40 protein-coding genes (1 of these 40 running past the window's edge) are annotated in these 57,671 nt (G+C 66.3%); 23 read left to right on the top strand and 17 right to left on the bottom strand.

Annotated features, from left to right (window positions below):
- Positions 1–834: the 5' portion of a porin gene (locus FFS49_RS34035; protein ID WP_046547083.1), read on the bottom strand. 333 nt of this gene lie to the left of the window's left edge; only the first 834 of its 1,167 coding nucleotides appear in the window; its start codon is at positions 832–834; its stop codon lies off the left edge, out of view.
- A gap of 1,384 nt (positions 835–2,218) precedes the next feature.
- Between FFS49_RS34035 and FFS49_RS34030 the strand changes: the two genes are divergently transcribed.
- Positions 2,219–3,454, top strand: coding sequence for a hypothetical protein (locus FFS49_RS34030; protein WP_224755626.1), 1,236 nt, complete (start codon positions 2,219–2,221; stop codon positions 3,452–3,454).
- 104 nt (positions 3,455–3,558) lie between these two features.
- Here FFS49_RS34030 and FFS49_RS34025 read toward each other — a convergent pair whose 3' ends face one another.
- Both FFS49_RS34025 and FFS49_RS34020 read right to left on the bottom strand, forming a co-directional pair.
- Positions 3,559–4,263 carry a hypothetical protein gene (locus FFS49_RS34025; protein WP_105818505.1) on the bottom strand — a complete coding sequence of 235 codons (705 nt, stop codon included), beginning with the start codon at positions 4,261–4,263 and terminating at the stop codon, positions 3,559–3,561.
- A 289-nt stretch (positions 4,264–4,552) separates the two neighbouring features.
- Positions 4,553–4,987, bottom strand: a complete 435-nt coding sequence (locus FFS49_RS34020) for a helix-turn-helix domain-containing protein (RefSeq protein ID WP_071335827.1) — start codon at positions 4,985–4,987, stop codon at positions 4,553–4,555.
- 109 nt (positions 4,988–5,096) lie between these two features.
- Here FFS49_RS34020 and FFS49_RS34015 point away from each other — a divergent pair, with 109 nt between their 5' ends.
- Genes FFS49_RS34015 through FFS49_RS34000 form a run of 4 tightly spaced genes read left to right on the top strand, consistent with a single transcriptional unit; the run spans position 5,097 to position 7,977 of the window.
- The gene (locus FFS49_RS34015) at positions 5,097–5,714 is read left to right on the top strand and encodes an NAD(P)H-dependent oxidoreductase (protein WP_105818504.1); all 618 of its coding nucleotides are present in this window, start codon (positions 5,097–5,099) and stop codon (positions 5,712–5,714) included.
- A 4-nt stretch (positions 5,715–5,718) separates the two neighbouring features.
- Positions 5,719–6,372 (top strand): SDR family oxidoreductase, encoded by a 654-nt coding sequence (locus tag FFS49_RS34010; protein WP_105818503.1) that lies wholly within the window; start codon positions 5,719–5,721, stop codon positions 6,370–6,372.
- 29 nt (positions 6,373–6,401) lie between these two features.
- Positions 6,402–7,313 carry an oxidoreductase gene (locus FFS49_RS34005; RefSeq protein ID WP_105818531.1) on the top strand — a complete coding sequence of 304 codons (912 nt, stop codon included), beginning with the start codon at positions 6,402–6,404 and terminating at the stop codon, positions 7,311–7,313.
- A gap of 28 nt (positions 7,314–7,341) precedes the next feature.
- On the top strand, positions 7,342–7,977 hold the full coding sequence (locus tag FFS49_RS34000; protein WP_105818502.1) for a DsbA family protein: 636 nt from the start codon (positions 7,342–7,344) through the stop codon (positions 7,975–7,977).
- A 139-nt stretch (positions 7,978–8,116) separates the two neighbouring features.
- Here FFS49_RS34000 and FFS49_RS33995 read toward each other — a convergent pair whose 3' ends face one another.
- Complete coding sequence (locus FFS49_RS33995) at positions 8,117–9,040, bottom strand: LysR family transcriptional regulator (RefSeq protein WP_105818501.1); 924 nt, start codon at positions 9,038–9,040, stop codon at positions 8,117–8,119.
- Between the two features lie 67 nt (positions 9,041–9,107).
- Here FFS49_RS33995 and FFS49_RS33990 point away from each other — a divergent pair, with 67 nt between their 5' ends.
- The gene (locus FFS49_RS33990) at positions 9,108–9,725 is read left to right on the top strand and encodes a LysE family transporter (protein WP_105818530.1); all 618 of its coding nucleotides are present in this window, start codon (positions 9,108–9,110) and stop codon (positions 9,723–9,725) included.
- Positions 9,726–9,802: 77 nt separating this feature from the next.
- Here FFS49_RS33990 and FFS49_RS33985 read toward each other — a convergent pair whose 3' ends face one another.
- The gene (locus FFS49_RS33985; RefSeq protein ID WP_105818500.1) at positions 9,803–10,435 is read right to left on the bottom strand and encodes an NAD(P)H-dependent oxidoreductase; all 633 of its coding nucleotides are present in this window, start codon (positions 10,433–10,435) and stop codon (positions 9,803–9,805) included.
- A gap of 132 nt (positions 10,436–10,567) precedes the next feature.
- Between FFS49_RS33985 and FFS49_RS33980 the strand changes: the two genes are divergently transcribed.
- The gene (locus FFS49_RS33980; RefSeq protein WP_105818499.1) at positions 10,568–11,446 is read left to right on the top strand and encodes a LysR substrate-binding domain-containing protein; all 879 of its coding nucleotides are present in this window, start codon (positions 10,568–10,570) and stop codon (positions 11,444–11,446) included.
- A 116-nt stretch (positions 11,447–11,562) separates the two neighbouring features.
- Here the strand turns inward: FFS49_RS33980 and FFS49_RS33975 are convergent, their stop codons facing one another.
- Positions 11,563–13,038, bottom strand: a complete 1,476-nt coding sequence (locus tag FFS49_RS33975; protein WP_105818498.1) for a coniferyl aldehyde dehydrogenase — start codon at positions 13,036–13,038, stop codon at positions 11,563–11,565.
- A 99-nt stretch (positions 13,039–13,137) separates the two neighbouring features.
- Between FFS49_RS33975 and FFS49_RS33970 the strand changes: the two genes are divergently transcribed.
- Both FFS49_RS33970 and FFS49_RS33965 read left to right on the top strand, forming a co-directional pair.
- The gene (locus FFS49_RS33970) at positions 13,138–13,791 is read left to right on the top strand and encodes a TetR/AcrR family transcriptional regulator (protein ID WP_039362447.1); all 654 of its coding nucleotides are present in this window, start codon (positions 13,138–13,140) and stop codon (positions 13,789–13,791) included.
- Between the two features lie 131 nt (positions 13,792–13,922).
- A complete protein-coding gene (locus FFS49_RS33965; RefSeq protein ID WP_039362504.1) occupies positions 13,923–14,606 on the top strand; it encodes a type 1 glutamine amidotransferase domain-containing protein in 684 nt (227 codons plus the stop codon).
- Between the two features lie 64 nt (positions 14,607–14,670).
- Here the strand turns inward: FFS49_RS33965 and FFS49_RS33960 are convergent, their stop codons facing one another.
- The 3 genes from FFS49_RS33960 to FFS49_RS33950 form a co-directional block, all read right to left on the bottom strand.
- Positions 14,671–15,915 (bottom strand): saccharopine dehydrogenase NADP-binding domain-containing protein, encoded by a 1,245-nt coding sequence (locus tag FFS49_RS33960; protein WP_105818497.1) that lies wholly within the window; start codon positions 15,913–15,915, stop codon positions 14,671–14,673.
- Positions 15,916–15,958: 43 nt separating this feature from the next.
- Positions 15,959–16,876, bottom strand: coding sequence for an acetoacetate decarboxylase family protein (locus FFS49_RS33955; RefSeq protein ID WP_105818496.1), 918 nt, complete (start codon positions 16,874–16,876; stop codon positions 15,959–15,961).
- Positions 16,877–17,208: 332 nt separating this feature from the next.
- The gene (locus FFS49_RS33950; protein WP_105818495.1) at positions 17,209–17,871 is read right to left on the bottom strand and encodes a glutathione S-transferase family protein; all 663 of its coding nucleotides are present in this window, start codon (positions 17,869–17,871) and stop codon (positions 17,209–17,211) included.
- A gap of 123 nt (positions 17,872–17,994) precedes the next feature.
- Here FFS49_RS33950 and FFS49_RS33945 point away from each other — a divergent pair, with 123 nt between their 5' ends.
- A complete protein-coding gene (locus tag FFS49_RS33945; RefSeq protein WP_105818529.1) occupies positions 17,995–18,975 on the top strand; it encodes a YafY family protein in 981 nt (326 codons plus the stop codon).
- A gap of 203 nt (positions 18,976–19,178) precedes the next feature.
- Here FFS49_RS33945 and FFS49_RS33940 read toward each other — a convergent pair whose 3' ends face one another.
- Positions 19,179–19,823 carry an HD domain-containing protein gene (locus FFS49_RS33940; protein ID WP_105818494.1) on the bottom strand — a complete coding sequence of 215 codons (645 nt, stop codon included), beginning with the start codon at positions 19,821–19,823 and terminating at the stop codon, positions 19,179–19,181.
- 156 nt (positions 19,824–19,979) lie between these two features.
- Between FFS49_RS33940 and FFS49_RS33935 the strand changes: the two genes are divergently transcribed.
- Positions 19,980–20,387, top strand: coding sequence for a DUF3224 domain-containing protein (locus FFS49_RS33935; protein ID WP_105818493.1), 408 nt, complete (start codon positions 19,980–19,982; stop codon positions 20,385–20,387).
- Between the two features lie 206 nt (positions 20,388–20,593).
- On the opposite strand, the gene FFS49_RS33930 is transcribed toward FFS49_RS33935, so the two are convergent.
- The gene (locus FFS49_RS33930) at positions 20,594–21,832 is read right to left on the bottom strand and encodes an SfnB family sulfur acquisition oxidoreductase (RefSeq protein WP_105818492.1); all 1,239 of its coding nucleotides are present in this window, start codon (positions 21,830–21,832) and stop codon (positions 20,594–20,596) included.
- A gap of 292 nt (positions 21,833–22,124) precedes the next feature.
- On the opposite strand from FFS49_RS33930, the gene FFS49_RS33925 reads away from it, so the two are divergent.
- Both FFS49_RS33925 and FFS49_RS33920 read left to right on the top strand, forming a co-directional pair.
- Positions 22,125–23,396, top strand: coding sequence for an acyl-CoA dehydrogenase family protein (locus tag FFS49_RS33925; RefSeq protein ID WP_105818491.1), 1,272 nt, complete (start codon positions 22,125–22,127; stop codon positions 23,394–23,396).
- Positions 23,393–24,793 (top strand): LLM class flavin-dependent oxidoreductase, encoded by a 1,401-nt coding sequence (locus FFS49_RS33920; RefSeq protein WP_105818490.1) that lies wholly within the window; start codon positions 23,393–23,395, stop codon positions 24,791–24,793. Before FFS49_RS33925 ends, FFS49_RS33920 begins: the two co-directional genes overlap by 4 nt.
- 261 nt (positions 24,794–25,054) lie before the next feature.
- Here the strand turns inward: FFS49_RS33920 and FFS49_RS33915 are convergent, their stop codons facing one another.
- Positions 25,055–26,482: an MFS transporter gene (locus FFS49_RS33915; protein ID WP_105818489.1), complete on the bottom strand. Its 1,428-nt coding sequence runs from the start codon at positions 26,480–26,482 to the stop codon at positions 25,055–25,057.
- Positions 26,483–26,824: 342 nt separating this feature from the next.
- Here FFS49_RS33915 and FFS49_RS33910 point away from each other — a divergent pair, with 342 nt between their 5' ends.
- From FFS49_RS33910 to FFS49_RS33900, 3 genes are read left to right on the top strand one after another with little or no spacing between them, the layout of a single operon-like run.
- Positions 26,825–27,817, top strand: a complete 993-nt coding sequence (locus tag FFS49_RS33910; protein WP_105818488.1) for an aliphatic sulfonate ABC transporter substrate-binding protein — start codon at positions 26,825–26,827, stop codon at positions 27,815–27,817.
- 11 nt (positions 27,818–27,828) lie between these two features.
- Positions 27,829–28,683 (top strand): ABC transporter permease, encoded by an 855-nt coding sequence (locus FFS49_RS33905; protein ID WP_039362413.1) that lies wholly within the window; start codon positions 27,829–27,831, stop codon positions 28,681–28,683.
- Positions 28,680–29,501: an ABC transporter ATP-binding protein gene (locus tag FFS49_RS33900; RefSeq protein ID WP_105818487.1), complete on the top strand. Its 822-nt coding sequence runs from the start codon at positions 28,680–28,682 to the stop codon at positions 29,499–29,501. Before FFS49_RS33905 ends, FFS49_RS33900 begins: the two co-directional genes overlap by 4 nt.
- A gap of 207 nt (positions 29,502–29,708) precedes the next feature.
- On the opposite strand, the gene FFS49_RS33895 is transcribed toward FFS49_RS33900, so the two are convergent.
- The 5 genes from FFS49_RS33895 to FFS49_RS33875 form a co-directional block, all read right to left on the bottom strand.
- A complete protein-coding gene (locus FFS49_RS33895; protein WP_039362409.1) occupies positions 29,709–30,239 on the bottom strand; it encodes an OsmC family protein in 531 nt (176 codons plus the stop codon).
- A 475-nt stretch (positions 30,240–30,714) separates the two neighbouring features.
- The gene (locus FFS49_RS33890; protein WP_105818486.1) at positions 30,715–32,280 is read right to left on the bottom strand and encodes a methyl-accepting chemotaxis protein; all 1,566 of its coding nucleotides are present in this window, start codon (positions 32,278–32,280) and stop codon (positions 30,715–30,717) included.
- Between the two features lie 293 nt (positions 32,281–32,573).
- Complete coding sequence (locus tag FFS49_RS33885) at positions 32,574–32,984, bottom strand: VOC family protein (RefSeq protein WP_105818485.1); 411 nt, start codon at positions 32,982–32,984, stop codon at positions 32,574–32,576.
- Between the two features lie 91 nt (positions 32,985–33,075).
- The gene (locus tag FFS49_RS33880; protein WP_105818484.1) at positions 33,076–33,405 is read right to left on the bottom strand and encodes a DHCW motif cupin fold protein; all 330 of its coding nucleotides are present in this window, start codon (positions 33,403–33,405) and stop codon (positions 33,076–33,078) included.
- A 47-nt stretch (positions 33,406–33,452) separates the two neighbouring features.
- On the bottom strand, positions 33,453–33,740 hold the full coding sequence (locus FFS49_RS33875) for a cupin domain-containing protein (RefSeq protein ID WP_075686966.1): 288 nt from the start codon (positions 33,738–33,740) through the stop codon (positions 33,453–33,455).
- A 369-nt stretch (positions 33,741–34,109) separates the two neighbouring features.
- Here FFS49_RS33875 and FFS49_RS33870 point away from each other — a divergent pair, with 369 nt between their 5' ends.
- The 7 genes from FFS49_RS33870 to FFS49_RS33840 all read left to right on the top strand — a co-directional run.
- Positions 34,110–34,829: an alpha/beta fold hydrolase gene (locus FFS49_RS33870; RefSeq protein ID WP_105818483.1), complete on the top strand. Its 720-nt coding sequence runs from the start codon at positions 34,110–34,112 to the stop codon at positions 34,827–34,829.
- Between the two features lie 155 nt (positions 34,830–34,984).
- The gene (locus FFS49_RS33865) at positions 34,985–35,935 is read left to right on the top strand and encodes a UDP-glucuronic acid decarboxylase family protein (protein ID WP_105818482.1); all 951 of its coding nucleotides are present in this window, start codon (positions 34,985–34,987) and stop codon (positions 35,933–35,935) included.
- Positions 35,936–36,142: 207 nt separating this feature from the next.
- On the top strand, positions 36,143–37,453 hold the full coding sequence (locus FFS49_RS33860) for a diaminobutyrate--2-oxoglutarate transaminase family protein (protein ID WP_105818481.1): 1,311 nt from the start codon (positions 36,143–36,145) through the stop codon (positions 37,451–37,453).
- A 76-nt stretch (positions 37,454–37,529) separates the two neighbouring features.
- Positions 37,530–38,516, top strand: a complete 987-nt coding sequence (locus FFS49_RS33855) for a TauD/TfdA family dioxygenase (RefSeq protein WP_105818528.1) — start codon at positions 37,530–37,532, stop codon at positions 38,514–38,516.
- A 192-nt stretch (positions 38,517–38,708) separates the two neighbouring features.
- Entirely contained in the window at positions 38,709–43,136 is a 4,428-nt protein-coding gene (locus tag FFS49_RS33850) for a beta-ketoacyl synthase N-terminal-like domain-containing protein (RefSeq protein WP_105818480.1), read from the top strand.
- Positions 43,133–46,456, top strand: coding sequence for a bifunctional LLM class flavin-dependent oxidoreductase/SDR family oxidoreductase (locus FFS49_RS33845; RefSeq protein WP_105818479.1), 3,324 nt, complete (start codon positions 43,133–43,135; stop codon positions 46,454–46,456). Before FFS49_RS33850 ends, FFS49_RS33845 begins: the two co-directional genes overlap by 4 nt.
- Positions 46,453–57,671: type I polyketide synthase (locus FFS49_RS33840; protein WP_137951043.1), on the top strand; the 11,219-nt coding region annotated here is incomplete at its 3' end. The genes FFS49_RS33845 and FFS49_RS33840, both read left to right, overlap by 4 nt.

Below are 57,671 nucleotides of genomic sequence, written 5' to 3'. Positions count from 1 at the left end.
GTACTGCGCGTTCGAGTAGCGCAAGCCAGCCGTGTACGGACCAATCTGGTATTGAGTGGCGACTTGCGCGATGCCCGCGCTCTTGAATGCATTCCCGCCGTTGTAACCCGAACTCGGATAGCCCAGCGCACCACCGAAACTGGGTTGCGCCGTGGCGTTCGTCCACCCGTTCGCACCCTGGTTGACAGCTCGGAAGTAGCCGCCGGCGACCGTCAGACCGCCCTGAGCGTAGTTCGCGGCCACCGACCACGATTGGCCCGAACCCGTCGAACCGGCCACGCCGCCGAACGAGTACGCGCCTTCAGCCTGGAAACCGTGAATCAGCGGCGAAATGTACTTCACTGCGCTGTTCTGGTTCGTCGTGTTGTCGTTGTTGTCCACGTCGCCCGGGGTCGAGAATGTCGACGCCGAAATGGCGTCGCCCGTCAGGACCTGAACCATTTCCGTCACGGCGTCGAGCTGGCGCCCCAGCCGCACGGTACCGTACTGATCGGAAGCGAGGGATACGTATGCCTGGCGGTTGAACAACGAGCGCGTGGAACCAATAGGCCCCTGGCCGCCAATGCCGCCCGTACCGATGTTGAAGCCGTTTTCGATCTTGAAGATCGCCTTGAGGCCGCCGCCGAGATCTTCCGTTCCCCTGAGGCCCCACTTGTTCGAACCGGCGGCACCACCATCGAGGCCGTACCGACTGTGACCGTTGATGTTCGACGTGTAGCCGATACCTGCATCGAGCATGCCATACAGCGTGATCGACGACTGTGCCATCGCTGCCGACGATGCTGCGAAGGCGGCAACAGCGATAACGCTGACCTTGATTTTCTTGTTTTTCATCTGTCTTTCACTGTCAGGAGTGGTTGCGGGATTGTTTGAAACGGGTTTTGTCGTATTCGAATGCAGATGACGGCGCACGGCCTGCACGTCGTCTCAGGGTGCAACAGGTGGCTTCATGTTCGTCAGATCGGCATATTTGACTCGATCATTTCGTCATCCTCAAAATTTCATGCCGAAGGGCGCCTCGCATCTCGTCCTGTCCGGCATGCCATCGATTCGAACCATCGCGGCGTCCCGACCGGACGAAAGCCGCTTCCTTGCTTTTGCTGTTGCCCGAGCCATGCGGCACCGTGGATGGGTCGTGTGCCGATTCCACAATGCCGAAAACTCAAGCGGATTACCGCGCTAAGCCGAACGTTTCTCCGATGGCATTTCGAAGAAGTACTCCATTGCGATGGTCCAGGCCCACGCACTACCCGTGAGCGCGGTCAGCGATGACGAAAGCGGACCACGCTCCACCCGCGACGACAAACGGTCTGAGCGTACCCAACTCGCTCGCAGATCGATCGAGCGGCCGGCCAGCCGCTGGCGACGGGCGCGAACCCTTTCGCCACGCACCAACGCAGCCGGGACGCGCTTTGCAGGTGCGAAAAACCATATCAGGAACATAAATCGTCGTCAAAATTTGTTTGATATAAGTTAATCGCGTCTGATAACCCTTAGCTTTATCGGGATTACCCTAATAGAAACCGGCGCCAAGGTAATGCACCAGGGAGATCTGTGCCTGCACGCAGATGCACGGAATCGAACCGGCTGAAATGGCCTATTGGGAGGAGCGCCTGGCTGCCTCCAGTACCTCACTTCGAAATCCGCAGTGAAGCGGTCGATCGCTACGACAGGCAGGCATGAACCCGCTGACAGTACCAATCGTTGAATGTTGGCGACGACTCGCATCCCCCATCGGCGTCCATCACCCTCGACGTCACCGTCCGCCGCTCTTCGTCGGACTGCATTCGGCCAGTATGCGAAGCTCAACACATCGATCGGATGGACATTCAAGTGGCGCAGGTTTCTTGCGGATTCAACCCGTCGATGCAACGAATTGATGAAAGCGCTCAGCCGGTGTATCGAAGTCTGGCGTCTTTCGAGGACGCTCATTGAGCCGGCCGATGCGGACTCCGAACCGGGCAATGGGAGCGGCCCTGACTTGTCGGATCGAAAACACGCGGCAAAGCCGGAAAATGGATTTTCATATTCACTTTTCTTGGTTCCCCTGCTTTATCACGACCTATAGATTGGGCGCGCCCATGCGTTTTCGAATATTTAGAAAAAACACACGCCCCATATGTTCAATAGACGTCTACTAGCACTTGCCGTACTTCCGTTCCTCCTGGATGCGTGCGGAGGGGGAAACAGTTCGATTACTGCAGATAGCCAGAACCCGTTGGCGACGCCAGATCAACTGGCAGCAGAGAAACTCGCGATCACCGCGGTAGCGGACCCTTCCGTCATTGCGGCAAAAGCCACGTTGAAAGCCAACTGGCTAGCAGCGGCTCAAGCAAAAGGCGGGGTATCCAGTGAGGCATTGACGAACATCGATCAGGCCGTCGACGAAGCTGTTTTTTCTGTGGCGCTGGCGATTGCCGCAGGCGATCCCAGCGCGCCGAAGGTGGTATCGATTCTCGCGGCTCCGCACAATTGGTACGGAATGAACGTGCCAGGCTCGCGGACGACATTTGACAACCCGGACACCATCTATCGCCGCATTCCGGTTGACCCGGCGTCGAGCTATGTCTTGACGGGCAAGGTCCACGCGCAAAAGCCGGTCGATTTCAATTTCAGCGTCTACAACAGCGCAAGCGCGACGGTCTTCAATTTGCCGGGCGACCAGCTCGTCACCACCGCGGACGGCAGTTACGTCATTAACGCCACCTCGACCGCAACAGGGAATGGCAATGCCATCCCGCTCGCTTCGGGAGCGGCGTCGCTCTTCGTTCGAGATACGATCACCGAATGGGGCGTGCAACAGTTCAACAGTCTGGCGATACAGCGGGTCCCGTCGGTCTCGGCGCAACCGCTATCCGCTCAGGCGGTCGCGCAGACCCTCGCGGCGACGCTGCAGAAGCCGGGTGCCGGCGCCTCCTTCGCTGCCTTCAATGCGCTGGGATATGCGCAGGCTGTCAATACGCTTCCAGCGCCATCACTTGGCGGCTCGGGCGGACGCCTTGCAAATCAGGCGGCGACCTATTCCGCTTTTCAGCTTGCCGATGATGAAGCACTGGTCGTGAACGTCAACCTCGGCGGGGCCAAATACTTCATAGCGCCAGCTTATGGACGTTGGACGATCACGACCGACTATATCAATCACACCCAGACGTTGAACAACGCCCAAGCGGTGGCCAACCCGGATGGCACCTACACGTTCGTGGTGTCCCCGACGGACCCGGGCGTTTACAACTGGGTCGATACCGTAGGTCTGCATCAGGGCTTTCTCAACCTGCGCTGGCAAGGATTGCCGGCGACACCCGCGCCACAGGGGCCTTCGGCGACAGCCCAGCTCGTGAAGATCAGCGACCTTCGGACCGTTCTCCCCGCGACAACGAAGTACGTCACCGCGTCAGAACGACAAGCTCAACTGGCCGCGCGCGCCGGGAGTTATTCATCGCGATACGCACCTTGATGGTTTCGCGTCGGCGCCAATGAGCCGCTGGCGTCAACGCGAAACGTGCGCTGCACGTGCCTCCTTTGCGGTAACGCTCATTGGGAACGTGTATACCCGAACAATCAGTCAACCCGGTACCAGCGACCAGATTCCGGACACACGGCGGCTGGTGCGCCGTTCGACCAGACTTGCTCCTCATCGAGGTGCAGCGAGGTCGAAGGGGCGATGTCGAAGACTACCTCGAGTGCTTGCCCGACATGGACATCTTCGATGGGAAGCTCCCAGGTCAGGAATATCTGGACGCAATCCCGGTCCGTCGCGAAGTCGGCCGCATCAAAGCCGCTGCTGCGGCGCTGAATGACGCCATGAGGCTGGCCGGTATCGAATATCACGGCTGTCCCCCGGGTCAGGGGAATGCGATGGCCCGTAGCGGGAAAATGCAAGTCCAGCCCCCGGTCGTCGCTCAGGAATAGATTGCAGAAGGCCGCGCCGCCATATTGCGCACCGTCATGGTGGTACTTCGCGCCACGACAGGCCATGAGGGCTACGTCACTGGAGGCAAGCACGTTGGGCAGTCCCAGTGCGCACGTCCAGTCGGACATTGCCTGCACGCAGCGCTTATAGTCCGGCCAGCGCGCTTGCGTTCGCGCCAAAGGCATGGCCTCGACGTCCCCGGGTTCCAGGACGAGTCGCGACGATGTTTCTCTGTCCCAGTCTGCAAGCACGCGTGCGGAGGGAACGGGCACGTCGACCGTGCCTGATAGAACGATGTCACTTACGCGTCGACTGCGGATGGTGTCGCCGCTCCAGAAATAGGAAGTCAGCATGTCTCGAATTCGACGCTGTCGATAGGGGGGATCTGCGCGATTGTAACGATTCAGCCTGATCACGTCGGCGAAAATCGGCCAGGGGGCAAGGCCGGCGGCGATTGACGTCGAGGCGGCGGCGCTTGGAGTGAATGACCAGGCTGGTCACGGGCCATTGCCCGGCAATGTCTTCAAATGGGCTATTCGCCCAAGTCGGTCGTGGCCATAAACCGGCTTTCAGAGGGGCCTGATGCGTTTTCGAATGGCCGCTCTCGAGAACGCTGATTGACCGCCTGCGGCCCGGGCACGTTTATCGACGCTGGTAGACAACGCCCTGAATCAAGACCTGATCTGGCTCCGGCGCCTCGTCAAAACGCTTGTGCGCCTCGGCAATGGCGACCTGATTCTCGCTCGCCCAGTTGACCAACGCCATGACAGGCTTCAACAGCGTTCTGCCCATGTCAGTCAGTTCGTAATCGACGCGGGGAGGAATCGTTGGATACATCGTTCGCGTTATCAGTCCGTCGCGTTCCAGCCCGCGCAAGGTCAGTGTCAGCATCCGCTGCGAAATGCCGTCGATGCCGCGCTTCAATTCGTTGAAGCGCCGCGGGCCATTGGCCAGCATGGCGACAATGTAGAGGCTCCACTTGTCGCCGATGCGATCCAGGATTTCACGGGTTGCCAGGCAGCCGCCAGCGTTCGGTGCAGGCATATCGGCGGGTAGCTCAGGGTGACTAAGTGACATGCGTGTGCCTTCTTGTGGGGACAGGGAAGGAACCATACCATCCTACGTATGAATTGGTAAGTCAGGCTAATAATCTGACTTAGTTCTTATTTTATACCTGTGAGCCATCATGAGCCGCACCCTGCTTGTCACGTCCAGCCCGCGCGGGGGTGACAGCCTGTCGACCCGCTTCGCAACCGAAATCGCAGAGGGCATCCGGGCCCGCACGGGCGGCCTGCTGACCGTGCGCGACCTTGCCGCGAATCCTCCACCCCATATCGCACCGGCCTACATCCAGGGTCGGATTTCGTCGCCCGGAGATCGCACGCCGGAACAGGTCGAGGCGGTGAAGGTCGCGCAAGAGCTGGTCGATGAGTTGAAGGTCGCCGATGTCATCGTGCTCGGTTCGGGCATGATCAACTTCGGTCTGCCCTCGCAGCTCAAGGCGTGGTTCGATCACGTCACGTGGCCGGGCGTCACCTTCGGCTACGGCGATACTGGGCCGAAGGGGCTGCTGACCGGCAAGAAGGTCTATCTCGTTACCGCTGCCGGCGGCGTGTTCTCGGAAGGTGCTTGGGCACCGTTCGACTTCCAGACCAACTATTTGCTGCATCTGCTCGGTTTCATCGGCCTGACCGACGTTGAAGTGGTGCGTGTCGAAGGCACGGTTTTCGGCCCCGATGCGGCGAAGGCCGCAATCGCCAACACCGAAACGGCCATCAAGGCCTTGTTGGCGAAGGCTGCGTGACCTCATGGCCGGGAAAAAAAACGTCGCGCTATTCGGTGCAACCGGGCCGACCGGAACGCACATCATCGAGGAAGCCCTGAAGCAGGGCTACAACCTGTCGGTCTATACGCGCGACGCAAAGAAACTCGCGTCGTTCGCGGGAAGGATCGAAATTGTTGTCGGCGACCTGCAAGATCAGAGTGCCATTGCGAAGTGCATCCAAGGTGCGGATGCGGTCATCAGCGCCCTTGGCCCCAACGGTCTCAAGGTGCAGGGCGATAAGCCGGTCATGCACGGCTTGAGCAACATCATCGCCGCGATGAAGCGCGCAGGCGTGCGCCGTCTTGTCCAGATTTCAACGGCTGCCTATCGCGATCCCAAGGATGGCTTTGCCTTCAAACCCCATGCGTTCGCGCTGTTGTTCAAGGTAATCGCGCGCAACGGGTATGAGGACATCAAGGCGACTGGCGAATTGGTCGCCAATTCGAACCTGGACTGGACACTGGTACGTATTCCTAACCTCAAGGATGGCCCCGCCGATGGCAGCGTGGATGTGGGTTGGTATGGAACGACCAAACTCGGCATGAAGCTCTCCAGAGGCAATCTTGCGAAGTTCCTGGTTGACCAGTTGACCGACAGGAAGTTCGTGCGTGCCGCGCCCGGCATCGCTGATCATTGACCCGGCAGCATCTCGACAAGGTTCACGCCATGAGCGGATTCACCGATGCCGATGTACCCGATCAATCGGGAAAGACCTTTATCGTCACCGGCGCCAACACCGGCATAGGCTTTGAAATAGCGCGTACGTTGGCGGCGCGGCGAGCCAGGGTGCTTCTCGCGTGCCGTGACGAGTCGAAAGCGCAAGCGGCTATCAGCCGGATTCGTCTGAAGACCCCTGGAGCAAATCTCGCATTCCTGCCGCTCGATCTCGCAGACCTGACGAGCGTGCGGAACGCAGCAAAACTGGCCGAAAAGGAACCGCGCATCGACGTGCTCATCAATAACGCGGGCGTGCAAGGGCCGAAGCTAAAACACACGGTGCAAGGCTTCGAGCTGACATTCGGCGTCAATCATCTTGGTTGCTTCGCGTTCACTGCGCTCATGTTGCCCAAACTCGCGGAAATATCCGGGTCGCGCATCGTCGTTACGAGCAGCGGTCTGCACAAGGACGCGAAGATCGAGTGGGACGATCTTGATGCGAAGAAGCGTTACAAGTGGATGCCTCGCTATGCAGCCAGCAAGCTTGCGAATCTGCTTTTCATCTTCGAGCTGGATCGGCGACTGCGAGCGGCGGGTACGCCTGTTACGGCAGTGGCCTGCCATCCTGGCCTTGCTGGAACCAACCTAGCCCGCGATAGCTGGTGGGGCAACGCCGCCATGTCATTGATCGGGCTGTTTTTCAACACGCCGGCTCAGGGCGCGTGGGGTGCATTGCAAGCGGCGACCGGACAAATAAAGCCCGGCGGCTATTACGGGCCGACGAAAACTTCCGAATTGCGCGGCCCCTCTGGTGAATGCACACCGTCCGAGGACGCACGGAATCCGGAACTCGCACGGCGACTGTGGGACGTATCGGTTCAACTGACCGGAATCGATGCCGAACTGCCGGCAAGTTCATAGCGCGAAGATCGGATCCCGAGAACGTCGTATGCAAATAGACCTCTATACTGAAATCACATGCCCGTGGTGCATCGTCGGGCATCACCGTCTCGATAAAGTGCTGGCGGAGCGTTTCCCCAACCTGGCCGTCGACATTCGGCAGCATCCGGTCCTGCTGCTGCCGGATGCGCCGGCAGGCGGCCTCTACATTCCTGATTTGCTGCGCTCGCGCTACGGCATAACCGATCCGAAAATCGCCTTCACTCGCCCTGAACGAGAAGCCCGCGCTTCGGGCTTCGACCTGGATCTTGGTCGCCAGCTCCGGGCCTATCCGACTCAAGCTGCTCATGCCGTGATTCTGGCAGCCGCCGGGCTTGACACGCAGCACAGGCTCGCAGTTGCCATCAGCCATGCTTATTTCATCGCAGCGAAGAACATCGCCGATGCGGACGTGCTGGCCGACATTGCCGCCGACTACGGTTTTGACCGCGATCAGGCGCGCGCCATCGCTCTTGATCCCGAACAGCACCGTCGCGTCGAAGCGGAAGCACTCAAGTCGGCCAATGCCGGTGTCCGTTCGGTTCCTCACTTTGTCTTTGGGGGAAGCATTGCCATCAATGGCGGGCGCAGCGAAGACGAGATTGCCGCGGCGATACAGGCAGCTTCCGGCGCAGTCTCTCTCTGACGCGGCTTCGACAAATCCAAAGACGGACAGGACCTTCTCACCGGATTCACGGCAGTAGCGACGTCGATCACCCTGGCGTGCGATACCGGGAGCCGGGACGACCAATCGCGATGCCTGCGCCGAGATTCACCACGCCCCATCAAACCGCCGCCCTCAACCACCCCAGCACATCCCCCTGCGCACTCCCCTCCACCACCGGTTCCGGCGTCAACAAGCAGTAATGCGAGCCATCCTCGACGAATCCCATCGGCGCGACCAGCACACCGCTTTCGATGTCGTCTCGCACGAGATGCCACGGGCCGATGGCGACACCGAGCCCCGCGACGGCCGCCTGCAGACTGAAATAGAAATGGTCGAACGTCTGCCCGCGCCCGCCTGCGGCCGGCTGATTCGCCGCCACCGCCCATTCCTTCCACGCGTCCGGCCGGGTCCGCGTGTGCAATCGCGGCACGTCCGTCTTCAACGAACGACTCCCACGACGCGCGGAGAACCACGCATCGACCTTATCCGGCCGGCAGACCGGCCCCACCTTCTCCGCGAACAGCCGCTCCGCGTGATAGCCCGCCGGCCACGCAAAGTCATTGCGTCGAATCGCCATGTCGATGCCGCTGTCGAATGAAAACGGGCCGCCCGCGGCAGCCAGGTGAATGTCGACGCCCGCATGCCGCGCCTGAAAATCCGGCCAGCGCGGAATCAGCCAGCGCATCAGAAGCGTCGGTTCGCACGACAGGACCCAGCGCCGCGCGCGGGCGGCCTCGGTACGCAATTCCTGCGCGGCGTGACGCATCAGCCCCAGCCCGTCATGGACGGCCTGCGCCAGCTTGCGGCCCGCATCGGTCAGGAACACACGGCGGCTGCGCCGCTGGAACAGCGCGACGCCCAGGTCGTCCTCGAGCAATCGCACCGCGCGGCTGACCGCGCCGTGAGTCAGGCACAGCTCGTCGGCGGCACGGCTGAAATTCTCGTGACGCGCCGCCGCCTCGAAGCAACGCAGCGCCATCAGCGACGGCAGGTTCGTGCGAATGGACTGTGAGTCAATCTCACCATTCTGGTCAGAAATCATCGCTTTTCCCGATGGAACATGACTCATAAGATTGCGCCATCAAGCCATCAATCGCAAGGACAAGACGATGACCGAACTGATAGTTGTAGTCACCATCACACTGCTGGCCGTCATCAGCCCGGGGCCGGACTTCGCGATGGTCACGCGCAACAGCCTGATGCTGTCGCGCCGCTCGGGCGTGCTCACCGCGCTGGGTATCGGGCTCGGCGTGACGGTTCACGTGAGCTACACGCTGCTGGGCGTCGGCCTGCTGATCCGCCAGTCGCTGTGGCTCTTCAATGCCGTCAAGCTGGTCGGCGCGATCTACCTGATCTACCTCGGCGTGAAGATGCTCATGACGAAGGCCGGCAACGGGCACACGGATGCACCGGCCGCACCACTATCCGACCTGGCCGCGCTGCGCACCGGCTTCCTGACCAATGCGCTGAACCCCAAGACCACGGTGTTCATCGTCAGCCTGTTCATGCAGGCCGTGCGGCCCGACACGCCGTTGATCGTGCAGATCGGCTACGGCGCGTTCATCGCCGTCGCGCATGCCGGCTGGTTCAGCCTGGTGGCCCTCTGCTTCTCCGCGACGGCCGTCCGCGATCGCCTGCTGGCGCTGCGGCACTGGATCGACCGCACCTTCGGCTGCCTGCTCGTGGGCTTCGGCGTCGCGCTTGCCATCGCCCGCGGCGGGCGCTGACTCGAAACGGCGCGCCACGCGCCGAGGCAACCGACGGGCGCGCTTCGCCGGCGCGCCGGATACATCGTTCGGCAGCGTCAGAACGTGCGCGCGATGGTGCGGGCCTCGTCGATCGCGCGACTCCGATCGACCGCTCCGTCGGGACCGAACAAGGTGCGCTCGACGACGATCCCGGTGACGTCCGTCACGCCCACGAACTTGAGCCAGGTCTCCATGTACGGACGCTGAAGATCGAATTCGGCAGCTGGCGTAAACGAGCCCGGCGACTGATAGCCGAGCCCGCGCGCATAGACCACCGCCGCCTTTTTCCCGGCCAGCTTGCCGGCGAAACCGGCGCCGTCGAACGTGAACAGCACGTCCTTCTGCGAGATCGCGTCGATCAGGTGCTTGAGTTTGTACGGAATACTGAAATTCCACAGCGGCACGCCGAACAGGAGCTTGTCCGCTTCGTGAAACGGCGCCGCGAGCTGCTCGATCCGTTGCCATGCCGCCGCCTGAGCCGGCGTCAACGCCTTGCCGCTCAGTCCCGCATATTTCGCGGCGAGCGCGGCTTCGTCGAATTCGGGTATCGCCAGGTTCCAGATGTCGAGCTTCTGTATCTCGTGATCGGGATGGGCGAGCCGGTACGCATCGAGAAAGGCATTGCACACGTCGATGGATGCCGAGTAGTCCTTGTTGGGTGAGCCTTCGATATACAGCACACGTGTCATGAAACCGGTCCTTGCCGAAAGTGACGGCGATGCGCGGGATGCGCGGTCGCCCACTGCACTTCGCAGCCTATCGGATCGACCTATAATCCGGAAACGATATGAATTGATCGAATTAACCTGATTTGGTGATGAATGAACATGCCCCTCGACACGTCGCTGCTTCATACGTTCGTCTCCATCGCCGACGTGCGGAGCTTTACCGGCGCAGGTCGCCGGCTGAATCTCAGCCAATCCGCGGTCAGTGCGCAGATCGCTCGCCTCGAGGAGCAGGTCGGCCGGGCGCTGCTCGCCCGCAATACGCGCAGCGTCACGCTCACCGAGCACGGCCGGATGCTGCTCGGCTACGCGCGCGCGATGCTCAACCTGAGCGAGGAAGCGAAGACGAGGCTGGGCAGCGGCAAGGCAGTCGATGTGACGCTGCGTATCGGCGCATCGGAGGATTTTGCGGGGGGCTGGCTTCCCGACGTGATGCGCCGCCATGGCGCCGCGCGGCGCGGCTTGCGGCTGAATCTGACGGTCGACATCGGCGACAGCCTGTTTCAACGGCACGCAAACGGCGAATTCGATCTCGTGATCGGCAGCCGGTGCGCGCACACGGGCCACGGCGCGACGTTGTGGCGGGAGCCGCTCGTCTGGGCGTTTGCGCGCCACGAGCCGCTGCCGGAAGGCGATGTGCCGCTCGCGTGCTTCCCCGATCCATGCCCGTACCGGGGCGCTGCCATCAAGGCGCTCGCACTGGCCGGCATGCCCTATCGCATTGCATGCGAAAGCCCGAGCGTCACCGGCATCCTCACGTTTGCACGCGCCGGCATCGCGATCGCGCCGGTGCCGCGCAGCGCGATCGACGACACGCTCCGCGAGCTGGGCGTGGCCGAAGGCTTGCCGGCGCTGCCGGACATGGCATTCGTGATGATGCATGACGCGAAAATGCCGGCCGCCGTCGAATTCGCCGCGACGCTTGTCGACGAAACCGCCATTCGCAATGGGGCCGTCTCGCGCAACCGGCCTTAACCGGCATCCTTCACGGTCGAGATTCGATCCAGCCACTCACCGACACACGCGCCCTCGACCACAACGGCGCGCTGCGTGCGAAACAGCCGCGCGCCGGCGCCGGTGCATCATCGGTCTCAGCGCTTCGCGCTCAATCCCGCCCGTGCACCCGCCGGTTCCCGGCTGCGCCCGAGCAGCGCCGCCAGCGACAGATCCGCGAGCTTGCCGAACGGCGCGCGCAGCAGGCTCGGCAGGTTCCAGCGCCCCAGCACGAACACGCCCTTGGCATGGCTCATCGCGCGGAATCCCTCGATGCCGTGATACGCGCCCATCCCGCTCGGGCCGACGCCGCCGAACGGCAAGTCTTCCTGCGCGACATGCAGGAGCGTGTTGTTGATGCCGACATTGCCCGACGTGGTGCGCTTGAGCAACGACTCGCAGTCGCTGTCCTGCGCGCCGAAGTAATACAGCGCAAGCGGCCGCGGGCGCGCATTCACGTAGTCGACGACTTCGTCGATCGTGCGATACGTGCGCACCGGCAAGATCGGCCCGAAGATCTCTTCCTGCATCACGGTCGTATCGTCGCCGGCCCCGACGATCAGCGTGGGCGCGAGCGTCCGCTTGCGGGTGGCCGCCTGCTGCGGGTTCACGCCTGCCTCGATCACGCGCGCGCCCTTGCTGCGCGCTTCGTCGACGAGATATTTCAGGCGATCGAAATGCCGGTCGCTGACGATCGACGTGTAGTCGGGGCTGGTCGGCCCGTCCGGATAGAAACGCGCGACAGCCGCATCGTACTGCGCGACGAACGCGTCCAGGTCGTCTTCATGCACCAGCGCATAGTCGGGCGCGACGCAGGTCTGCCCGCCGTTCGACAACTTGCCGAACACGATGCTGGACATCGTCCGGCCGTCGACGTGCCCTCTCGCGACGATCGCCGGACTCTTGCCGCCGAGCTCGAGCGTCACCGGCACCAGATTGTCGCTGGCCGCCTTCATCACCTTGCGGCCCACCTGCGTGCTGCCGGTAAACAGCAGATGGTCGAACGGCAAGCCGCTGAAGGCGGCACCGACTTCCGGGCCGCCGAGCACGACCGCGACTTCTTCGCTCGAGAAGGTATCCGCGAGCATCCGGCGCATCACCTCGCTGGTGCGCGGCGTCAGTTCCGACGGCTTGAGCATCGCGCGGTTGCCCGCGGCCAGCGCGGTGGCGAGCGGAATGAACGTAAGCGCGAACGGGTAATTCCACGGCGCCATCACGCCGATCACACCCAGCGGCTGGTACTCCACGTGCGCCTGCCCGGCTCGGTAAAAGATCCCGACGTGCCGGCGCTGCGGCTTCGTGAAGCGGCGCAGGTTGCGCGTCAGGTAGTCGATCGCCTGGATCACGCCGACCAGTTCCATGATCGCGGTCTCGTGTCGCGAGCGATGCCCGAAATCGGCGCTGACCGCCTCCTCCACTTCGCTGCGATACGCGAGCACCACGGCGCGCAGCCGCGCGAGCCGTGCCTTGCGCTGCTGCACGCTCGGCGGCCCGTCGCTCACGAACGCGTTGCGCTGGCGGGCCAGCAACACCGCCGGGTCGAAGCTCGAGCTTGATTCTGCGGAAACGGCCATGGTGCACCTCACGGGGTTGCGTCGATGTAGACACTGTCAACTTGCATGCGGCGGATCATAGGACCACAATGTGTTCCCTGTCAACATAGGAGCTACACGATGTCGTCGGATGCGGATTCGGACGCCGGGCAAAAGGCTTATCACCACGGGGATCTGCGTCGCGCGATCATCGAAACGGCGCTCGACACGCTGCAGGAGCAACAAGGCTGGCAGTTCACGCTGCGCGAAATCGCGCGGCGCGCGAACGTCAGCCACTCGGCGCCGTACCGGCATTTCCCGGACAAGGCCGCGTTGCTGCACGAGCTCGCGCTGATCGGCTTCGATCGCCTGCACGAAGACCTCAAGGCGTCCGTCGATCCCGCGGCGGACGCACCGGACGTGCTGCTCGCGCTCGCTTACGCCCATCTCGCGTTCGGGCAGCGCAATCCGGATCTCTATCGACTGATGTTTGCCGCGGATGCTGGCGAGCCCACGGACATCCATCTCGATCCGCGCGTGCAGGCGCCGTTCCTGCTGGTCGTCGACATCCTGGAACACGGCCAGCGCGCCGGCACGATCCGTCCGCGCCCCGCGCTCGGGCAGGCGACGGCCTGCTGGGCGCATCTGCATGGTCTGACGATGCTGGCGATCGACGGGCGGCTGGTGCGCGAGAAAGTCGGCGATCACGCGATCGAAGATGCGCTGACCACCTTGCTGGACGGTCTCGTGCTGCCCGCCAGCCCCGCGCGGGCCGCGAAGGCGAAAAGGGCTTGACCTTCAACCTCGCTCAAAGGTTATGGTTTGCCTCGGCAGCGTATCGAAGTCATGGATAGGTGCAATGCCATCCGACAATCCGGCGGCGCGTCGACAACGTCCGCCTGTGGCCGATGAAAGGGAACCGCATCATGAGCAAGCGCATCCTGCACGTCGTGAGCAACGTCGCGCACTACGCCGATCCGTCGCAACCGACCGGCCTGTGGCTGTCCGAGCTGACCCATGCGCATCACATCTTCGCGGCGAAGGGCTATGAGCAGCGGCTCGTGAGCCCCAAGGGCGGCGTGTCGCCGCTCGAACCGCGCTCGCTCAAATGGCCGCACGCCGACGCCGCCGCGAAAGCGTGGCGCGCCGACAAGGCCAATGAAGCGCTGCTGGCCACCACCGCACGCCCCGACGAGATCGATCCGGCCGATTTCGATGCGATCTACTTCACCGGCGGCCATGCGGTGATGTGGGACTACCCGGACGATGCGGGGCTGCAGCGGCTCACGCGCGAGATCTACGAGCGTGGCGGCGTCGTGTCGTCGGTCTGTCACGGCTATTGCGGGCTGCTGAACACCACGCTGTCGGACGGCTCGCTGCTGGTTGCCGGACGCCGGATCACCGGCTATTCGTGGGTGGAGGAAATCCTGGCCGGCGTTGCGAAGAAGGTGCCCTACAACGTCGAGGCGCAGATGCGGCAGCGTGGCGCACGCTACGAGAAGGCGCTGCTGCCGTTCACGTCGAATGTCGTCGTCGACGGGCGGCTCGTGACCGGCCAGAATCCGCAATCGGCGAAAGCGACTGCGGAACAGGTCGTCGCATTGCTGTGATTGTTGTTTCGCAATCCGATCTTTATCGGCTTTCCGACGAATGGCGACCAGGCGGCACGCGCGCTCAAACCACCTCGAACCGCAACCCCGCATGGCGCACCAGGCGCTCGACGTAGCGCGCGTCGAACATCGTCGCGGGCGTCCAGAAGCCGCCGCCGCGACCGGTCTTGACGCCGTCTCCCGTGCAATCGAGTGCGAGGCTGATCGCAGCCTGCCCGAGCATCTTGCCGGTGGAGCCATAGCCCGGATCGCGGTCGCCGGTGACTTTCACGCGCAAGGTCTTCCCGTCGTCGGTGCGGCCGAAGAATCGCAAATCGTAGCGGCCGGCCAGCTGCGCCGCGGCGCTCGGCCCCTCGCCGGGTTTCGGCAGCAGGAAGCGCTCCATCACGCTGCGCACCGGCTGGATGACGACACCCACCATGAACGCACCGAGGCCCGCCACCATCGCCACCGCGCTCAGGCGGCCCTTGAGGCCCGTGCCCGTCATCACCGCTTCGTCATACGTGAAGCGGCTGCCGTACGCGTTGCCGGCAAGCGCATTGGAGCGATGCACGACACGCTCGTTGATCGCCGCCATCACGAAGGGCGCGATCCATGCGTCGAAGTCGCGATCGAATGCGGCCGATCGCACCGCATGCTGGCGCATCGTGAAGCCATGCCCGTTCGGACACAGTGAATAAGGATCGAGCAGTTCGCGACGCAACGCGGGATCGGCCGCGGCTTCCCGGACGACGTTGATCACGCTCGCCACCGTGCCGCCCGACGCGCCGCCCTTCAATGTCTTCACCCGCATCTTCACCTGCGTGGCCGGTACGCCCCACTGCTGCCGCGCCTGTTGCTGCAGGAAGAACACGCCCATGTCCGACGGCACCGAATCGAAGCCGCAGCAATGGACGATGCGCGCGCCGGATTGCCGGGCCGCGGGCTCGTACCTGTCGATCATCCGTTTGATCCAGTGCGTCTCGCCGGTGAGATCGCAGTAGTCGGTGCCGGTTTCCGCGCAGACCCTGACCAGCGGCTCCCCGTAAAGCGCATAGGGGCCGACGGTGGACACGACCACCCGCGTCTGCGCGCAGAGCGCGCGAAGCTGCGCTTCGTCGGCTGCGTCGGCGACGATGATCGGCACCGACTGCCCGGCCGCGCCCAGCGTCTCCCGGACCTGCCTGAGCTTCGCTTCGGAGCGGCCGGCGATGGCCCAGCGCAGCGTCTCGCCGGCGCCCGACAGGTACGCGGACAGGTAGCGGGCGAGGATCTGCCCGACGAAACTGGTGGCGCCAAATACGACGAGATCGTGGGTCGGACGGGTCATGGGCGATTCCTTCGGCGCGGGCGTGCCGCGAAGTGGCGTGGCGTCAGCGTGGCTTTCCGGGTTCATCGAAGGCCTTCATGGGAGTCGGCAGGTTCAGCACGAGTTGCGCGTCCTTCACCACGTCGAGACGCAGGATGGTGGACGCGCCCAGCCCGTCGAGCAGCTGGCTCAGCGGGCCGCCGTGCCGCACGAGCTCGACGTTGCGCGGCAACAGGCGCTGGGCGAACGATAGCGCATTCGTCTGCACGAGTGTCTGGTGCCATTCGCCGTCGATGCGGTTGATCATCGTCGACGTGCCCATGTGCGACTGCGACGCGACGTTCGTCAGCTCGGGCATCGGCACGCTCAGGCTCAGGTCCGGCCGGCCGCCCGGGCCGGCAATGCGCGCGCGGGCAGTGGCGCCGAGGTTCACGTCGATGTCGGCGAGCCACTTGGGCAGCTGGTAGCCGTGCACGCCACGCACCCGCGCGATTTCCGTGGTGACGGGCAGCGCGAGCACGTGCGCGAAGAAGCTGCGGCGCCGCATCGAGTCGATCAGTTCGAGCGCGTGCGACCCGGTCGCGCCCGGCCGCCGGATCACCACCGCGACCGACACTTCGTCGTACGGATCGTTGTCGCATACCGAATACGAGAAGAAGGTCAGCGCGACCAGCCCGTACCCGGGGAGCGCGCGCAGCGGCTCGAGCGGCACCGGCAGCGTGGTCCGCAAGCGTTCGAGCGGCGCCAGGAACAGCAGCTGAATGCTGCTGGAACGGTAGTAGAAATTCGGTGCCCAGGTCGGGCCGACCCGCGACTCGACCTGACGCTTCGGAATCCGACGGAAAAAGTCGATGTTCCCCGCCGCGGGATCGCGCGCCACCTCGTCGAGGTCGGGGTTCATCCGGAACCGGTCGTAATACCCGCCTTCGGGCACGTCGACCTGGTGTGGACCGAATTCGACCTGTGTCAACCGCCTGTCCATGTTCGTCGCCTCTCGTCGATGATCGGCCGTGGCAGGCAACACCCGATGCCCGCTGACTCACTGCCGTCAGCAAGCACTCTAAGATTCAAGTCAACTTCAAGGTCAAGGCGCCGAGTAGAGGGGCACGTCGGATTGCGTTCGAGCGACTGGCCGACGCTGCCCCGCGGGAGCCAAATCACTCGGCGGGCGCGCGACGGTCCTTGCCGCGTATCGATACCTCGCGGTGGTTACGCAACCGCACCCGTCACCCGGCGTGTGCACGCCCGGCAATCCGTCCTTTCGCATCTCAGGCTGAAGGCCGCCTATTCCGCAAGGCTGGAGGCCCGAAGGCGCTAGTCGAGCCCGCGAAGAAAATCGGGAACCGCTTCTCCGATCGAGGCAAGATAGCCGGCCATCGCACCGGCGACCTTGCGCACGGCGGGACGCGCCGTCATCCGCTCGCGCCAAGCGAGCAGGCGGGGCGTTTCGTCCGTCATCGGTGCGCCCTTGCGCGCACCGAACAACTGCGCCATGTAGAACGCGATGTCGGCGTAGGAATACGATTCGGCCAGAAACTCGCGATCCGCCAGCACGTGCTCCATGCGCCGATAGTATTGAGCCGCTGCGGCGCGTGCAGCCTCTGCCGCCGGATCGTCCGGTGTCTCCTCCAGCCCCATCAGCCTGACGACATGCGGAAAATAGATTTCGTCGCTGCGGTGTTCGAGCTGACGCGCGATCGCGCGCGCCGCCGGATGCGCCGGCCATAGCGCGGGGTCGGGCTGCAGATCCTCGAGATACTCGAAGATCTGCGTGGAATCGAAAAGCTCCAGATCGCCGTCGATCAGCACCGGCACCTGCCGCTTCGGGTTGATGCGCAGCACATCCGGATGTTTGGGGTCGTAGCCGCGACGCTGGCTGAACGGCACCATCACCAGCTCGAAACCGATGCCCTTCTCGTGCGCCGCTATCTCGACCTTCGCCCCGAACATGCTCAGCGGCCCGGAAATGATCTTCATCGTTTGATCCTCTGTGATGTCGTGATGCGTAACCCGCGTCGCTGGAACGGATCGGGAATACGGCCAAGCATAAGCCCGAAAACATGACACCTCATGTCAGGTATTTGAGGTAACGTGTCGCTCATGAAAGCGAGCCGACTGTTGTCGATCATGATGATGCTGCAGGCGCGCGGCCGAATGACCGCGCCGGCGCTCGCCGAAGCGCTGGAGGTATCCGAGCGCACGATCCTGCGCGACATCGACCAGCTCTCCACGGCCGGCGTGCCGATCTGGGGCGATCGCGGCCGCAACGGCGGCTTTCAGTTGAGCGACGGCTGGCGTACCGATCTCACCGGGCTCACCGAGCACGAAGCGCACGCGCTGATTCTGGCGGGCTTGCCCGGGCCGGCGAGAGAACTGGGCCTCGACGGCATGGCGACTTCCGCGCGGCTGAAGATGATCGCGAGCCTGCCGCCCGGCTCGCGCGAACACGCCGATCGCGTCGCCAGCCGGCTGCACGTCGACACCGTCGACTGGTACCGCGCGCAGGAAACGCCGGCATTCCTGCGCGAAGTGGCCGATGCGGTGTGGGGTTCGTACCGTATCGACGTGACATACCAGAGCTGGCGCGGCGTGTCCCGCCGCGAACTGGAGCCGCTCGGCCTGGTGCTCAAGGGCGGCGCGTGGTACCTGGTTGCCAGGGTGGTCGGCAAGCCCGGCGCACTCACGTTCCGGCTCGCGAATATCCTCGAACTCGATGCATCGCGCCGCCGCTTCAAGCGTCCCGCACGGTTCGACCTCGCGACGCACTGGCGCGACGCGATGAGCCGGTACGAAGCCGAGCTCGATCGGCTGACCGCCCATGTCGCCGTGTCGCCGCGCGGCGAAACCTGGCTGGCCAACGCTCGGATCAAGGCCGAACCTGCGGAGCACGAGGCAGGCAGCGCGGAAGTGCCGCCCGGATGGAAAGCGTTCCTGATGCCGATCGAATCGATCGAGCACGGCGCGCGGAAACTGCTGGGGTTCGGCGCACACGTGAAAATCCTCGGGCCGCAGGCGCTCAAGGATGAATTCCTCGAAGCGTTGGTACAGGTGAACGCGCTTTATCAGGCAGGTGACGCTTGAAGCATCGACTTCCGCACCGACGCGGTCGAGACGAGTCGAAACAATGGAACCGTTGAGTCTCCGCCAAGTTCGAAGTCGCGCGTTTCAATGCAACGGAGGTTTCGCGGGCAGAGCCGGAGATCCTCTCGCGCCGACGCGTCCATCACCCGCATCGAGCCTTGCGCGTCAGACAACGTCGGTATCTGAAGGCCGCATCGGCACGATCAGATCTCGTCGGAAAACTCGTCGAGAAAGCGCTGCAATCGGTCACGGCGAACGATCGCCATACGCGTACCCGTGACGGTCTGGAAACCGGTTGAAAGCCGCAGCAGTTTCGTGCGGAAGTGATCGATCGCGAATCGCTTGTCGTCGAGTTCCCGCGCCGATGCATGCGGATCGACCGGGTCATACAACGCGCTGCCCATCCGGCCCGCGACGTAAAAGCACCGCGCGACGCCCACCATGCCGATCGCATCGAGCCGGTCGGCATCCTGCAGCACCTTGGCTTCCAGCGTCTTCGGCGCGATACGGGCCGAGAAACTGTGCGCCTCGACCGCATGCGCAACCGCGTCGCGCTTCGCGTCCGGCCAATCCAGCGACTTCAGCACCTGCCGGGCCTTTTGCGCCGACAGCCGCGATGCCTGCGTGCGAAGCGGGGAATCTTTCTCCACCGCCACGCAGTCGTGCAGCAGTGTCGCGGCAAACAGCACTTCGGCGTCTCCGCCCTCCTTCGCCTGGATCGCGGCCGCGTTCTTCCACACGCGTTGCAGATGCGACATGTCGTGCGAGCCATCGCCATTGGCGTCGCGCCAGTGTGCCAGCAACGCGTTGGCCAGATCCTGAAAGGGTGCGAATGGGGGGAGCGTCATCGGGAAAGGCGGTCGAGGTCGGGATGCCGATTATCGCCGCAAGCGCCGCGCGGCAGACGATCCGCCCTCGATTCCTGCATATCAGGCAAACTGCCACCGCCAGCAGAACCCGGTTGGCTTATAGTGCGGGTTACCAATTCGACGAGGAGCGCTGCAATGACACGGGTGGCCAATGGTCCGTTTGAAGTGAAGCTGAATCCGGAATCCCTGAGTCCCGTCGCGGAACAGACCGGGCTCGGCCGCATGTCGCTCGACAAGCAGTATCACGGCGACCTCGAAGCCGTCAGTCAGGGCGAAATGCTCGCGTTTCGAAGCAGCATCCAGGGCTCCGCCGGCTACGTGGCGATGGAAACCGTGCAAGGCGCGCTGGGCGGCCGGCAAGGCAGCTTTGTCCTGCAGCACAGCTCCACCATGACGCGCGGACAGCCGCAGCAGTCGATCACCGTCGTGCCCGATTCCGGCACGGGAGAATTGCTGGGGCTCGCGGGCTCGATGATCATCACCATCGACAACGGCAGGCATTCGTACCGCTTCGACTACACGTTGCCGGAATCGCCTCAGTAAGCCGGCTCATGCAGCGGATGCGGCTGCTTCGTGGTGTCGCCGCGCCGGCGCAATGACACGTTCCATCCCGCATTCATTTGCCCGATACCCGGCAATTGCACTTCGACGAAGTGCATTGCCGGGTTCTCCCGTGATCGCGCGGATGCGTTCGACCGTGGCGACACGCTCACCCATCACCAAGCCATGACACCACGATCGCCACGCGTTCAATTCCACGCATGGCGCGCCGGCCGCACGCCGTTCAGGTAGTAGTTGCCGACGAGGTGATATTTCCACCGCACCGGATCGTGCAGCGTATGCGTGCGTGCATTGCGCCAGTGCCGGTCGAGGTTGTGCTCGGCCAGCGTCGATTGCGTACCGGCCAGCTCGAACAGCTTCTCGCCCGCGAGCAGTGCGACTTCCGTCGTCAGCACCTTCGCCTCGCCCACCGCCACGGACGCGCGTGCGACATCGTCCTCGGTCACGTCGCCGCGCGCCGCGATCTCGTCGAGCGTACGTGCCGCGCGCTCAAGCAGCGCCTCCGCCGCGTGCAGCTGGATATGCAGATGACCGATCTCGCGGATCGTCAGCGGATCGTCGGCCGCCCGCTCGACACCGCTGTCGACCCACGGCCGCGTGCGCGTGCGCACGAACGCCAGCGTATCGTCGAGCGCGGCCTTCGCGATGCCCGCGTCGATCGCGGCCTGGATGATCTGCGACAGCGGCCCGTTCAGCGTCGGCAGATCCGACACGCGCTGGGCCGGCAGCACGTGCGACGCCGGCACACGCACGTTGTCGAGCACGACGGTGCCGCTCGCGGTGGTTCGCTGCCCGAACCCCGACCAGTCGTCGATCACGGTCAGCCCAGGCGTGGGCTGGCGAATGTACGCGAGCCACGCGCGGCGCTCGTCGTCGAGGCCGAGCACCGGCACGTAATGCGCGAACAGCGCGCCGGTCGAATAGAACTTGGTGCCGTCGACGACATAGTCGTCGCCGTCCCGGCGCACGCGCGTCTTCAGGTCGAGCACGTGCTTCGTGCCCTTCTCCGAAAAGCCGTTGCCGAACCGCTTGCCGCTCAGCACTTCCGAGAACAGGTGGCGCTTCTGCGCGTCGGTGCCGGTCAGCGCGATCACGTCGACCAGCCCGAAATGATTCTGCGGCAACTGCCCGAGCGACGGATCGGCCGCCGCGACGATCTTCACCACCTCCGTCAGCGTCACGTGCGACACGCCCGCGCCGCCGTAAGCCTTCGGGACGGTGATGGCCCACAGCCCCGACTGCGAGAACCATTCGATCTCGTCACGCGGCAGCCGGCGCTCCCGGTCGCGCTCGGCCGCCCCTTCCGCGAGCCGCTGCGCAAGTGCATGCGCGGCCGCGATGGCCTGCGCGTCGTCGGCGATCACACGGACCGCCTGCGGTTGCGTGTCGGCCGGCCGTTCCTGGATCGTGGCGCTCGTCTCTGACATCGGGCTCTCCTGCTGATTGACGGAAACGTTCAATCTAGCAGCGCGCCGAACGCCGGCAAACCGAGCGATTCGCACAACGATATTCCTTCGCATGACAAACGATGCAGTGTGCGGCCCGCGACGAACCGCGCATCAGCGACGATATCGACGCCTCTGCATCGACGCCACGCCGCCTCGCCCGCGTAATGCCCGATGACGATAACGATTTACGAATCCGTTATTGGATCGTCCGCAGTGTGCTTCCTATACTGGCCTGCCGGCATCGACGGCCCCGCCTTTCAAGGATCTCTGCATGACTTCCTCTCCCGCAGCAACCGAACTTTCCATCGGCACCGACTATGACGCGCTTGCCAGCCGCTTCAGGCCGATCTTCGAACGCATCGCAGCCGGCACCGCGGAACGCGAACGCCGCCGCGAGCTGCCGCACGAGGCGATCGGCTGGCTGAAAGCCGCGGGCTTCGGCGCTGTGCGGCTGCCGGTGCGCGATGGCGGCGCCGGCGCGTCGCTGCCGCAGCTGTTCCGGCTGCTGACCGAACTCGCCGCCGCCGATTCCAATCTGCCACAGGCGTTGCGCGGGCACTTCGCGTTCGTCGAGGACTGGCTGAACGCGCCGCCCGGCGCCGATCGCCAGACCTGGTTCGACCGTTTCGCGAGCGGCCAGCTCGTCGGCAATGCGTGGACGGAAACCGGCGACGTGGCGCTCGGCCAGACCATCACGAAGGTATCCGAAAAGAACGGCCGGCTCGTGCTGAACGGCCGGAAGTTCTACAGCACCGGCAGCCTGTTCGCCGACTGGATCGACGTGTTCGCGCAACGCGCGGACGACGGCAGCGACGTGATCGTTGCCGTCTCGACCGCGCAGCCCGGTGTGATCCGCGAAGACGACTGGGACGGCTTCGGCCAGACGACGACCGGCAGCGGCACCACGCGCTTCGAAGATGCGGCGGTCGACGCACGGGACGTGATCGACTTCGCGCGACGCTTCAAGTACCAGACGGCGTTCTACCAGCTCTTCCACGTCGCGACGCTGGCCGGCATCGGCCACGCGATCGTGCGCGACGCGGGCGACCTGGTGCGCCGCCGCACCCGCGTGTACAGCCACGGCAACGCCCCGCGCGCGGCCGACGACGCGCAGCTGCAGCAGGTGATCGGCGAAATCGCGTCGTGGGCCTATGCGGCCGACGCGCTCGCGCTGCGCGCCGCGCAGCCGCTGCAACAGGCCTACGAAGCGCACTTCGGCGGCGATGAGGCGGCCGAGCACGATGCGAACGTCGCGGCCGAGATCGAATCCGCGCAAAGCCAGCTCGTCGTGTCGGACCTCGTGCTGCGCGCGGCGACGCGCCTGTTCGACGCGCTCGGTGCGTCGGCGACCCGCAGCACGACGGCGCTCGATCGTCACTGGCGCAACGCGCGCACCGTGTCGTCGCACAATCCGCTCGTCTACAAGGCGCGGATCGTCGGCGACTGGATCATCAACGGGCGCACGCCGCCGTTCGTCTGGCAGATCGGCAACGGCCCGGGTGCGAGCACGAACACGCACGCAGAGACGGGAGCCGCCCAATGAGCAAGACCATCCGCTTCAACGCATTCGAGATGAACTGCGTCGGCCACCAGTCTCCCGGGCTGTGGGCCCATCCGCGCGACCGCTCGTGGCAGTACAAGGATCTCGACTACTGGACCGACCTCGCCCGTGTGCTCGAACGCGGCATTTTCGACGCGATCTTCATCGCGGACGTGATCGGCTACTACGACGTCTACAAGGGCAGCAACTACCACGCGCTGCACCAGGCCGCGCAGATCCCGGTCAACGATCCGCTGCAGCTCGCCGCGCCGATCGCGATGGCGACCGAACATCTCGGCATCGGCATCACCGCGTCGACGACCTTCGAGCACCCGTACACGTTCGCGCGCCGGCTGTCGACCGCCGACCATCACACGAAGGGCCGGCTCGCGTGGAATATCGTCACGTCCTACCTTGAAAGCGGCGCGAAGAACGTCGGCGACAACGGCCTGCGTACCCACGACGACCGCTATGCGGTCGCAGCGGAATACATCGAAGTGCTGTACAAGCTCTTCGAAGGCAGCTGGGAAGACGGTGCGGTCGTGCGCGATCGCGACGGCCGCGTGTTCACGCACCCGGAGAAAGTGCACGAGATCGGCCACAAGGGCCGCTTCTTCGACGTGCCCGGCTACCACCTGTGCGAACCGTCTCCGCAGCGCACGCCGGTGCTGTTCCAGGCCGGTGCGTCCGGCCCCGGCAAGGCGTTCGCCGCGCAGCACGCGGAATGCGTGTTCGTCGCCGCGCCGACCCGCCCGCAGCTCGCGCGCTACGTGGCCGACGTGCGTGCGCAGGCCACGGCCGCCGGGCGCGACGCAAGCAAGGTCCTGATCTACAACCTCGTCACCGTGATCGTCGACGAAACCGACGAGAAGGCGCAGGCCAAGTTCGACGAATACCGCAAGTACGTGTCGTACGACGGCTCGCTGGTGTTCATGTCCGGCTGGACCGGCATCGACTTCGGCCAGTACGCACCGAACGATCCCGTCCGGCGCGTCGAAACGAATGCGATCGTGTCGGCGGTCGAGCATCTCGCGGGCGGCGACACCGCATGGACGATCGAGGAGCTGGCGGCCTGGGGCGGCATCGGCGGCCTGGGCCCGGTGTTCGTCGGGTCGGCCGCGACCGTCGCGGACATCCTGCAGGAATGGGTCGCCGCCACCGACGTGGATGGCTTCAACCTCGCGTATGCGGTGGCGCACGAAACCTTCGAGGACGTCGTGCGGTATCTCGTCCCCGAACTGCAGCGGCGTGGCGTGTATCCGACCGGCTATGCGCCGGGCACGCTGCGCGAGAAGCTGTTCGGCGGGTCGGCGCGGCTGCCGGACGAGCATCCGGCCGCGCAGTATCGCGACATCGAGCAGGTCAAGCGCGATGCCGAGCAGGTGGCTGCCTACGCGTGACGACCCTGCGTCGGCTGGTTGGCCCGCATGCGAGCCGGCCGGCTTCACGATGAGCGGTAATCGGTGCGTCGGGCCATCATTCGTCCGGCGCGCCGCAGCCTGATCGCCCCTCTCCCCTCAATCGACACCCGATGCAGCCCAATGCAGGCTCCCGCTTCCGCGCTCGCACGTCGAGCGGGGGGAACACGGCGGCGCTGATAACGACGACGCGCGCACTAACCGTGCGCGCGTTTTACTGGCGATGAACGAACTCGACCGCGCTCAAACGACGCCGTCGTCGTCGATGTCACGCGCCGTCGGCTCGTAACGCACGATCAACAGGAACACGATCGGCGTGGCGGCGCTGATCGCGACGACCCAGAACATGTCCGTGCCGAGCCGCGCCTGCAGGATCGGCAGCACGAACAGCGCGAGCGCCTGACCGATGCCGCACAGCGAACGCCCGAAGCCGACGCCGGTGCCGCGAATCGCCGCCGGATACGACAGCGTCGGATAGATCATCATCTGCGCACCGGGCCCGAACCCTTCGGCGAACAGCCAGGTGCCGAGCATCAGCAGCACGAAGCCGATCGCGAGTGCGCCATGCGGATGCCCCGCCAGCGCGAGCGCCACGAGCGCGACGAACTGCAGCGCGAACCCGGCGATCGCGACATGGCGCGACGCATGCCGATGGGCAAGGCGCATGCCCAGCAAGCCGCCGGTGAACGCAAACAGCACGTTCAGCGCCAGCGACGCCGCGATCGTTTCGAACACGCCCGCGCCGAGAAACTGCGACAGGATCGACGGCAGGAAGAACGCGATCGCCGTGTATTCGAACGGAATGCACAGGTTCATCACGCTGGCGACGATCGTGCGCCCCAGGTACGGGCGCTGGAACAGCACGCGAATGCGCACGGGCGGCTGGCTCGGCGCGCGTCGGGCGTCCTCCGCTTCGTGTGCATGAATCCCGTACGACTCGCGCAGAATCCGCGCGGCGTTGGCCAGGTCACCCTGGTTCGCGGCCCACAGCGGCGATTCGTTCATGAACCGGTTCCGGAACAGGATGATGACGAGCGCCGGCACCGCGCCGAAGATCAGCGACGCGCGCCACAGCCACCCCGCATGCTCGGCGGGCAACAGGAAATACAGCCCGAAGATCAGCAGGAAGCAGACCGACGACGCCACGTACCACATCGGGCACCACGCCGCGAGACGCGACGCCTTGTTGCCGCGGCCGTTGAACTTCGAGAATTCCGCGAGAAACGCCATCGCGACGGGCAGGTCGATGCCGACACCGAGCCCCATCACGAAGCGCGCGCCGATCAGCACCCAGACGTTCGGCGCGAGCCCAGCCGCGATCGCCGCGACCACGAAAAACAGCATGTCGGCCATGAACACCTGATAGCGGCCGATCTTGTCGGTCAGCCATCCGCCGATCAGGCTGCCGAAGATCGTGCCGATCATGATCGCCGACCCGACCAGCCCGGTCAGCGCCGGTGTCAGGCCGAACTCGCGCGCCACGTCGTCGATCCCGTAGGACAGCGTCGTCAGGTCGTACGCATCGAGAAACACGCCGCCGAGCGCCAGCAGCACGATCATCCGGGCATGGCTGACCGAGCTGTCCACCGTGTTGATGAGTCGCGCGACGTCGCTGGCCGAACGAATGGGTGAGGAAACCGGGGTGACGGCGTTCAGATCGATCGAACTCATCGCATTCCTTAGTTTTTCGCCGAATGACCGGCGAGGTCCGCATGGAGCCGGAAGTCGCACGTATTGCTTCGCGATCGACAGAGGCCGTGTGCAGCCAGGCACCACTCGACACGCCATCACGTTCCGGCAGCACGCATTCTGTTCTCCCGTTCCGGTTATCCCAAGCGATATAAACCGATAAATTAATCGGCCCGCGTCATTAAGTTGCCCGGCGTTCGCGCTTAGCAGCAGCTTGCATGTTCAATCGCGGATTTCTTCGTTCGCGGATCGCCGATGCTTCGTTACATTAACCGGTCACCCTGCCTGTTCGCGGCGCGTTGCCGCCCTTCCGGAGAATCCCCGATGAAGCTGTCCTGGTCCCGCGCGTGGCAATCCGCGGCCCTCGTCGTTGCCGCGTTCGCCAGCCTCGTTTCGGTGCACGCACGCGCCGCGACGCCCGCGGAGATCCGCGTCGACTACGCGTACTACTCGCCGGAGAGCCTGGTGATTCGCCACTTCGGCTGGCTCGAAGACGAATTCAAGGCCGACCGCACGTCGATTCGCTGGGTGCTGAGCCTGGGCAGCAATCGCGCGCTCGAATACCTGAACAGCGGTGCGGTCGATTTCGGTTCCGCCGCGGGCCTCGCGTCGGTGCTCGCGCGTGCGAACGGCAACCCGATCCATACGGTCTACGTATTCTCCCGTCCCGAGTGGACCGCGCTGGTGGTCCGCAAGGATTCGCCGATCCGCTCGCTCGCCGACCTGAAGGGCAAGAAAATCGCGGCGACGCGCGGCACCGATCCGTTCCTGTTCACGCTTCGCGCGCTGCACACGGTCGGCCTGACCCGCGACGATGTCGAGATCGTCAACCTGCAGCATCCGGACGGGCGCACCGCGCTCGCGAACGGCCAGGTCGATGCGTGGGCCGGCCTCGATCCGCACATGGCCGCGGCGCAGCTCGACGACGGCGCGCGCCTGCTCTATCGCAACGTCGCGTTCAACACCTATGGCTTCCTGAACGTTCGCGACGCGTTCGCCAGCCAGTACCCGCAGGCAGTCACGCGCGTACTGAAGGTCTACGATCGCGCACGCCAGTGGATCGTCGCGCATCCGGCCGACACCGCGCAGATCGTCGCCGACGAATCGAAGGTGTCGCTGCCGGTGGCGAAACTGCAACTGCAGCGCAACGATTTCAGCGATCCCGTTCCGGGTGATACCCAGCGCGCGGCGCTGAAGGCGGCCGCCCCCGTGCTGACGTCGGAGCAGTTGACCAAGCCCGGCGTCGATCCCGCGAAGATCGTCGATACGCTGATCGATCCGTCGTTCGCGCGCCCGCTCGTCGACGCATCGCGCTGAAACTGCCGACCATGCCCGACACCGCCGCCCGCGACGACGCCCTCGCGCCTCGCCGCCCCGCTTCGCCGCCCGCCGGCCGGCGCGACCCGCTTCGCCGGTGGCGGATCGCGGGCCTCGCGCTGCCGTTCGCGGCGCTCGCGTTGCTGGAGGTGGTCGTGCGGCAGGGCTGGCTGCCGAACCATCTCGTCCCGGCGCCGAGCGAAATTCTCGACACGCTCGCCCGCCTGGGCATCACGCGCGTGGCGCGTCATGTCGGCGCGAGTACGCTGCGGGTCGCGGCGGGGTTTGCGGCGGGCGCCGGCTTGGCGCTCGTCGTCGGCGCGGCGATGGGCCTGAGCCGCCGGATCGACGCGCTGTTCGAACCGACGTTCCAGGCGCTGCGCGCGATTCCATCGCTCGCGTGGGTGCCGGTGTTGCTGCTGTGGCTCGGCATCGACGAAGCACCGAAGATCACGCTGATCGCCATCGGCGCCTTCTTCCCGGTGCACCTCGCGGTGGTCGCCGGCATTCGCGACGTCGACCGCAAGCTCGTCGAACTCGGCGCGGTGTACCGGCTCGGCCCGTTCGCGCTGTTCCGTCGCATCCTGCTGCCGGCCGCGCTGCCCCAGATCGTCACCGGCTTGCGCACCGGCCTCAGTCTCGCGTGGATGTTCATGGTCGCCGCGGAGCTTATCGCGGCGACACGCGGGCTCGGCTTCCTGTTGAGCGACGGCCGCGAAACCGGCCGCCCGGATCTCGTGTTCGGGGCGATCCTGCTGCTGGCGTTGCTCGGCAAGCTGACCGACGGCGCGATGGCGCGCATCGAGTCGCACTGGCTCGGCTGGCGCGACGCCTACGACCACACGCCACGCAAAGGGTCGGCATGAGCACGCATTCTTCTGCACCCACGGCGGCGAGCACCGCGACACCGCTGCTCGACCTGCGCATCACCCGCAAGCTTTACGGCGATCGCACGATCCTCGCCGACGTCCCGCTGCAGGTTGCGCGCGGCGAAATCGTCTGCGTGGTCGGCCCGAGCGGTTGCGGCAAGAGCACGCTGCTGCGGATCGTCGCCGGCCTCGACACCGATTTCCGCGGCAGCGTGAAGCTGGGCGGCGTCGCGCTCGACGGCCCCTCCCCGCGTGCGGGCGTGATCTTCCAGGAGCCGCGGCTGCTGCCGTGGCTGTCGATCGCGGACAACGTCGGCTTCGCGGCCGGCCCGCGCGGCGGGCGCGAGCCGTCCGTCGCCCGGCTGCTCGACGAAGTCGGCCTGGCCGGGGTCGCCCGGCAACTGCCGGCCACGTTGTCGGGCGGGATGGCCCAGCGCGCGGCGATCGCGCGCGGGCTGTTCGGCGAGCCGGACCTGCTGCTGCTCGACGAACCGTTCAGCGCGGTCGATGCGATCACCCGGATGCGGCTGCAGACGCTGCTGCTCGATGTCGTCGAGCGGCACCGGACGGCCGCGATCGTCGTCACGCACGATCTCGACGAAGCGCTGTATCTCGGCGATCGCGTGCTGATGCTCGCACCCAACCCGGGCCGCATCGACGACGAGATCCACGTCGGGGTCGTCCGGCCGCGCGATCGACGCGACCCGGCGCTGGCCGTGCTGCGCGCGCGGCTGCTGGACGCATTCCAGCAGCTTCAGGATCGTGCCGACGAGACGAAGCGCCGAACGCACGACCTTCAGGCCTCCGAAGCCTGACTTCGCGCCGGCCGATTCACGACCGGCGTCGCCCGGCCTCGATGCGGCACGCGTTCACCGCAGGGGCGACGCATCCGTCATCGGATACGGGCGCGACAAGAGTCGTGGTCGCACCGGAGCACCGATCGATCGGTGCGCGGAAAATCGCGCGCCCGCTCACCCCGCAGCGGAGTGACAGGCTGCAACGTACCGGTGCACCGGCGCACTTCAACCGTGCGTATGCCGCAACTCGCCGTCGATCGTCTGCGGCAGTCGCAGCAGGTTGAAGATCGGGCATACGGCCTCGACTGCCTGATGCAGTGCACGAATCGATTCCGGCGGTTCGGGCGAGACGATATCGAGGGTGTAGCGGAGGTTATGCGGGAACACCGGCACATGCTCGAAACCCGGTTGCTGCGCGAGCGGATGCTGGTCGCCGGTCACTTCGACCTCGATCGAGTCGATTTTCAGGCCGCGCTCCGCGGCCTGAATCAGCGTGATGTGCGTCAGGCAACTGCCCAGCACGCCGAGCTGCAGCTCCGGCGACGCCGGGCCGAGGTTGTAGCCCGCGAAATCGGGCGGGCTGTCGCTGATCACCTGGAAATCGCGAATGCGGATCTCCCGCACGCCGCTGCGGCCCAGCGCGCGCACGGTCGCTTTCAGCGGGGTGGCCTTGAGTTCCGGATTGCTGCGCGCGGCTTCCTTTTTCGCGAGCCAGGCGTCGCGCTTTTGTTCGAGATAGTCGTTCAGTGTCGTCATGTCGGGCCGATACGGTCGCAATGACTGGCCACGCATGCGGCGGCCAATCGAGAGGGAGCTTCATGCTATTCCCTTCCGCGACCGCCACTAAACGATCAATCCAGCAAAGCAATTCGCAGTATCTGATGTCGCATTGCGGCACGCGCGCGCGGGAATTTCGACTGTCGTTCATCCACCTCGAGTTATCCACAATTTCCGTGCATAACCCTGTGGAGAACGTCGGAGAAATTGCCCGCCCGCCTTTACCGGCAAGGATCGCGGCGACGCGGTGCTGCCTCGCGGGCGCTGAACGCAGACAGCATCGCATCGGGTTCGGCGATCGTTAGATTGTGTGCTTCACCGGCGCCGGCGCATCGATCGCATCGGCGTCGGCAGTCAGGAAGTCCGCACCGGAAACGTGCCGTTTCGACAGCGATGCACCGCGTCGGACACCCGTCCTGCCCGACGATCCCGCTCGGGCGCCGATATCGATGCATCAGGCGAGCGCCTCGTCACGCAGACGGAATTGCGCAACCGCCGCACTCAGCCGCGCGCCCTGTTCGTCGAGCGACAGCGCCGCGGCCGCGGCCTCTTCGACCAGCGCGGCATTGCGCTGCATCGTCTGCTCCATCTGGATGACCGCGGCGTTCACCTGCTCGATGCCCGACGCCTGCTCCTCGAACGCCTGGCCGGTTTCGCTCATGATCATGTTGACGCGCTCGACCGCCGCGACGAGTTCGGCCATCGCCGAGCCGGCCAGTGCGACGAGGCCGCTGCCGTCTTCGACACGCTGCGCGGAATGGCCGATCAGTTCGCGGATCTCCTTCGCCGCCGACGCGCAGCGCTGCGCGAGCCCGCGCACTTCCGTCGCGACGACCGCGAAGCCGCGCCCCTGCTCGCCGGCGCGCGCGGCTTCGACGGCAGCGTTCAACGCAAGGATGTTGGTCTGGAATGCGATGCTTTCGATCACGCCGACGATCCCGGAGATCCGCGTGGAGCTGAGCGAAATCGCCGACATCGTCTCGACCACGCGCTGCATCGCCTCGCCGCCGCGCGACGCGATGCCGGCCGCGCCTTCGACATAGGTGCGCGCATCGCGTGCGTTGTCCGCGTTCTGGCGCACGGCCGCCGTCAGCTGCTCGACGCTCGCCGCCGCCTGTTGCAGCGAGACGGCCTGCTGCTCGGTGCGCGCCGACAGGTCGACGTTGCCGCTCGCGATCGTGCGGACGTCGCCGACGATCGTCTCCGTGCTCGCGCGCACCTGGTTCACGGTGACGACGAGGCCGTCCTGCATCCGCTTCAGCGCATGCAGCAGATAGGCCATCTCGTTCTCGCCGGGCACGACGACCGTTCCGGTCAGGTCGCCTTTCGAGATCTTCTCGAACTGGCCGACCGCGAGCTTGATCGGCTCGATGATCGCCTTCGCGAGCACGCGCTGCGCAAGGAAGCCGACGACGAGTGCGAAGGCCGCGACCGCCGCCATCCCCCACACGATCCGGTGGAACTGCACGCCGGCCGCGTCGTAGCGCGCCTTTTCGCGCGCGACCTGGAACGCCTCGAGCGCATCGATCGCCTCCTGGTAGACGGTGAACAGCGCGGGCGGCGCGGTACGCTGCGTGTCGAGGAAGCCGAAACCGTCGTCGCCGTCGAGTTGCGAGAGCGCCTTCAGGAACACGCCGTCGAGCAACGCCCGACGGCGATTCTGCAGCGTGTCGAAGAGCGTCTGCTCGTCGGCGTTGCGCGCGTGCAGGCCCGCATAGGCATCCAGTTCGTCGTTGCTCTGCTTGAGAAGCGTGCGGAGTTTCGCGATCTCTTCCTTGCCCGAGTGACCGGCGCTGATGATCTGCGCGACGTCGCTCATGCGTTCGCGCAGCACGAGCATGCGCTCGGAGCTGGTCTTCAGGTGCAGCAGCGACGCGGTGTCGTCGCGGTACATCGCCTCGAGCGAACCATTGCCCATATAGAGGGCCGCGATGCTGGCGCCGACCACCAGCACGAGCAGCACGGTATAGCCGGCGATGGTCGCGACGAGACCACCACGGATAGTGAGTTGTTTTCGCATGACGTTCCCTTGCGCCGGCCGGGCGCGGCCAGCGGCGGATGTGGATTCCGGATCACGAAAGACGCGCGCCGCGTCGCAACACGGGGCGCATGGGCTGCGAACGGGTTAACGGCGGCGGGAACGGGGAGGTTTTACCGATACGCGACGTGAATCTTGACGATTGCGACAGGGGCACGGGGATGAATGCGCCCGATTTTCGCCCCCAGCAGTACCAACGATCGCCTCGGCGGATTTCCGCGAGCGTCGTGCGGAACCCGACGCCTTCGAGTCGCTCGACGCGCCCCAACGGGCAACTAGCCGCCGTTGGCCAGCCTTGAACGGATCTCGTCGGTCGAGAGGTCGCGCAGATGCGTGGCAATCTGCCAAAGATTCCCCCACGGATCCTTCACCATCGCCCGCCTGTCGCCGTACGGCATGTCGGCCGGGGCTTCGAGCGGCGTCGCGTGTGCTGCAAGCGCCCGCCGATAGGTCAGGTCGGCATCCTCGACATACACGTACAGAAATGCCGGCATCGGCTCACGCAGGCCGTCTTCCCCGCTGATCATCAACACGGAATCACCGATCCGGATTTCCGCAGGCAAGCCCGGGCGGTATTCGCCCTGCGCATGAAAAACCGTCCGGATGAATCCGATCAGATTGTGCGGATCCGGCACGACGATCCGGGGCGTGACGGTGTGCCATCCATCGGGCTGGAACCTGGTCATGTCGGGCAGCCTCCGAAGAGATTTCCGGGGGTATTGTGCGCCGTGCTCCCGCTGTCGGCAAAAAGGGGCTCCGCGGAAACCCGCTGCCGCTTCAATCGACGATGAACAACTTGGCGCCTGTCGTGGTCGACGATCGATGCGCTTCCGCATGGTCCGCAACCTGGTAGCTCATGCCCGGGCGTAGCGTGAACCGTCGCCCGTCGTCGAGCTCCGTCAGCAACTCGCCTTCGAGGCAGTACAGGATGTGGCCTTTGACGCACCAGTGGTCGGCTAGGTAACCGGCCGAATAGTCGACCTGCCTCACGCGGATCTCCCCGAACTGCATCGTCCGCCAGCGCGCGACCCCGCGTTCTCCGCGGTGCTCGGTCGGTTCAACGGTGCGCCAGTCGGTCGTGGTAAACGGGATGTCGGTCATTTTCATCCTGCTGCTCCCTGTCGTGGCCTTGCTCGCGGGGCCTGACGCCCCCGTCAGAGAATCTCGACTTCGACGAACACTACTTCGTGATCCGTCGCGTTGACGACGTTATGCTCGACGCCCTTCAGCCCCGCATAGCTGCGCCCGGCGTGCAGTTGCGACTCGCGGTTGCCTTGTGCGGTTTCGAGGAGAAGCTGACCGTCCGTTTGCGGCACCACGACATAGTCATGCTGATGAACATGCCAGCCGGTCTCGGCGCCGGGCGCGAATCGCCATTCGGTGACGATCACGCGCTCGTTCGCGACTTGCTGGGTCGGGACGGCTTTCGGACGGTGTTGCATCGTGTGTCTCCAACTTATCGGGTGGCGCGGCGGCCCCCATCGGATGCCGCAATTCTGATGGCTCGCCATGCCCGCTGCTCATTCTAAAGTCGAAGCGCATCGTTCGACACATTCAGATGCGTCGCGATTTCCCGCGCATCTGTATTCGCCGATACCGTGTCTGCGCCGGGCTCCATTCAGAGAGAAACAGCTTCGACATGGCCGACGACGCGTCCCCTCTTCCTACGACATACATCCACGCAGCCTCGTGTTTAACTCACGCCCAACCGGATCTGGAACCTGAATGGTGAAAAACGCCGAACACATGAATTTCCACAGCGCGATCGCCTGTGCGCCGGCAGCAGATGAGCCGCTCGAGTACCCGCCCGCATGCGTCTGATCTGCTTTCCCTATGCGGGCGGCTCGGCCGCCGTCTATCGAACGCTGCAAGCGTCGTTACCCGGCATCGAAGTGCGCCGTCATGAACTTGCAGGCCGAGGCAGCCGCCTGTCCGAGCCTGCCGTCCGAGACATGGCGACGCTGGTCGACACGTTGCTGTGCGACCTGGACGACTGCTTCGATCGCCCTTTCGCGCTGCTCGGACACAGCATGGGTGCGGCCATTGCGGCCGAACTGGCCCTGCGGCTTCCCGCCCACGCACGACCGAACCTGCGGCATCTGTTCGTGAGCGCGCGTGCCGCACCGGGCCACGAGCGCCACGATCGGCGCATGCAGGCGCTGGACGACCGCGCCTTCATCGATGCGCTGCGCGAAATGGGCGGCACACCGAAGGCGGTGCTGGACAACAGCGAACTGATGGCGCTGCTGATGCCGGCGCTGCGCGCGGATTTCACGATGATCGAAAACCACCGGCCCGTGCCCGGGCCCGGGCTGGCGGTGGACATCACCGCGTTCGCGGGCCGGGCGGATAAAGAGGTGCCCGTCGATGCCGTTGAAGGTTGGGGCGCCGCGACGACCGGGCGCTTCGATTTTCACGTCTTCGACGGAGATCATTTCTTTTTGAGAAACGAAATGCGGACGATGGCCGGCATCATCGCGGCGCGCATGCGGCGCCCGGAGCACGCCGCATCGAGCGCACTGCAGGCATGACGGGCCGATCCTCGCGATCGGCGTGCCGGCCGGTGCCGTGATCGTCGAATGAAAACGCCCGTGCGCCTGATCCGCTTCCCTGCCGGAGCTGCGGGCCGGTCAAGCATGCGGGGAGGCAGCGTGGCTTCCCTGCGCGCGATACCTGGAGTGCAATTGTGCAACGTAATCGAAAGCGAATCCTCGTAACGGGTGGCGCGGGTTTCCTCGGTTCGCATCTTTGCGAGCGTCTCGTCGAACTCGGTCACGACGTATTGTGCGTCGACAACTATTTCACCGGCACGAAGCAGAACGTGGCCGCGCTGCTCGGCAACCCGAGCTTCGAGGCGCTGCGCCACGACGTCACCTTTCCGTTGTACGTGGAGGTGGACGAGATCTACAACCTCGCCTGCCCGGCTTCGCCCGTCCACTATCAATTCGATCCCGTACAGACCACCAAGACCAGCGTGATGGGTGCGATCAACATGCTGGGGCTCGCCAAGCGCACGCATGCGCGCGTCCTGCAAACCTCGACGAGCGAGGTGTACGGCGACCCGGACGTGCATCCGCAACCGGAGAGTTACCGCGGCAACGTCAACCCGCTCGGGCCGCGCGCCTGCTACGACGAAGGCAAGCGTTGCGCGGAGACCCTGTTCTTCGACTATCACCGCCAGCAGAACGTACGAATCAAGGTGGTACGCATCTTCAACACGTACGGGCCGCGCATGCATCCCAACGACGGCCGCGTGGTGTCCAACTTCATCGTGCAGGCGCTGCGCGGCGAGGACATCACGCTGTATGGCGACGGCAGCCAGACCCGGGCATTCTGCTATGTCGACGACATGGTCGACGGCTTGATCCGGATGATGGCCGCGCCCGCTGAACTCACCGGCCCGATCAACCTCGGCAATCCGCACGAGATCGCGGTCAGCGAACTGGCGCAGATCATCTTGCGCCTGACCGGCTCGAAGTCGCGGCTCGTCTTCCGTCCGCTGCCGAAGGACGATCCGACGCAACGTTGCCCCGACATCAGCCTCGCACGCACCCACCTCGACTGGGAGCCGACGATCGGGCTCGAAGCGGGGCTCCGGCGGACCATCGATTATTTCTGCTCGGCCCTCGCTGCCTGACGCCGCGCCCGGAAACCCCGCTTCGATGATCGGGAGGCAACGGCATGACGTGGCGAAGTCATATGGGCGATGTCCCATTTTCAGGTGACAGACGCGATACGGAGACCATGCTCCAATCCGGTCGTACCGTTAACACCATTGGCCAGGATGAAGCGATTCTCGTGCGCCAGTGTCCATCAATCCGCCTTGCAAGCCGGATCTGCGCGCATGGAAAAACTCGAGTATCTGAAGCAGGTCGAATCGAACGCGCGAACCTACGCGACCTCCTTCCCGCGGCTGTTCACCCATGCGAAGGGCATACGCGTACGCGACGCCGACGGGCAGGAATACATCGACTGCCTGTCGAATGCGGGCACGCTCGCGCTCGGACACAATCACCCGGAAGTCAATGAAGCCGTGATGCGGTTTCTGTCGTCCGATCAGATGCAACAGGCACTCGACCTGGCGACACCGGCGAAGCACGCATTCGTCGAGCAGCTTTTCTCGCTCCTGCCCGGGAAGATCGCCGAATCCGGCAAGATCCAGTTTTGCAGCCCCAGTGGCGCGGATGGCGTCGAAGCGGCAATCAAGCTGACCCGGCACTATACCGGCCGGCCGACGATCATGGCGTTCCACGGCGCCTACCACGGCATGACGTCCGGCGCACTCGCCGCGTCGGGAAACCTCACGCCCAAGTCGGCCGGCGGCAATGGACGCGACGTTCATTTCCTGCCCTATCCCTACGCCTTTCGCTGCCCGTTCGGCACCGACGGCTCGGCGACCGATCAACTCAGCATCAACTACATCCGGACCGTCCTGTCCGATCCCGAGAGCGGGATCACGAAGCCGGCGGCCATCATCGTCGAAGTCGTGCAAGGCGAAGGAGGCTGCATCCCCGCTCCCGACACCTGGTTGATCGAGTTGCGCGAGCTGACGCTGCGGCATGAAATCCCGTTGATCGTCGACGAAGTGCAGACCGGACTCGGTCGCACCGGCGCCCTGTTCGCGATCGAACATTCCGGCATCCGGCCGGACGTACTGGTGCTGTCGAAGGCATTCGGCGGCGGCTATCCGTTGTCGGTGGTGGTCTATGACGAGCGCCTGGACACCTGGCCGCCCGGCGCGCATGCCGGCACCTTTCGAGGCAACCAGATTGCGATGGTGGCCGGCTTGTCGACCATGCGCATCGTCGAGAGAGAAGATCTGTCGGCGCACGCGGACAGGGTCGGCAAACTCCTGGTTGCCGGCCTCGAGCGGCTTGCCGAACGCTTCCCCTGCCTGGGCCAGATACGCGGCCGCGGCCTGATGATCGGCGCCGAAGTCGTCGTGCCCGGCACCCACGGCCGAGCCGGCCCACCCCACACGGAATGGGCAAAGGCCATCAAGCGGAACTGCCTGCGCAACGGGCTCATCGTCGAAACCGGCGGCCGCAACGGCGCGGTACTCCGGTTCCTGCCGCCGCTGATCGTTTCGGAAGCGGACATCCACGACATTCTCAATCGCTTCGAGCATGCCGTGGAAACGGCCTGCCGTTCATAGCCGCGCCGCGGCGCGACCACGCGGGCCGACCCGTTCGGCTTCGCCGTGATCCACGTACAGGAAAGGACTATTGACGATGCTGGGCATGACGGAACGCAAGTTGCTTGCCGAGGGAAGCTCGCCGTGGCTGCTGGAGCCTGTGTCGAATGGACGCGATCTGGCGCAGGCGGTGAACGACAACCGGGCGGCACTCGAATCCCGGCTTCTGGAGCATGGCGCACTCCTGTTTCGTGGCTTCGACGTTTCATCCGTGGGCGGCTTCGAAGCGTTTGCTCACGCGATTTCGGCCCATCAGTCCGACTACGTCTATCGTTCCACGCCGCGCACCTCGATCGGCAACGGCATCTTCACCGCAACCGAGTATCCGCCGAGCGAGACGATCGCCCTTCATTGCGAAAACGCGTATCAACGAAGCTGGCCGCTGAGAGTGGCCTTCTGTTGCCTGACACCGGCCGCGACCGGCGGCGAAACGCCGATTGCCGACATGCGTGAGGTGAGCCGCAGGATCGGACCGCGCATCCTGGATCACTTCGAGGCGAGACAGGTCCGCTATGTCAGGCACTACCGGCGGCACGTCGACATTCCGTGGGAAACCGTGTTCCAGACCAGCGACCGCAGTGAGGTTGCAGCCTTCTGCGCAGACAACGGCATCGCGCTCGAATGGCTCGACGACGACACAATGCGCACCGCCCAGGTCAACCAGGGCGTGGCCTACCATCCGGTCACCGGCGAGCGGGTGTTCTTCAATCAAGCCCATCTGTTCCACATCTCGAACCTGGAAGCATCGCTCGCCAGTTCGATCGTCAGCCTGTTCGGCGAGGATCGCATTCCGCGCAATGCCTGCCATGGCGACGGGAGTCCATTCGATCTCGCCGACCTCGAGCAGATCCGCCGCGCGTTCCGCGAATGCGCGATCACGTTTCCCTGGCAACGAGGCGACGTCCTGCTGGTCGACAACATGCGCTTCGCGCATGGCCGCAACCCGTTCGAAGGCGAGCGCAAGGTCGTCGTGTCACTGCTGGACCCGTACACGCCCGACATCGAAGGAATCGCCGGTCGTTAGCGAGCGCGAGCGTACACGTCAACGACAAGCGGTATCGATCCAGTGCGCGAAACGCCGTGTCCTTGGATTACGGGGCAGACGCCGGATTAGAGCAATGCTCTAATTTCAATACCGTCCGATGAAGCACGCTTGGCGGGATCGCCACAACCGGTCCTGAGATATTCAACGTTTAGAAGACAACGAAGGTTGAGCATGCTTCCCGATACAAAATTCAGGACTGTTACAGAAATTTTGTTGTTTCGCGGCAAGGTCGAACCGGAGAAGACCGCATTCATTTTTCTCGAGAACGGCGAAGCGGAGCTGACCCGCCTCACGTTCGGCGACCTGGACAAGCGGGCTCGCGGCATCGCCGCCAGGCTGCAAGATATCGCGCAACCGGGCGATCGCGTCCTTCTGGTTTATCCGCCCGGGCTGGAATTCATCTGCGCATGGGTGGGATGCCTGTACGCCGGCCTGATCGGCGTACCCGCCTATCCACCGCGCAGGCATCGTCCCGCCGATCGTCTCAAGGCCATCGTCGCCGACGCCACGCCGGTCGTCGCGCTGACGGACGCCGCGACGCTCGACGGCATCGCGCATCAGGCGGACGGTTATTCCGACACGCTGGAACTGAAGATCCTGGCGACGGACCAGCGCTTCGACGCCCCGGCCGAACAATGGCGCGCACCGGACATCACGCCGCAGACGCTGGCGCTTCTGCAATACACGTCAGGCTCCACCGGTACGCCCAAAGGCGTGATGATCAGCCATGCGAACATCCTGAGCAACATGGCGGTCATCGCCGAGGCGAGCGATGCCGATGTGTCGGCGGTATTCGTCAGCTGGCTCCCGGTGTTTCACGACATGGGTTTCTTCGGGAAGGTGCTGCTGCCGATCTATCTCGGCGTGCTGTCGGTGCTGATGGCGCCCGCGGCATTCGTGCAGAAACCCGTGCGATGGCTGCAGGCCATCACGAAGTATCGCGGCACGCATTGCGCCGCGCCGGATTTCGCGTATGACCTGTGTGCTCGCAAAATCTCCGATGAAGCGCGCGCGCAGCTGGACCTGAGCAGCTGGCGGGTTGCATTCAACGGCGCGGAACCGGTGCGCGCGGAGTCGGTGGCGCGTTTTTCGCGCGCCTTCGCCGCGTGCGGCTTCCACGCGCACACCATGCGCCCCGTCTACGGGATGGCCGAGGCGACCTTGTTCATCTCCGGCCAGCCGGCACGCTCGCTGCCGCGCGTGGCGGACTACGATGCCGACGCGCTGGCACAAGGCGTGGCGACGAGAAGCGACTCCGGCAAGCGCCACGCGCTGGTCTCATGCGGCCGGACCTGGGCTGAGCACCGCGTGCGGATCGTGAATCCGGATACCGGTGAGCGCTGCGCGCCCGGCCGGATCGGCGAAATCTGGCTGACCGGCCCGAGTGTCGGCGTCGGCTACTGGAACCGTATCGACGAAACGGAGCGCACCTTCCGCGCGAAGCTGGACGGCGATGACGCGCGTTACCTGCGCACGGGCGATCTCGGCTTCGTCGATGGCGAGGATCTCTTCGTTACCGGCCGCTTGAAAGACCTCATCATCGTCGCCGGCCGCAATCACTACCCGCAGGATCTCGAGCAATCCGCGGAGGGCAGCCACCCCGCGCTGGCGCCGAACGCATCGGCGGCTTTCTCGATCCACGTCGATAACGTGGAGCGGGTCGTCGTCGCCTGTGAAGTGCGCCGGGAAGCGCTCAACACGCTGGACGCGGAAGCCGTGGCCGCCGAGATCCGGCACACGCTCGCCGAAGTGCACGACGTCGATCTGTATGCGGCAGTCCTGTTGAAACCTGCCACGATCCTGCGCACGTCCAGCGGAAAAATCCAGCGGAGCCGGATCAGGCAGGCATTCCTCGATGAACAGGGGCTCGCGATCGCGGGCGAATGGCGGCGTGCGTTCTCCGCGCCGCCAGCGCCCCCGCAGACGGCCGAGCCACGCGACACGCAAGCGCTCGTGCAATGGTGCATCGAGCGTGTCTCGCGTCTGTCGGGAATCGCTTCCGGCAAGATCGACCCCGACGCGCCGTTCAGCGTCCACGGGCTCGATTCGAAGGACGCCATCATGCTCTCGGGCGAGCTGCAGGACTGGCTCGGGCGGCCGGTTTCCCCGACCGTCGTCTACGATTTTCCGAGTATTTCCCTGCTGGCGCGCCATTTGAGCGGCACCGGGAATGCCATGCCGGAGCAGGCGCCGGGCTCGGCCGGAGCACGCGCGGATATCGCGATCGTCGGGATGGGATGCCGCTTCCCCGGCGCCGGCAATCCCGACGCATTCTGGCAGCTTCTGCTGGAGGGCCGGGACGCGGTCGGTGCGGCGACGCAGCGCGCCGCCGCCCTTCCGCCCGCCGGACTGCTGGACCAGGTCGATCAGTTCGATGCGGCGTTCTTCGGCATCAGCGCCCGCGAAGCCGAATCGATGGATCCGCAACAGCGCCTGCTGCTGGAGGTGGCCTGGGAGACGCTCGAGCATGCGGGCGTCGCACCCCGCAGCCTCGCCGGCGGACGCACCGCGGTCATCGTCGGCATCAGCAATTCGGACTACATCCGTCTGGCGCAGGACGAAGTCGCGGACGTCGGCCCTTATGTCGCGACGGGCAATGCGCTCAGCGTCGCCGCCAACCGCATTTCCTACGCGCTCGATTTGCGCGGCCCGAGCTGGGCGGTCGACACCGCGTGTTCGTCCTCGCTCGTCGCGGTTCATCAGGCGTGCCGCGCGCTGCAGCGCGGCGAGTCCGATGCGGCGCTGGCCGGCGGGGTCAACCTGATTCTGGCGCCGCAATTGAGCGCGTCCTTCACGCAAGCGGGCATGCTGTCGCCGGACGGCCGATGCAAGGCGTTCGACGCGGCAGCGAACGGTTATGTGCGCGGCGAAGGCGTGGGCATGGTGCTGCTCAAGCGGCTCGACGATGCGCTCGAGAACGGCGACACCGTGTTCGCCGTGATCCGCGGCTCGGCGGTGAATCAGGACGGACGCAGCAACGGCCTGACCGCGCCGAATGGCCCGGCCCAGCAGGCCGTGATTCACGGCGCGCTGCGCGACGCCGGCGTGCGCGCGCAGGACATCGGCTTCGTCGAGGCGCACGGGACGGGCACGCCGCTCGGCGACCCGATCGAGTTGAACTCGCTGGCGGCCGTGCTGAACGCATCCCGCCGCCCGGACGATCATTGCTGGATCGGGTCGGTCAAGACCAACATCGGCCATCTGGAATCGGCCGCGGGCATCGCCAGCCTGATCAAGACCGCCCTGGCGCTCCACCATCGCGCGATTCCGCCGAACCTCCATTTCCGGTCGATCAATCCGCAAATCGCGCTCGACGGCACGCCCTTCCGGATTCCTCAGCAGGTCACGCCCTGGCATTCGGAACACGGGCCGCGCCTGGCAGGGGTGAGCTCGTTCGGATTCGGCGGCACCAACGCGCACCTGATCCTGTCAGAAGCGCCGCGGCCCGCAGCGGTCGAAGCCGAACCGGTTGCACCCGCGACGCGCGTCGTGACGCTCTCCGCGCGCACGCCGGAAGCGTTACAAGCGCTCGCCGCGTCCTATGCGGCCTATCTCGACGCCCATCCCGAGGCCCGTGTGCGGGACGTCGCGTTCACGGCCAATACCGGCCGCACCCACTTCACGCGGCGCGCGGCCATCGTCGCATCGAGTCTCGATTCGTTGCGTGCGCAACTTGATGCTGTTGGGTCCGGCGAGCCTGCCGAAACACCGCCCGCGGTGACGTTCCACTTTTGCGCCGACGACGGCGCCAGCGCCGACGCGGTTCGGCAATTGCGCGCGGCCAGCACCGCTTTCGACGCGCTGATGCAGCGGCAACCCGACGCATCCGACGCGCCCGGGCTCGCCCCCGACGAAGCCGGGTTCACGACATTCCAGCGCGCACTCGCGCAACTGTGGATGTCCTTCGGCATCACGCCGGACGCGGTCAGCAGCACCGGCGACGGGCATCGCGCCGCAGCCGCGTGGGCCGGCGTGCCGCAGGTGCCGGACGGCGGTGCGGCAGGACACCCCGGCATCGTGATCGACATCGGCGCGCACACGGCCGCGTGGGACGCGATCCTGCACACGCTCGCCGCGCTCTACGTACGCGGCGCGTCCATCGACTGGGATGCCGTGGAGCAAGGTGCACCGCGCCGCCGGCTCGCCCTGCCGACCTACCCGTTCGAGCGTCGCGGCTTCTGGATCAGCCCACGTGCGCCTCGGCATCCGTTGCTCGGGCGCCTCATGGAGCAGCACGCGCATGCGCCGGCCACGTGGATCTGGCAATCGCGTCTCGATGCGCCGGCAACCACCTTTCTCGACGGTCATCGCGTCAAGGGGGCGCCCGTGCTGCCCTATGCCGCCTTCGTGGAAATGGCGCTGTCGGCAACGTCGGAAATCGGCGCTGCCGGCCATACGACATTGAAGGACCTCGCACTGCATGCGCCCCTGCCGCTGCATCCGCACGAATCGCGCACCGTGCAGACGGTGCTGAGCCGCCGGTCCTGGGGACCGTTTTCGTTTGCCGTCTATCACCGGATCGACGACACCCGCGCCACCGCGACATGGCAGATGTGCGCGAGTGCCGAAATTCACGAATCGGATCGGAGCCACGCATGAAATTCGGCCTGATGTTCTTCGCCAGCAGTGAAGAGGCGCTGTCCGGCAACAAGTACCAGCTCGTGATGGAAAGCGCGCGTTTCGCCGATGCGAACGGGTTCTCCAGCGTCTGGGTGCCGGAGCGCCATTTCACCGAATTCGGCTCGCTTTACCCGAATCCCGCCGTCCTGCACGCCGCGCTCGCCGCGGCCACCCAACGCGTGAAGCTGGTCGCGGGCAGCGTGGTCGCCGCGCTGCACAACCCGATCCGGATCGCGGAAGAATGGTCGATGGTGGACAACCTGTCGAACGGCCGCGTGGGCGTGTCGTTCGCCTCCGGATGGAATCCTGACGACTTCGTGTTCGCCCCGGACAAATATGCGACCCGGCAGGACGACATGCTGACCACGATGCGCGCCGTCCAGCATCTGTGGCGCGGCGGCACGCTGGACGCGACGAACGGCGTCGGCAAGCCGGTGCGGTTGCGCATCTATCCGACGCCGGTGCAGCCGGAGCTGCCCGTCTGGGTGACCGCCGCGAGCAATCCGCAGACGTTCGTACGTGCCGGCGAAGCCGGCGCCAACCTGCTGACCCACGTGCTCGACCAGGATCGGGACCAGCTCGCGCACAAGATCGCCCTCTACCGCGAAGCGCGTGCGAACCATGGCTTCGATCCGGCGGCCGGCACCGTGTCCGTGATGCTGCACACGTTCGTCGGCGACGATGCGGCGCAGGCGCGCGAACAGGCGCGTGTGCCGTTCTGCAACTACATCCGCAGCAATATCGGGCTATTGAACGGGCTGGCGCAGAGTCGCGGCCAGTCGGTCGACGTGCGCGCGATGGGCGCACGCGAACTCGACGAGTTCGTCGAGTTTCTCTATGAACGCTTCGCGCAATCGCGCGGGCTCATCGGCACGCCGGAAACCTGCGTCGAACTGGTGCGGGATCTCGAGTCGATCGGCGTGGATGAAGTGGCCTGCCTGCTCGATTTCGGTCCGCCGGTCGAGCGGATCCTCGGCAATCTTCCGCAGCTGCGCCGGCTCCGGGAAATGTGCGCCCCCAGGCGATCCGCCGCGCCGACGCGATTCGATGCCGCCGAAGTGCAGGCCCGCTGCACCGAAACGACGTCGGGCGCGGACTTCAACGGCGAAATCCGGCAGCACGGCGTGCAGATCGACGGCGTGTTCGACGCGATCCGGCAGATCTGGCGCACGACCGGCGAGGCGCTGGGGAAAATCAGCCTGCCGGCCGATGCGCTGGCGTCGTCGCCGTACCAGGTCCACCCCGCCTTTCTCGACGCGTGCAGCCGCGTACTCGCCGCCGCCATCGACCCGGACGCGCTGGAGTCGGGCGACCTGTACCTGCCCAGCTCGATCGGCGCGGTACGGGTCCATCAGCCGCCGGCGTCGACCGAGGCATGGAGTCACGCCACGCTGCGCACGCCGATCGGACAGGGCGCGCTGGAGGGCAACATCCGCGTCCATGACCTGGCCGGCCGACTGCTGATCGAGATCGATGCACTGCGGTTGCAGCAGGTGCGCGCGGCGCGCGCCGTCGAGCGCCACGACTTCGCCACGCTGCTTTATCAGCGCGTGTGGAGACCGTCGAACGTCGACGCGGCAACCGGCGGTTCGGCGCCCGGCGAGTGGCTGATTCTCGCGGACCGCGGCGGCGTGGGCGCCCAGCTGTCGACTCTGCTGGAAGCCCACGGCGATACATGCACGCTGCGCTTCGCCGACGCGACGCCGGAACTGCCCGCGGCCGACCGCCCGCTGAAGGGCGTCATCCACCTGTGGAGTCTCGATCTCGCGCCCGCCGACATCGCGGCGAGACGGCGTGCCAGCGCGAGCGTGCTGCACCTGGTCAGGGCGCTTGCGTCACGCGCGCCGTCGGCCCGGCAGGCTCGCCTGTGGCTGGTGACGTCGGGCGCGATGCATGTTCTGGATGGCGAATCGATCGCGGTGGCACAGGCCCCGCTGTGGGGATTGGGCCGCGCGATCGCGGTGGAGCATGCGGCGCTGTGGGGCGGGCTCGTCGACCTCGATCCCGCGCAGCCGTCGGCAGCGGACATCATGCAATCGGTACAGGCTGGCGGCCGTGAGGACATGATCGCGTTTCGCCGCGACCAGCGCTACGTCGCGCGCATCGTCCGAGACAATCGCGAATACGTCAGCCACCGGCCGATCCGGTTCCACGGTGACGCGACCTATCTGGTGACCGGCGGGCTCGGCGGGCTCGGCCTGCGGCTCGCGTCCTGGCTTGCCGACAACGGCGCCGGGAAAATCGTGCTGCTGGGGCGCGGCGAACCTTCCGCCGCAGCCGGGAAAATCCTGCGCACGCTCGACGCGCGGTTCATTCGCGCCGACTTGTCGCGTCGCGAGGACGTCGAGCAGGCGCTCGGTGAAATCGCGCATTCGATGCCGCCGCTCAAAGGGATCTTTCACCTCGCCGGCGCACTCGACGATGCGCTGCTGACACGCCAGGACGACGACTTCTTCCATCGCGCCGGCAGCGGCAAGGCCGACGGCGCGTGGTATCTGCACGAGCTGACGGCCGACCTGCCGCTCGACCATTTCGTCTTGTTCTCGTCGATGGCCGCGCTGATCACCATGCCGGGCCAGGGCAACTACGCGGCCGCGAACAGCTTCCTCGACGCGCTCGCCCAGCATCGGCGCGCGCAGGGGAAACCGGGGCTCAGCGTCAATTGGGGGCCGTGGGCGGAGATCGGCCACGCCGCCACCGACTACGGACGGCGCGCGCACGAACAACTCGGCGCGCTCGGCGTCGGCACGCTGCCGCCCGAACTGGCCATCGCGACGCTGGAACGGCTGATGGCGTCCGGCGTCGCGCAGTCCGGGGTCGCGCAAATCGACTGGCCGACCCTGTTCCGGGTCGATGCGCCGGCCGCCGGGTCCGCGCTGTTTTCCGAGCTGGCGCAACCGGCCGCGCGGCAGCCGCAGCAGGAGACGGCGTTGCTGCGCCAGCTGCATGCGTGCGCGCCGCGCGAACGGGTCGAACTCATCGCCGACACGCTCGCGGCGATGCTGGCTGAAACCTTGCGCCTTTCCGGCCCCGACGCCATCGCGCCCGAGCAATCGCTGCTCGATCTCGGCCTGGATTCGCTGGTCGCGCTCGAACTGACGGACCGCCTCACCAAGGTGTTCGGAAGACCGTTTCGCGCGACGTTGTTCTTTTCCTATCCGAACCTGCAGACGCTCGCGCAGTACGTACTCAACGAACTGTCGCCATCGCTCCCCGCGCCGGTCGTCGACGAAGCATCCGACGACCTCGACGAGGACGACCTTTCCGAACTGATCGCCCAGGAGATCGGCGCCCAATGAACGCCAAGGCCACGCATGCACTGAAAGCCGCGCTCGACGAACTGCGCCTGCGGCGCGCGGAAATCGCGGCGCTGCGTTCGGACCGCAACGAACCGATCGCCGTCATCGGCATGGCTTGCCGCTTCCCCGGACGCAGCGATACACCGGACGCGTTCTGGCAATTGCTCGACGGCGCGCGCGATGCCGTCACCGAAGTGCCGGGCGAACGCTGGGACATCGATCGCTACTACGACCCCGATCCGTCCACGCCCGGCAAGATGGCGACCCGCCACGGCGCCTTTCTCGAACGCGTGGATCAGTTCGACGCGGCGTTCTTCGGGATCGCGCCGCGCGAAGCGACCTACCTCGATCCGCAACAACGGCTCCTGCTCGAAGTGGCGTGGGAGGCGCTCGAGAACGCCCATCTCGCGCCCGAGCGCTTCCGGCAGTCCGCCACCGGCGTGTACGTCGGCATCACCTGCTTCGACCACGCGATCCAGGTGTCCAATGCGTCGATGCCGTCGAGCAGCTACGCCGGCACGGGCAGCGCGCTGAACATGGCCGCGGGCCGGCTGTCGTTCGTGCTGGGCCTCACCGGCCCGAGCATGGCGATCGATACCGCCTGTTCGTCGTCGCTGGTGTGTCTGCACCTCGCCTGCGAAAGCCTGCGCTCGCGCGAAAGCAACATGGCGCTCGCGGGCGGCGTCAACCTGATGCTGTCGCCCGAGGTGATGGTCAGCTTCTCGCAGGCGCGCATGCTGTCGCCGGACGGACGCTGCAAGACCTTCGACGCGGCGGCGGACGGCTATGTGCGCGGCGAAGGGTGCGGCATGGTGGTGCTCAAACGCCTCGCCGACGCGCTCGCCGACGGCGACCGGGTGCTCGGCATCGTGCGCGGCACGGCGGTCGACCAGGGCGGCGCGGGCGGCGGGCTCACCGTGCCGAGCCGCGATTCGCAGGAACGGGTGATCCGCCGCGCGCTGAACCAGGCCGGCCTCGCGCCCGGCGACGTCTCCTATGTGGAGGCGCACGGCACCGGGACGTCCCTCGGCGACCCGATCGAGGTCGAAGCGCTGGCCGGCGTCTACGGCCCCGGGCGCGCGGCGAACGAGCCGCTCGTGATCGGTTCGGTCAAGACCAATATCGGGCATCTGGAATCGGCCTCCGGCATCGCCGGCCTGATCAAGGTGCTGCTGTCGTTCGAGCACGACCGGATTCCGGCGCACCTGCATTTCACGCAACCCAATCCGCATACGCCGTGGCAGGACATCCCGATCCGCGTCGCGGCCGATCCGGTCGCGTGGCGGCGCGGGGAACGCAGGCGCATCGCCGGGGTGAGCGCGTTCGGATTCAGCGGCACCAATGCCCACGCGATCGTCGAGGAACCGCCCGTCGCGCCGGCACACGCCGCGCAGCGCGCGCTGCTGCTGCTGTCGGCAAGGTCCGAAGCGGCGCTGGCGGCGCTCGTGCAACGCTACGAGCGCGCGATCGCCGGCGCGACGCCGCAGGAGCTGGCCGCGATCTGCCGTGCCGCCGCCACCGGGCGGAGTCACTATCCGTTTCGCGCCGCCTATGTATCGGGCGAGCGGGTATCGTCGGCGGCAGCGGCGCGCACGGGCAAGGCGTTGCGCATGGGCTTCCGGTTCGGCGTGCCGGACAGCGGCGTCGCGCATGCGCTGCACGCGTCGGAACCGCTGTTCCGCGACGCGTTCGCGCGTTGCTCGGTGCCGCTGGACGCACTCGAGACCGACGCGGGCCGGTTCGCGATCCAGTTCGCGTGGGCGGAACTGTGGAAGGGATGGGGCATCCGCCCGGCCGTCGTGTCGGGCCATGGCATCGGCGAATATGTCGCGGCCTGCGTGGCGGGCGTCGTGAGCGTGGCCGACGCGCTGCGCCTCGTGGCCGCCCGTTCGGATGCCGAAGCGTTGCGCGCCGTGCTTCGGGACATGCCGCTCGCACGGCCGTCGGTCCGCCTGATTTCCGGCTGTCTCGGCGCCGACGTGACCGACGAGGTAACGCACCCGCAGTACTGGTTGCAACTGGCTGGCGCGCCGGATCAGGCCGACGCATCGCACCCGCCGGAGGGGCTCGCCGACGGCTGGCTGCCGCCGCCCTGCGCGGGCGATGCCCTGGAGCGCGCACTCGCGGCGCTGTACGTGCAGGGCGCGCAGTTCGACTGGCGTGCGCTGTTTCCGGCGCCCGCCCAGCCCGCCACGACCCTGCCGAACTACCCGTTCGAGCGTCAGCGCTTCAGCCTGGAGAAGATCCCGTCGCCGATCGTCGGCATGGATGCCGGCAGCATCGACGCAGCGTTGCGGCACCTCAAGTCGTCCGGCAAGTACCCGGAGGACATGCTGAACGCGTTTCCGGACCTGCTCCGGACTGCATTCGCCCCCGCCGAAACCGTCGCGCCGCACGCACACCCGCTCTATCACGTGGTGTGGGAGCAGCAGGCCGCGACGCCGGCTGCACTGGTCGCCGCCGACGCGTCCCCATGGCTGATCTTCGCGGACGCAAGCGGTGTCGGCGGGCGGCTTGCAGCGCTGCTGCGCGCGCGCGGCGCATCCTGCTCGCTGGTCCGCCCCGGCATCGACTATGTCACCGGCGCGGAAGCGGGCTGGCAGGTCGCGCCCGAGCGGCCGGACGATTTCGTCCGCCTGCTGAACGAGACCGCCGCCCCCGGCCAGCGCATCGTCTTTTTATGGGCGCTGGACGAAGCCGTCGGCGAGACGCGCATGTCCGCCGCCCTGCTGCATCTCGTGCACGCGCTGGTCGGCAGCGAGCGCGAGTGGACGCCTTCGACCCGGCCCAGGATCTCGGTGGTCACGCGCGACGCGGTGGAAGCCGGCGAAGCGCCGCACGTATCCGGGCTCGCCCAGGCTGCGCTGTCGGGCCTCGCACGCGGGGCGATGATCGAGCATCCGGAATGGTTCGGCACCGCGATCGATCTCGATCCGGCCGCGCCGGAGAACGAGACGCAGGCACTGCTTCAGGAGATGCTCGGCGAGAGCCGCGAGGAGCAGGTGGCGTTGCGGCACGGCGCGCGCCATGTCGCGCGCCTGAGCCCGCTCGTGCAAGCCGAAACGGCCGCGCTGCCGGTCGACCCGGACGCGGCCTACCTGATCACCGGCGGGTTCGGCGCGCTCGGGCTGCACACCGCCCGATGGCTGGCGGCGCGCGGTGCGGGCACGCTGATCCTGGTCGGCCGGCAAGGGGCCGCGAGCGACGAGAGCCAGCGGGCGATCGCCGAGCTGCGTGAGCGGAACGTCACGCTGCGCTGCGAGCGCCTCGATATCGCCGACCCCGCAGCGGTCGCCGCTTTCTTCGCCGCGCTGCGGCGCGACGGCGTGCCGCTGAAAGGCATCGTGCACGCGGCCGGCATCGTCGGCTACAAGCCGATCATGCAGGTCGAGCGCGACGAACTGGACGCGGTCCTGCAACCGAAGGTCGCCGGCGCGTGGCTGCTCCATCAGCAGAGCGAGCACTTCCCGCTCGATTTCTTCCTCCTGTTTTCGTCGATCGCGTCCGCGTGGGGCTCGCGTGAGCAGGCGCACTACAGTGCCGCGAACCGTTTCCTCGACGCGCTCGCGCATCATCGCCGCGGCCAGGGCCTGCCGGCGCTGAGCGTGAACTGGGGGCCCTGGGCGGAAGGCGGCATGACGTTCCCCGAGGCGGAAGCGCTGCTGCGGCGTGTCGGCATCCGGTCGCTGGCGGCGGAGCGCGCGCTCGACGTGCTGAATCGTCTCCCCGCCGTGCCCCAGGTCGCGGTCGTCGATATCGACCTGGCGCTGTTCCAGGGTTCCTACGAGGCGCGCGGACCCAAGCCGTTCCTCGACCGCGTGCGGGTGGCCAAAAGCGCGCCGAGCGCGCCGGCAATGCCGGCGTTGAGCGACGCGTCGCCGCGCGAGCGCAAGCGCCTGCTGGCGGACAGCATCGATCGCGCGGTGGCCCAGGTGCTCGGCTACGACGCGGGGACGCTGGATCGCGATCTCGGCTTCTTCGAGATGGGCATGGATTCGCTGATGGCGCTGGACGTGCGCACGCACCTCGAAAATGCGCTGGGCATCCCGCTGTCGGTCGCGCTGTTGTTCGATCATCCGACGGTCAACGCCCTCGCGGATTTCCTGGCGGAGCAGGCGTCCGGCACGGCGCCGGATGCGCACGTGGCGCCGGCTCAGGCGCAGTCCGTGCCGCCGCAGCAGCAGCAGCCGCGACCGGTCGCGCCGGCCATCGATGCCCGCGAGGCCGGCACGCCGGAGCCGATCGCGATCGTCGGCATGAGCTGCCGGTTTCCGGGCGCCGCGCACGATCTCGACGCCTACTGGAACCTGCTGAACGACGGCGTGGATGCGATCTCCGAAGTGCCGCGCGAGCGCTGGGATGTCGACGCGTACTACGATCCCGATCCGGAAGCGCCGGGGCGTATGTACAGCCGCTTCGGCGGTTTTCTCGACGACGTCGACCAGTTCGATCCGGCGTTCTTCCGCATCACGCCACGCGAAGCGGCCGCGATGGACCCGCAGCAGCGCCTGTTGCTCGAAGTCAGTCACGAAGCGCTGGAGCATGCCGGCATTCCGGTCGACAGTCTCAAGGGCAGCCGCACCGGCGTCTTCGTCGGCATCACCACCAACGATTACGCGAACCTGCAGCTTCGCAACGGCGGCGGCAGCGGCATCGACGGCTATTTCTTCACCGGCAACCCGCTGAATACGGCGGCCGGCCGCATCTCCTACGGACTCGGCGTGCAGGGGCCGAGCATGGCGATCGACACCGCCTGCTCGTCGTCGCTCACCGCGATCCATACCGCCAGCCAGAACCTGCGCAGCGGCGAGTGCGATCTCGCCATCGCGGGCGGCGTCAACCTGATCCTGTCGCCGGACAACTCCATCGCCGTCTCGCGCACGCGGGCGCTGGCGCCGGACGGCCGCTGCAAGACCTTCGACGCGGCGGCGGACGGCTTCGTGCGCAGCGAAGGCTGCGGCGCGCTGGTGCTCAAGCGCCTGTCCGATGCGCTCGCCGCGGGCGATCGCGTGCTGGCCGTGCTGCGGGGTTCGGCGGTCAACCACGACGGCGCGTCGAGCGGCTTTACCGCGCCGAACGGGCGGGCGCAGGAAGCCGTGATCCGCCAGGCGCTGGGCGGGTTGCCCGCCGCTTCCATCGATTACGTGGAAGCGCACGGCACCGGCACCCCGCTGGGCGATCCCGTCGAGTTGCAGGCGCTGGCGACGGTGTTCGGCGCAGGCCGCGACGCAGGCCGGCGGCTGCGCGTCGGCTCGGTGAAAACCAACATCGGCCACACGGAGTCCGCCGCCGGCATCGCGGGCGTCATCAAGGTCGTGCTGTCGCTGAACCACGACCGCCTGCCCGCCCACCTGCATTTCCGCCAGCCGAGCCCGCTGGTGCAGTGGGACGCGCTGCCCCTCGAGATCTGCGCCGAGGCGAGCGCGTGGCCGCGTGGCGAACGGCCACGGCGAGCCGGCGTCAGCGCGTTCGGCGCGAGCGGCACCAATGCCCACCTGGTGCTGGAAGAAGCGCCCGCGCCGGCGCTGCAGGCGACGCCGTCGAGACACAAGGTGCATCCGCTGGTGCTGTCGGCCAAGACCCCCGCGGCGTTGCGCGAGCTGGCCGGGCGCTATCAGCGGCGGCTCGAAGCCGAACCCGGTCTCGACATCGCGGCCGTGGCCTTTTCGGCGGCGACCGGCCGCTCGCATTTCGCGCATCGGCTGGCATGGCCGGTGACGTCGCTCGACGACGCCATCGACAAGCTGCGCGCGTTCCACGCGAAGGAACCGGCCGGCGCGGCGCAGCCCGCCCCCCGCGTGAAGATGGCCTTCCTGTTCACCGGCCAGGGCTCGCAATACGCCGGCATGGGCCGCCGTCTGTACGACGCGTATCCGGTGTTCCGCGACGCCATCGACCGCTGCCGCGCGGTGGCCGATCCGCTGCTCGACAAGCCGTTGCTCGAGGTGCTGTCGGCCCAGGGCGAGGACATCCACCAGACCGGCTACAGCCAGCCGGCCCTGTTCTCGCTGCAGTACGCGCTCACCACGTTGCTGGCGTCGTTCGGCGTGGCGCCCGACGCCGTGATGGGCCACAGCGTCGGCGAGTACGCGGCGGCTTGCGCAGCCGGCGTCTTCTCGCCGGAAGACGGCCTGCGGCTGATCGCCGAACGCGGCCGGCTGATGCAGGCGTTGCCCCGCGACGGCGAGATGGCGGCGATTTTCGCCGACCTCGCCACGGTCGAGCGCGCGATCGACGCGTGGCCGCACGAAGTTGCGGTGGCGGCCGTCAACGGCCCGGCGAGCATCGTGATCTCCGGCAAGCGCGAGCGCATCGCAATGCTGGTCGATACGTTCGCCGCGCGGGACATCCGGTCCGTGCCGCTCAATACGTCACACGCGTTTCACTCGCCGCTGCTCGAGCCGATGCTGGACAGCTTCCAGCTCGCGGCGAAAACCGTGCCCGTCGCACGCCCGGCGATCCCGTTCTATTCGAATCTCACGGGCGCCGTGATGGACGAGGCGCCCACCGACACGTACTGGCGCCGCCACTGCCGGGAGCCGGTGCAGTTCGCGAGCAGTGTCGAGCGCCTCGCCGAAGCCGGTTTCAACGTGCTCGTCGAAATCGGCCCGAAGCCGGTGCTCGTCAACCTGGCCCGCGCGTGCTGTGCGCCGGACGCCGGGATCCAGTTCCTTGCCCTGCAGCGGCCGCAAGTCGAGCAGCAAGCGCTGATCGAAACGCTGTCGAGCCTGTATGCCCGCGGCGTCGACGTCGACTGGGCCCCGACCGAAACACCCGCGCCCGCGCGCATCGCATTGCCGTCCTATCCCTTCCAACGCAGCCGTACCTGGTTCCAGAAAGCGGACACGTCCATGACTCAGACAAGCGCATCACCCATCGCCGCAGCACCCACGCACAATCGCAGCGGCGAGATTCTCGAATGGCTTCGCGGCAAGATCGGCGAATTGATCCAGGCCGATCCCGCCACCATCAACATCGAACTGCCCTTCCTCGAGATGGGCGCCGACTCGATCGTACTGATCGAGGCCATCCGGCACATCGAGGCGGAGTACGGCGTGAAGCTGGCCATGCGCCGCTTCTTCGAAGACCTGGCGACGGTGCAGGCGCTCGCCGAATATGTCGCGGACAACCTGCCGGCAGCCGCCGCGCCGTCCGGGGCCGAGGCCGTAGCCGTGGCCGTGGCCGTGTCGGAACCGTCCACGCCGGCGGTCGCGGTCGCGCCGTCCGCGGCGGGGCTTGCGCCGCTCGCCGCCGCCCCGGCGGAATGGGTGGCGGCCGAAGGCGACTCGACGGTCGAGCGCGTGTTGCGGGAGCAGAATCAGCTGCTGTCGCACGTGATGAGCCAGCAGATGGAACTGCTGCGCACGTCGCTGACCGGCCAGCCCGGCGTCCGGCCGGCAACGGCCGCCGTGCAAGCCGTCGCGAGCACGGCGAGCGTCGCACCCCAGGCGGCGAGCGCGGCCCCGGCCGCCGCACCCGCGGCAAAGCCCGCGCCTGCGGCTGCCGCGGCGCCCGCGGCCGACAATCCGCCGCCCAAGCCGATGATGCCGTGGGGCAGCCCGGTCCAGCAGCGGGCGCGCGGGCTGTCCGCCGCGCAGCAGGAGCATCTCGAGGCGCTGATCGTGCGCTACACGACGCGCACCCGGAAATCGAAGGACTCGGTGCAGGCGTCGCGCCCGGTGCTGGCCGACAGCCGCGCCACGGTCGGCTTCCGCTTTTCGACCAAGGAGATGCTGTATCCGATCGTCGGCGATCGCGCGGCCGGTTCGCGGCTGTGGGACATCGACGGCAACGAGTACATCGATTTCACGATGGGCTTCGGCGTGCATCTGTTCGGCCACACGCCGGATTTCATCCAGCAGCAGGTCACCCGGGAATGGCAGCGCCCGCTCGAACTGGGCGCGCGCTCCAGCCTCGTCGGCGAAGTCGCCGCGCGCTTTGCCCGCGTGACCGGCCTCGATCGCGTGGCGTTCTCGAACACCGGCACCGAGGCCGTCATGACCGCGATGCGGCTCGCGCGCGCCGTGACCGGGCGCGACAAGATCGTGATGTTCACGCATTCGTATCACGGCCATGCCGACGGCACGCTCGCCGCAGCGAACGCGGAAGGCGTGACGGAAACCATCGCCCCGGGCGTACCGTTCGGCTCGGTCGAGAACATGATCCTGCTCGATTACGGCAGCGACGCCGCGCTCGAGGCCATTCGCGGAATGGCGCCGACCCTCGCCGCCGTGATGGTGGAGCCGGTGCAGAGCCGCAACCCTTCCCTGCAGCCCGTCGCATTCCTCAAGGAACTGCGTCGCATCACCGAGGAGGCCGGCGTCGCGCTGATCTTCGACGAAATGATCACCGGTTTCCGCGTCCATCCGGGCGGCTCGCAAGCCATGTTCGGCATCAGGGCCGATCTCGCGACGTACGGCAAGATCATCGGCGGCGGCCTGCCGCTGGGCGTCATCGCCGGCACCAGCCGCTTCATGGACGCCATCGACGGCGGCATGTGGACCTACGGCGACCACTCGTTCCCCGCGGCGGACCGCACCGCGTTCGGCGGCACGTTCTGCCAGTATCCGCTCGCGATGGCGGCCGCGCTGGCCGTGCTCGAGAAGATCGAGCAGGAAGGGCCGGCGCTGCAGGCCGCGCTCAACGAACGCACCGCGCAGATCGCCGGCACGTTGAATGCGTTCTTCGCGGAGGCCGAGGCGCCGATCAAGGTCACGTGGTTCGGCTCGATGTTCCGCTTCGAATTCACCGAGAACCTCGACCTGTTCTTCTATCACATGCTCGAAAAGGGCATCTACATCTGGGAATGGCGCACCTGCTTCCTGTCCACCGCGCATACGGATGCCGATATCGACCGCTTCATCCGGGCGGTGAAGGACAGCGTCGCCGACCTGCGCCGGGGCGGCTTCATCCGGCCGCACTCGAAACACGGCACGGTGGCCGCGCTGAGCGAAGCGCAACGCCAGCTGTGGGTGTTGTCGGAAATCGATCCCGAAGGATCGCTCGCCTACAACGTCAACACCACGCTCGAACTGAACGGCCGGCTCGACGAAGCCGCGATGCGCGCCGCCGTCCAGAGCCTCGTCGATCGGCACGAGGCGCTGCGCACCACGATGATGGCGGACGGGTCGGGCCAGATCGTGCATCCGTCGCTGACACTCGAGATTCCGCTGATCGACACGGACCCGAACGCGTGGCGGGAGCAGGAAAGCCGCCAGCCGTTCGACCTGGTGAACGGGCCGCTCTTTCGGGCCGCGCTCGTGCGCCTGGGCAGCGAGCGTCACCTGCTGGTGATGACGGCCCATCACATCATCTGTGACGGCTCGACGTTCGGCGTGCTGCTCGAGGATCTGGCCCGCGCGTATGCCGGTGCGGCGCCGGCCGACGCGCCGCTGCAGTTTCGCGCGTACCTGAAGCAGCTCGACGGCCAGCGCCACAGCCCGGAAACGAAGGCGAATCACGAGTACTGGCTGGCGCAATGCGCGCGTCAGGCCGCACCGCTGAATCTTCCGCTGGACTACCCGCGGCCCGCGGTGAAGACGTTTCACGGCGAGCGCGTGTCCCTGCATCTGGACGCGGCGGCGGCCGCGACGCTGCGTACCGCGGCCCGTCAGAACGGCTGCACGCTCTACATGGTGCTGCTCGCCGGCTTCAATCTGTTCCTTCACCGCGTCGCCGGCCAGCAGGAGATCGTCACCGGCATCCCGGTGACCGGCCGCTCCGTGGCCGGCAGCGACCGCCTCGCCGGCTACTGCACGCATCTGCTGCCGCTGCACTCCACGCTGCCGGAGCAGGCCACCGTGGCCAGTTTCCTGGCCGGCACCCGGCAGAACCTGCTCGACGCGCTCGAGCACCAGAATTATCCGTTCGCCGAACTGGTCCGCGAAATCGGCGCACAGCGCGATCTCAACGCCGCGCCGCTGGTATCGGCGGTCTTCAACCTCGAACCGGTGTCGGCGCTGCCCGAACTGCGCGGCCTGACGGTCGGCCTCGTGGCGCCGCTGATCCGCCATACCGCGTTCGACCTGAACGTCAACGTGCTCGACGCGGGGCAGGCACTCCTGATCGATTGCGACTACAACACCGATCTGTTCGACGCGAGCACGGTACAGCGTTTCCTCGACATCTACCGGACCCTGCTGACGCATCTCGCGGACGATGCGTCAGCTGCCGTTGCCCGTCTGCCGTTGTCGAGCGATGCGGAGCGGAAACTGCTGACCGTCGAGTGGAACCGCACCGACACGGATTTCGGCGACGCCGCCGCACAACCGCTGCATCGCCTGTTCGAGCAACAGGTCGAGCGCACGCCCGATGCCGTCGCTGTCGTCTTCGATGACACCGCGCTCACCTACGCCGAACTCAACCTGCGCGCCAACCGCCTCGCCCACCACCTCGTCGCGCTCGGCGTCGGCGCCGATGCACTCGTCGGCGTCGCCATGGAGCGCTCCCTCGACATGAGCGTCGCCCTGCTCGCGATCCTCAAGGCCGGCGGCGCCTACGTCCCCGTCGACCCCGACTACCCCGCCGAGCGCGTGCGCTTCATGATCGACCACGCGCAGTTGCGCTGGCTCCTCACCCAGCAGCATCTGCTTGACGCGCTGCCCGACACCGACGCGCACGTGATCGTCGTCGATCGCGACGCGCTCGACCTCGATGCCGCGGCGACGTCCAACCCCGCACCCGCGCTGAACGGCGACAACCTCGCCTACATGATCTACACGTCCGGCTCGACCGGCCGACCCAAGGGCGCGCTCAACACCCACCGCGCGATCACCAACCGCATCCTCTGGATGCAGCACGCCTATGCGCTCGGCGCCGACGATGCCGTGCTGCAGAAGACCCCGTTCAGCTTCGACGTCTCGGTCTGGGAACTCTTCTGGCCGCTCGTCACCGGCGCGCGCCTCGTGTTCGCCCGCCCCGGCGGCCAGCGCGAGACCGACTACCTGGTCGAGCTCATCGAGCGCGAACGCATCACCACGATCCATTTCGTGCCGTCGATGCTGCGCGCGTTCCTCGATCATCCGGACCTCGACGCGCACTGCGCGTCGCTGCGCCGCGTCGTGTGCAGCGGCGAAGCCTTGCCCCACGACCTGCAGCAGCGTTGCCTCGAGCGCCTGGACGTCGAGCTCTACAACCTCTACGGCCCCACCGAGGCCGCCGTCGACGTGACCGCGTGGGAATGCCGGCGCGACGATCCGCACCGCATCGTGCCGAT

Source organism: Burkholderia sp. 4NA327C6 (genome assembly GCF_005502655.1).
Lineage (GTDB): Bacteria > Pseudomonadota > Gammaproteobacteria > Burkholderiales > Burkholderiaceae > Burkholderia > Burkholderia contaminans.
The sequence above is the reverse complement of the archived record's forward strand: the minus strand, read 5'-3'. Positions and strand labels throughout refer to the sequence as shown.

Coding starts and splice junctions, on each gene's coding strand:
- FFS49_RS33900 (WP_105818487.1), top strand. CDS start 28,680: ATGAGCACGCATTCTTCTGCACCCACGGCGGCGAGCACCGCGACACCG.
- FFS49_RS34010 (WP_105818503.1), top strand. CDS start 5,719: ATGGCCGGGAAAAAAAACGTCGCGCTATTCGGTGCAACCGGGCCGACC.
- FFS49_RS33980 (WP_105818499.1), top strand. CDS start 10,568: ATGAACATGCCCCTCGACACGTCGCTGCTTCATACGTTCGTCTCCATC.
- FFS49_RS34000 (WP_105818502.1), top strand. CDS start 7,342: ATGCAAATAGACCTCTATACTGAAATCACATGCCCGTGGTGCATCGTC.
- FFS49_RS33910 (WP_105818488.1), top strand. CDS start 26,825: ATGAAGCTGTCCTGGTCCCGCGCGTGGCAATCCGCGGCCCTCGTCGTT.
- FFS49_RS33965 (WP_039362504.1), top strand. CDS start 13,923: ATGAGCAAGCGCATCCTGCACGTCGTGAGCAACGTCGCGCACTACGCC.
- FFS49_RS33920 (WP_105818490.1), top strand. CDS start 23,393: ATGAGCAAGACCATCCGCTTCAACGCATTCGAGATGAACTGCGTCGGC.
- FFS49_RS33950 (WP_105818495.1), bottom strand. CDS start 17,871: ATGAAGATCATTTCCGGGCCGCTGAGCATGTTCGGGGCGAAGGTCGAG.
- FFS49_RS33855 (WP_105818528.1), top strand. CDS start 37,530: ATGCTGGGCATGACGGAACGCAAGTTGCTTGCCGAGGGAAGCTCGCCG.
- FFS49_RS33935 (WP_105818493.1), top strand. CDS start 19,980: ATGACACGGGTGGCCAATGGTCCGTTTGAAGTGAAGCTGAATCCGGAA.
- FFS49_RS33970 (WP_039362447.1), top strand. CDS start 13,138: ATGTCGTCGGATGCGGATTCGGACGCCGGGCAAAAGGCTTATCACCAC.
- FFS49_RS33875 (WP_075686966.1), bottom strand. CDS start 33,740: ATGCAACACCGTCCGAAAGCCGTCCCGACCCAGCAAGTCGCGAACGAG.
- FFS49_RS33975 (WP_105818498.1), bottom strand. CDS start 13,038: ATGGCCGTTTCCGCAGAATCAAGCTCGAGCTTCGACCCGGCGGTGTTG.
- FFS49_RS33915 (WP_105818489.1), bottom strand. CDS start 26,482: ATGAGTTCGATCGATCTGAACGCCGTCACCCCGGTTTCCTCACCCATT.
- FFS49_RS34005 (WP_105818531.1), top strand. CDS start 6,402: ATGAGCGGATTCACCGATGCCGATGTACCCGATCAATCGGGAAAGACC.
- FFS49_RS33890 (WP_105818486.1), bottom strand. CDS start 32,280: ATGCGAAAACAACTCACTATCCGTGGTGGTCTCGTCGCGACCATCGCC.
- FFS49_RS33860 (WP_105818481.1), top strand. CDS start 36,143: ATGGAAAAACTCGAGTATCTGAAGCAGGTCGAATCGAACGCGCGAACC.
- FFS49_RS33940 (WP_105818494.1), bottom strand. CDS start 19,823: ATGACGCTCCCCCCATTCGCACCCTTTCAGGATCTGGCCAACGCGTTG.
- FFS49_RS34015 (WP_105818504.1), top strand. CDS start 5,097: ATGAGCCGCACCCTGCTTGTCACGTCCAGCCCGCGCGGGGGTGACAGC.
- FFS49_RS34020 (WP_071335827.1), bottom strand. CDS start 4,987: ATGTCACTTAGTCACCCTGAGCTACCCGCCGATATGCCTGCACCGAAC.
- FFS49_RS33895 (WP_039362409.1), bottom strand. CDS start 30,239: ATGACGACACTGAACGACTATCTCGAACAAAAGCGCGACGCCTGGCTC.
- FFS49_RS33925 (WP_105818491.1), top strand. CDS start 22,125: ATGACTTCCTCTCCCGCAGCAACCGAACTTTCCATCGGCACCGACTAT.
- FFS49_RS34025 (WP_105818505.1), bottom strand. CDS start 4,263: ATGCTGACTTCCTATTTCTGGAGCGGCGACACCATCCGCAGTCGACGC.
- FFS49_RS33850 (WP_105818480.1), top strand. CDS start 38,709: ATGCTTCCCGATACAAAATTCAGGACTGTTACAGAAATTTTGTTGTTT.
- FFS49_RS33995 (WP_105818501.1), bottom strand. CDS start 9,040: ATGATTTCTGACCAGAATGGTGAGATTGACTCACAGTCCATTCGCACG.
- FFS49_RS33945 (WP_105818529.1), top strand. CDS start 17,995: ATGAAAGCGAGCCGACTGTTGTCGATCATGATGATGCTGCAGGCGCGC.
- FFS49_RS33985 (WP_105818500.1), bottom strand. CDS start 10,435: ATGACACGTGTGCTGTATATCGAAGGCTCACCCAACAAGGACTACTCG.
- FFS49_RS33905 (WP_039362413.1), top strand. CDS start 27,829: ATGCCCGACACCGCCGCCCGCGACGACGCCCTCGCGCCTCGCCGCCCC.
- FFS49_RS33960 (WP_105818497.1), bottom strand. CDS start 15,915: ATGACCCGTCCGACCCACGATCTCGTCGTATTTGGCGCCACCAGTTTC.
- FFS49_RS33870 (WP_105818483.1), top strand. CDS start 34,110: ATGCGTCTGATCTGCTTTCCCTATGCGGGCGGCTCGGCCGCCGTCTAT.
- FFS49_RS33990 (WP_105818530.1), top strand. CDS start 9,108: ATGACCGAACTGATAGTTGTAGTCACCATCACACTGCTGGCCGTCATC.
- FFS49_RS33955 (WP_105818496.1), bottom strand. CDS start 16,876: ATGGACAGGCGGTTGACACAGGTCGAATTCGGTCCACACCAGGTCGAC.
- FFS49_RS33845 (WP_105818479.1), top strand. CDS start 43,133: ATGAAATTCGGCCTGATGTTCTTCGCCAGCAGTGAAGAGGCGCTGTCC.
- FFS49_RS33880 (WP_105818484.1), bottom strand. CDS start 33,405: ATGAAAATGACCGACATCCCGTTTACCACGACCGACTGGCGCACCGTT.
- FFS49_RS33930 (WP_105818492.1), bottom strand. CDS start 21,832: ATGTCAGAGACGAGCGCCACGATCCAGGAACGGCCGGCCGACACGCAA.
- FFS49_RS33885 (WP_105818485.1), bottom strand. CDS start 32,984: ATGACCAGGTTCCAGCCCGATGGATGGCACACCGTCACGCCCCGGATC.